Source organism: Mesorhizobium sp. M0778, from assembly GCF_040320105.1.
Lineage (GTDB): Bacteria > Pseudomonadota > Alphaproteobacteria > Rhizobiales > Rhizobiaceae > Mesorhizobium.
The window spans coordinates 113,193-170,863 of the sequence record NZ_JAMYPA010000003.1; the positions used below are offsets into that span (position 1 = coordinate 113,193).

The 57,671-nt window shown below is 63.3% G+C and carries 49 protein-coding genes, 1 pseudogene and 1 riboswitch (2 of these 51 cut by a window edge); of the genes and pseudogenes, 20 read left to right on the forward strand and 30 right to left on the reverse strand.

What is annotated here, in order from left to right; translation table 11 throughout:
* The 4 genes from NKI22_RS06120 to NKI22_RS06135 all read right to left on the reverse strand — a co-directional run.
* Positions 1-488 carry the beginning of an efflux RND transporter permease subunit gene (locus NKI22_RS06120; RefSeq protein ID WP_023716754.1) on the reverse strand. The gene continues 2,647 nt to the left of window position 1, outside the view, so 488 of the gene's 3,135 nt are visible here — the first part of the coding sequence; the start codon lies at positions 486-488; its stop codon lies beyond the left edge, outside the window.
* Between the two features lie 208 nt (positions 489-696).
* Positions 697-1,848: an efflux RND transporter periplasmic adaptor subunit gene (locus tag NKI22_RS06125; protein ID WP_023716753.1), complete on the reverse strand. Its 1,152-nt coding sequence runs from the start codon at positions 1,846-1,848 to the stop codon at positions 697-699.
* A 62-nt stretch (positions 1,849-1,910) separates the two neighbouring features.
* Positions 1,911-2,519, reverse strand: coding sequence for a TetR/AcrR family transcriptional regulator (locus NKI22_RS06130; RefSeq protein ID WP_023716752.1), 609 nt, complete (start codon positions 2,517-2,519; stop codon positions 1,911-1,913).
* A 250-nt stretch (positions 2,520-2,769) separates the two neighbouring features.
* Positions 2,770-4,410, reverse strand: a complete 1,641-nt coding sequence (locus NKI22_RS06135; RefSeq protein WP_352493974.1) for an acyl-CoA synthetase — start codon at positions 4,408-4,410, stop codon at positions 2,770-2,772.
* Between the two features lie 188 nt (positions 4,411-4,598).
* Between NKI22_RS06135 and NKI22_RS06140 the strand changes: the two genes are divergently transcribed.
* Positions 4,599-5,564 carry a sugar-binding transcriptional regulator gene (locus tag NKI22_RS06140; RefSeq protein WP_352958295.1) on the forward strand — a complete coding sequence of 322 codons (966 nt, stop codon included), beginning with the start codon at positions 4,599-4,601 and terminating at the stop codon, positions 5,562-5,564.
* Between the two features lie 85 nt (positions 5,565-5,649).
* A complete protein-coding gene (locus tag NKI22_RS06145) occupies positions 5,650-7,704 on the forward strand; it encodes a bifunctional aldolase/short-chain dehydrogenase (RefSeq protein WP_352937213.1) in 2,055 nt (684 codons plus the stop codon).
* A gap of 73 nt (positions 7,705-7,777) precedes the next feature.
* On the opposite strand, the gene NKI22_RS06150 is transcribed toward NKI22_RS06145, so the two are convergent.
* The 4 genes from NKI22_RS06150 to NKI22_RS06165 form a co-directional block, all read right to left on the reverse strand.
* The gene (locus NKI22_RS06150) at positions 7,778-8,545 is read right to left on the reverse strand and encodes an acyl-CoA thioester hydrolase/BAAT C-terminal domain-containing protein (protein ID WP_352937270.1); all 768 of its coding nucleotides are present in this window, start codon (positions 8,543-8,545) and stop codon (positions 7,778-7,780) included.
* A 234-nt stretch (positions 8,546-8,779) separates the two neighbouring features.
* Complete coding sequence (locus NKI22_RS06155) at positions 8,780-9,835, reverse strand: substrate-binding domain-containing protein (RefSeq protein ID WP_352937214.1); 1,056 nt, start codon at positions 9,833-9,835, stop codon at positions 8,780-8,782.
* A gap of 46 nt (positions 9,836-9,881) precedes the next feature.
* Entirely contained in the window at positions 9,882-10,877 is a 996-nt protein-coding gene (locus NKI22_RS06160; protein WP_352856046.1) for an ABC transporter permease, read from the reverse strand.
* 83 nt (positions 10,878-10,960) lie between these two features.
* Positions 10,961-12,472, reverse strand: a complete 1,512-nt coding sequence (locus NKI22_RS06165; protein WP_023716745.1) for a sugar ABC transporter ATP-binding protein — start codon at positions 12,470-12,472, stop codon at positions 10,961-10,963.
* Positions 12,473-12,607: 135 nt separating this feature from the next.
* Here NKI22_RS06165 and mtnK point away from each other — a divergent pair, with 135 nt between their 5' ends.
* The 10 genes from mtnK to dhaL all read left to right on the forward strand — a co-directional run bounded on the left by mtnK (position 12,608) and on the right by dhaL (position 23,026).
* The gene (gene mtnK, locus NKI22_RS06170) at positions 12,608-13,879 is read left to right on the forward strand and encodes an S-methyl-5-thioribose kinase (protein WP_023716744.1); all 1,272 of its coding nucleotides are present in this window, start codon (positions 12,608-12,610) and stop codon (positions 13,877-13,879) included.
* Entirely contained in the window at positions 13,876-14,970 is a 1,095-nt protein-coding gene (gene mtnA / locus NKI22_RS06175; protein ID WP_023716743.1) for an S-methyl-5-thioribose-1-phosphate isomerase, read from the forward strand. The genes mtnK and mtnA overlap by 4 nt, the downstream gene beginning before the upstream one ends.
* 183 nt (positions 14,971-15,153) lie before the next feature.
* Positions 15,154-16,038 carry a helix-turn-helix domain-containing protein gene (locus tag NKI22_RS06180; RefSeq protein ID WP_023716742.1) on the forward strand — a complete coding sequence of 295 codons (885 nt, stop codon included), beginning with the start codon at positions 15,154-15,156 and terminating at the stop codon, positions 16,036-16,038.
* Positions 16,039-16,169: 131 nt separating this feature from the next.
* On the forward strand, positions 16,170-16,829 hold the full coding sequence (locus tag NKI22_RS06185; protein ID WP_023716741.1) for a 2Fe-2S iron-sulfur cluster-binding protein: 660 nt from the start codon (positions 16,170-16,172) through the stop codon (positions 16,827-16,829).
* A 3-nt stretch (positions 16,830-16,832) separates the two neighbouring features.
* Complete coding sequence (locus NKI22_RS06190) at positions 16,833-17,819, forward strand: FAD binding domain-containing protein (protein ID WP_023716740.1); 987 nt, start codon at positions 16,833-16,835, stop codon at positions 17,817-17,819.
* 70 nt (positions 17,820-17,889) lie between these two features.
* Positions 17,890-18,360, forward strand: a complete 471-nt coding sequence (locus tag NKI22_RS06195; RefSeq protein ID WP_023716739.1) for a nuclear transport factor 2 family protein — start codon at positions 17,890-17,892, stop codon at positions 18,358-18,360.
* A 98-nt stretch (positions 18,361-18,458) separates the two neighbouring features.
* A complete protein-coding gene (locus tag NKI22_RS06200) occupies positions 18,459-20,477 on the forward strand; it encodes a xanthine dehydrogenase family protein molybdopterin-binding subunit (RefSeq protein ID WP_036244135.1) in 2,019 nt (672 codons plus the stop codon).
* Between the two features lie 128 nt (positions 20,478-20,605).
* Positions 20,606-20,751, forward strand: a riboswitch (FMN riboswitch).
* A 76-nt stretch (positions 20,752-20,827) separates the two neighbouring features.
* Complete coding sequence (locus NKI22_RS06205) at positions 20,828-21,301, forward strand: 6,7-dimethyl-8-ribityllumazine synthase (RefSeq protein WP_023716737.1); 474 nt, start codon at positions 20,828-20,830, stop codon at positions 21,299-21,301.
* Between the two features lie 69 nt (positions 21,302-21,370).
* Positions 21,371-22,378 (forward strand): dihydroxyacetone kinase subunit DhaK, encoded by a 1,008-nt coding sequence (locus NKI22_RS06210; protein ID WP_023716736.1) that lies wholly within the window; start codon positions 21,371-21,373, stop codon positions 22,376-22,378.
* A 9-nt stretch (positions 22,379-22,387) separates the two neighbouring features.
* Positions 22,388-23,026 carry a dihydroxyacetone kinase subunit DhaL gene (gene dhaL, locus NKI22_RS06215; RefSeq protein WP_023716735.1) on the forward strand — a complete coding sequence of 213 codons (639 nt, stop codon included), beginning with the start codon at positions 22,388-22,390 and terminating at the stop codon, positions 23,024-23,026.
* Here the strand turns inward: dhaL and derI are convergent.
* From derI to NKI22_RS06230, 3 genes are read right to left on the reverse strand one after another with little or no spacing between them, the layout of a single operon-like run.
* Complete coding sequence (gene derI, locus NKI22_RS06220; protein WP_023716734.1) at positions 23,023-23,466, reverse strand: D-erythrulose-4-phosphate isomerase; 444 nt, start codon at positions 23,464-23,466, stop codon at positions 23,023-23,025. The genes dhaL and derI overlap by 4 nt on opposite strands.
* Before the next feature lie 26 nt (positions 23,467-23,492).
* Positions 23,493-24,251: a triose-phosphate isomerase gene (locus tag NKI22_RS06225; RefSeq protein WP_023716733.1), complete on the reverse strand. Its 759-nt coding sequence runs from the start codon at positions 24,249-24,251 to the stop codon at positions 23,493-23,495.
* Positions 24,252-24,262: 11 nt separating this feature from the next.
* Entirely contained in the window at positions 24,263-25,027 is a 765-nt protein-coding gene (locus NKI22_RS06230) for a DeoR/GlpR family DNA-binding transcription regulator (RefSeq protein ID WP_031193326.1), read from the reverse strand.
* 262 nt (positions 25,028-25,289) lie between these two features.
* Here NKI22_RS06230 and fba point away from each other — a divergent pair, with 262 nt between their 5' ends.
* A complete protein-coding gene (fba, locus tag NKI22_RS06235; protein WP_023716732.1) occupies positions 25,290-26,354 on the forward strand; it encodes a class II fructose-bisphosphate aldolase in 1,065 nt (354 codons plus the stop codon).
* Between the two features lie 46 nt (positions 26,355-26,400).
* Here the strand turns inward: fba and NKI22_RS06240 are convergent, their stop codons facing one another.
* The 10 genes from NKI22_RS06240 to NKI22_RS06285 form a co-directional block, all read right to left on the reverse strand.
* The gene (locus tag NKI22_RS06240; protein WP_023716731.1) at positions 26,401-27,339 is read right to left on the reverse strand and encodes a sugar phosphate isomerase/epimerase family protein; all 939 of its coding nucleotides are present in this window, start codon (positions 27,337-27,339) and stop codon (positions 26,401-26,403) included.
* A complete protein-coding gene (locus tag NKI22_RS06245; RefSeq protein WP_352937218.1) occupies positions 27,339-28,856 on the reverse strand; it encodes a glycerol-3-phosphate dehydrogenase in 1,518 nt (505 codons plus the stop codon). The genes NKI22_RS06240 and NKI22_RS06245 overlap by 1 nt, the downstream gene beginning before the upstream one ends.
* 19 nt (positions 28,857-28,875) lie before the next feature.
* On the reverse strand, positions 28,876-29,916 hold the full coding sequence (locus NKI22_RS06250) for a 2-hydroxyacid dehydrogenase (RefSeq protein WP_023716729.1): 1,041 nt from the start codon (positions 29,914-29,916) through the stop codon (positions 28,876-28,878).
* A gap of 7 nt (positions 29,917-29,923) precedes the next feature.
* Entirely contained in the window at positions 29,924-31,486 is a 1,563-nt protein-coding gene (locus NKI22_RS06255; RefSeq protein WP_023716728.1) for an FGGY-family carbohydrate kinase, read from the reverse strand.
* Positions 31,486-32,610, reverse strand: coding sequence for an ABC transporter ATP-binding protein (locus NKI22_RS06260; RefSeq protein WP_023716727.1), 1,125 nt, complete (start codon positions 32,608-32,610; stop codon positions 31,486-31,488). Before NKI22_RS06260 ends, NKI22_RS06255 begins: the two co-directional genes overlap by 1 nt.
* The gene (locus NKI22_RS06265; protein ID WP_023716726.1) at positions 32,607-33,725 is read right to left on the reverse strand and encodes an ABC transporter ATP-binding protein; all 1,119 of its coding nucleotides are present in this window, start codon (positions 33,723-33,725) and stop codon (positions 32,607-32,609) included. The genes NKI22_RS06260 and NKI22_RS06265 overlap by 4 nt, the downstream gene beginning before the upstream one ends.
* 4 nt (positions 33,726-33,729) lie before the next feature.
* Positions 33,730-34,587: a carbohydrate ABC transporter permease gene (locus NKI22_RS06270; RefSeq protein WP_023676025.1), complete on the reverse strand. Its 858-nt coding sequence runs from the start codon at positions 34,585-34,587 to the stop codon at positions 33,730-33,732.
* Between the two features lie 9 nt (positions 34,588-34,596).
* Positions 34,597-35,520, reverse strand: coding sequence for a carbohydrate ABC transporter permease (locus NKI22_RS06275; protein ID WP_023716724.1), 924 nt, complete (start codon positions 35,518-35,520; stop codon positions 34,597-34,599).
* A gap of 153 nt (positions 35,521-35,673) precedes the next feature.
* The gene (locus NKI22_RS06280; protein ID WP_023716723.1) at positions 35,674-37,119 is read right to left on the reverse strand and encodes an ABC transporter substrate-binding protein; all 1,446 of its coding nucleotides are present in this window, start codon (positions 37,117-37,119) and stop codon (positions 35,674-35,676) included.
* 44 nt (positions 37,120-37,163) lie between these two features.
* The gene (locus NKI22_RS06285; RefSeq protein WP_023716722.1) at positions 37,164-38,138 is read right to left on the reverse strand and encodes a sugar-binding transcriptional regulator; all 975 of its coding nucleotides are present in this window, start codon (positions 38,136-38,138) and stop codon (positions 37,164-37,166) included.
* Between the two features lie 227 nt (positions 38,139-38,365).
* On the opposite strand from NKI22_RS06285, the gene NKI22_RS06290 reads away from it, so the two are divergent.
* From NKI22_RS06290 to NKI22_RS06325, 7 genes and pseudogenes are all read left to right on the forward strand, one after another.
* Positions 38,366-39,409, forward strand: a complete 1,044-nt coding sequence (locus NKI22_RS06290; protein ID WP_023716721.1) for a LacI family DNA-binding transcriptional regulator — start codon at positions 38,366-38,368, stop codon at positions 39,407-39,409.
* Positions 39,410-39,447: 38 nt separating this feature from the next.
* Positions 39,448-40,716, forward strand: coding sequence for an ABC transporter substrate-binding protein (locus NKI22_RS06295; protein WP_031193325.1), 1,269 nt, complete (start codon positions 39,448-39,450; stop codon positions 40,714-40,716).
* Between the two features lie 76 nt (positions 40,717-40,792).
* Positions 40,793-41,638: a carbohydrate ABC transporter permease gene (locus tag NKI22_RS06300; RefSeq protein ID WP_023716719.1), complete on the forward strand. Its 846-nt coding sequence runs from the start codon at positions 40,793-40,795 to the stop codon at positions 41,636-41,638.
* Positions 41,635-42,474 carry a carbohydrate ABC transporter permease gene (locus tag NKI22_RS06305; RefSeq protein WP_023716718.1) on the forward strand — a complete coding sequence of 280 codons (840 nt, stop codon included), beginning with the start codon at positions 41,635-41,637 and terminating at the stop codon, positions 42,472-42,474. The genes NKI22_RS06300 and NKI22_RS06305 overlap by 4 nt, the downstream gene beginning before the upstream one ends.
* Positions 42,475-42,495: 21 nt before the next feature.
* Positions 42,496-43,537: pseudogene (locus NKI22_RS31430) on the forward strand (ABC transporter ATP-binding protein).
* A 37-nt stretch (positions 43,538-43,574) separates the two neighbouring features.
* Complete coding sequence (locus NKI22_RS06320) at positions 43,575-44,855, forward strand: amylo-alpha-1,6-glucosidase (RefSeq protein WP_352958299.1); 1,281 nt, start codon at positions 43,575-43,577, stop codon at positions 44,853-44,855.
* 83 nt (positions 44,856-44,938) lie between these two features.
* Positions 44,939-46,354 (forward strand): FAD-binding oxidoreductase, encoded by a 1,416-nt coding sequence (locus NKI22_RS06325; protein ID WP_352715813.1) that lies wholly within the window; start codon positions 44,939-44,941, stop codon positions 46,352-46,354.
* A gap of 35 nt (positions 46,355-46,389) precedes the next feature.
* Here NKI22_RS06325 and NKI22_RS06330 read toward each other — a convergent pair whose 3' ends face one another.
* The 9 genes from NKI22_RS06330 to NKI22_RS06370 all read right to left on the reverse strand — a co-directional run.
* Entirely contained in the window at positions 46,390-47,319 is a 930-nt protein-coding gene (locus NKI22_RS06330) for a pseudouridine-5'-phosphate glycosidase (protein WP_023716714.1), read from the reverse strand.
* 12 nt (positions 47,320-47,331) lie between these two features.
* A complete protein-coding gene (locus NKI22_RS06335) occupies positions 47,332-48,441 on the reverse strand; it encodes a carbohydrate kinase (RefSeq protein ID WP_023716713.1) in 1,110 nt (369 codons plus the stop codon).
* 86 nt (positions 48,442-48,527) lie between these two features.
* Complete coding sequence (locus NKI22_RS06340; protein WP_023716712.1) at positions 48,528-50,045, reverse strand: zinc-binding dehydrogenase; 1,518 nt, start codon at positions 50,043-50,045, stop codon at positions 48,528-48,530.
* A gap of 10 nt (positions 50,046-50,055) precedes the next feature.
* A complete protein-coding gene (locus NKI22_RS06345) occupies positions 50,056-50,493 on the reverse strand; it encodes an SRPBCC family protein (protein WP_023716711.1) in 438 nt (145 codons plus the stop codon).
* A gap of 81 nt (positions 50,494-50,574) precedes the next feature.
* Positions 50,575-52,761, reverse strand: coding sequence for a flotillin family protein (locus NKI22_RS06350; protein ID WP_031193323.1), 2,187 nt, complete (start codon positions 52,759-52,761; stop codon positions 50,575-50,577).
* Between the two features lie 79 nt (positions 52,762-52,840).
* Entirely contained in the window at positions 52,841-55,096 is a 2,256-nt protein-coding gene (locus NKI22_RS06355) for an ABC transporter permease (protein WP_023716709.1), read from the reverse strand.
* Positions 55,089-55,874: an ABC transporter ATP-binding protein gene (locus NKI22_RS06360; RefSeq protein WP_023716708.1), complete on the reverse strand. Its 786-nt coding sequence runs from the start codon at positions 55,872-55,874 to the stop codon at positions 55,089-55,091. The genes NKI22_RS06355 and NKI22_RS06360 overlap by 8 nt, the downstream gene beginning before the upstream one ends.
* A 27-nt stretch (positions 55,875-55,901) precedes the next feature.
* Positions 55,902-57,149, reverse strand: coding sequence for an ABC transporter substrate-binding protein (locus NKI22_RS06365; RefSeq protein ID WP_023716707.1), 1,248 nt, complete (start codon positions 57,147-57,149; stop codon positions 55,902-55,904).
* Positions 57,150-57,195: 46 nt separating this feature from the next.
* Positions 57,196-57,671, reverse strand: the end of a protein-coding gene (locus NKI22_RS06370; protein ID WP_023716706.1) for a branched-chain amino acid ABC transporter permease. The gene runs 550 nt beyond the window's last position; 476 of the gene's 1,026 nt are visible here — the last part of the coding sequence; the start codon falls outside the window, past its right edge; the stop codon is at positions 57,196-57,198.

The following is a 57,671-nucleotide window of genomic DNA, read 5'->3' on the forward strand; positions in this document are numbered from 1 at the left end:
GGATAGCTGTAGCCATCGCCGCTGATCGAATGCAGGGTGATGAATGTGTCGCCGAATTCGTCGTTGAAGTAGGGCCCGAGCAAGCCCTGCGGCAGTTCATTCGAGATATCGCCGACCTTCTTGCGCACCTGATAGAACGCATCCGCGACCTGCGCGGGACTGGTGTCGCCCTTGACCTGCAAGGTGATGATGGCGCTGCCGGCGCGGGTGTAGGAGCGGACGAAATCGAGATGCGGCGTTTCCTGCAGCTTGCGCTCGATCTTGTTGACGACTTGGTCCTCCATCTCCTTGATCGAGGAGCCCGGCCAGATCGCCTGGACGACCATGACGCGGAAGGTGAAATCGGGATCTTCCTTCTGGCCCATGCGCATCAGGCCGAGCGCACCGGCGACGATGATAAGCCCGAACAGGAAGCGGGCAATGCTCGGATGGCCGATTGCCCAGCGCGAAAGATTGAAAGACCGCTTTTCAGTGGTGTCGGTGGTCATCGGCGTCAGTCCGTTTCAATTTGATCAACAGAGCACGCGCTTTCGCATGCCCAAGGAACTTCCGATGTGGGCTTCCGAGCGGCGAGGCTTTCCGAGTTGAGAGATCTACATCGCGGTGGGACACGAGGATCGATGTGGGGGTTACATCGACCTGAGATCTCGAAAATCGGGGGCGCCTGCCGCCCGGAAACCGTGAATTGCCTGGCCGTCAGCGCAAGCGCCTTGCGGCGTCATCATCGGCCGAGGCCGACTGTTGTGCTGCATCACCGGTAAGCTTGACTTTCAGATTCTCGGTCATGAACTGCGTGCCGGCAGCGACGACCACATCGCCCGGCTTCAGCCCGTCGGCGACACTGACGCCGTCAGGCGTGAAGGCGGCGACCTTGACCGGATGCGCATGAACGGTACCGCCACTGCGGTCGACGGTCCAGACGATCGATTGGCTGTCCTTTTGTGCCAATGCGCTCAGCGGGATCGACACCAGCTGCTGCCGGTTGCCCGCCGCGGCTTCGATGGAGGCCGTCATGCCAAGCAGCACGTTCGGATCGTTGGGCAGGCTGACGCGAACGGCAAAGGTGCGCGACTGCGGATCGGCGCTGCCGGCGACTTCGCGGACCTTGCCTTCGAGCGTCAGCGCCTCATCGGACCAGAAACCCGCCTTGACGGTCTTGCCCGGCTTGAACTCGGCGATATCGGTTTCGGGAACAGCGATCAGGACTTCCTTCTCGCCGTCGATGGCAACGGTCACCACCGGCGTGCCTGAGCCGACCACCTGGCCGACATCGGCGGCAACGGCGGTGACGATGCCATTCTTGTCCGCCTTGAGATCGGTATAGCGGACCTGGTTCTGTGCCTGGGCAAGCTGCGAGCGGGCGGAGTCGCGCGTGGCGACCGCCTGATTGTAACTGAGCGTCGCCTGCTCGAGCTGCGACTTCGGTGCGAAATTCTTGGCGTAGAGCTGTTCGGCGCGCTTGCGCGTAAGCTCGACTGTCTCGACCTGACGGTCGGCGGCATCGAGGCTGGCCTGAGCGCTTCTCACCGAAAGCTCGTAGTCGGTGGGATCGATGCGGGCGAGAACGTCGCCGGGCTTGACGCGGTCACCGATGTCGACAAGGCGCTCGGTGATCTTGCCGTTGATGCGAAAGCCGAGATTCATCTCGGTGCGGGCGCGCACCGATCCGGAATAGGAGAGCTGACGGGTATCGCTCGCCTTGGCGATCTCGACCACCTTGACCGGGCGGATGATCTCCTTGACCTCGGCTTTCTCCTGCGAGCAGCCGGCGAGGCCGAGAGCGGCAACGACAATCAGTGCCAGGCCGGCGGCCGGTAGCCTGTAGGTGATGGACTTGGACAAAGACACTTTTCGTACTCCCGAACTGTGGGGATGAATTGCCGACATCACCGCCCGACGGGCGGCAACGGTCATTTCTTCAAGGCTCTGATGGCAAACTCGGTAAGCTCGTCCGGCGTCGCCCGGTTCTTCTTGGCGAGGCATTGGGCCATCATCTGCGGATGACAGAGGCTGATAATAGCAGCGCCGAAACACCTGGACGCGATCACCGGATCCTGATCGACGAACTCGCCGGTGGCGATGCCCTCGCGGATCACTTCCGCGACCAATTCGTGGATGCTGTCGATGTGCTTTTCGATGACATGCCAATCGCGTTCGATGGCGACGATGACCATCTCGTGCACTTTCTCCTGGTCGATCATGGTCTCGAGCGTCCACTGATAGTGCGTATGCACATAGCGGCGGAGCTTCTCGCTGGCGGTGCCGGGACCATGGCAGGCTTCGTAGGTCAACCGGTAGCAGGTGGCGAGCATACGGCCGCAAACCGCCTGGTGAATTTCCACCTTGGAGGCGAAGAAGCGATAGATGTTGGCGGTCGACATGCCAAGTTCGCGCGCTATGTCGGCGACGTTGGTCTTGCCGTAGCCGTAGTGGCGGAACAATCGCTCCGCGCAATCCAGGATGCGCGTGACATTTTCCTGGCGGGCGGAATCGGCGGTGGTGTCTAAGGTTTCAAGCATCTCGTTGGCCAAAATTTACGACTGACGAATTTAGAATTTCGTCACTCGTAAATTGAAAACCATCACCTGTCAAGACATGATTTCGGCCAGCTGACGCCGCTGATGACAGATGGTGACATCTCTGGACGGAGTTGGCCCATGAAGCGCATGTGGTTCCCGCCGGGCGCGCCTGCAACACCGCGCGTCTTTTTGAACGCACAGGATTTTGAAATGATGCCTCCCGAAATCGGTTCCGTTTTCGGGTCAGGCGCTAAGGCTGCTTCGCCATCTCCCGCAGCCGGAACTTCTGGATCTTGCCCGTCGAAGTCTTAGGGATTTCTGCAAAGATCACCGCTTTCGGCACCTTGAAGCGGGCGAGCAGCGCGCGGCAGTGCTCAATGATTTCGGCCTCGGTCGCCGCCTTGCCCGGCTTCAACTCGACATAGGCGACCGGCACCTCGCCCCATTTGTCGTCGGATCGGGCGACAACGCCGCAAGAAGCGACGGCAGGATGCTTGTAGAGTGCCTCCTCGACCTCGATCGAGGAGATGTTTTCGCCGCCGGAGATGATGATGTCCTTGGAACGGTCCTTGAGCTGGACGTAGCCATCCGGGTGCATGACGCCGAGGTCGCCCGAATGGAACCAGCCGCCGGCAAAGGCCTCATCGCTCGCCTTGCGGTTCCTGAGATAGCCCTTCATGACGATATTGCCGCGGAACATCACCTCGCCGATCGTCTCGCCGTCGGCCGGCGTCTCTTGCATCGTCTGCGGGTCCATCACCGTCAGGCCTTCGAGCGCGGCATAGCGTACGCCTTGCCTGGCCTTCTTTGCCACCCTCGCCCCTTTCTCCAGCCGGTCCCAATCGCCATGCCATTCGTTGACGACGGCCGGGCCATAGGTTTCGGTCAGGCCGTAGAGATGGGTGACGGCAAAGCCCGCATCGGCCATGCCCGACAGCACCGCCTCGGGCGGCGGCGCCGCGGCGGTGTTGAAGGTGACGGTCTGCGGGAACTGCCGCTTGTCCTCGTCCCTGGCGTTGATCAGCACCGACATGACTATGGGTGCACCGCAGAGATGGGTGACGCCGTGATCAGCGATGGCGTCGTAGATCGGCTTCGGCCGCACCCAGCGCAGGCAGACATGGGTGCCAGCCTGCACGGCAAGCGTCCAGGGAAAGCACCAGCCGTTGCAGTGGAACATCGGCAACGTCCAGAGGTAGACCGGGTGCTTGCCCATGCCGGCATGGATGGTGTTGGCATAGGCCATCAGTGCCGCGCCGCGGTGGTGGCAGACGACGCCCTTCGGATTGCCTGTCGTGCCGGAGGTGTAGTTGAGCGATATGGCGTCCCATTCGTCGTCCGGCATCGACCAGGCGAAATCCTCGTCGCCGCCGGCGACAAACGCCTCGTAGTCGAGCGTGCCGATCCGCAGGCCCTTGGCATAGGGCGCGTCGGCGGCGTAATCGGGATCGTCGTAGTCGATCACCAGCGGCTTGACCTTGGCCAGCGTCAGCGCTTGTCGAACCACGCCGGCGAATTCGCGGTCGACGATCAGCACCTTGGTTTCGGCATGCTCGAGCTGGAAGGCAATGACCGCGGCGTCGAGGCGGGTGTTGAGCGAATGCAGCACCGCCTTGGTCATCGGCACGCCGAAATGCGCTTCCAGCATCGGCGGCGTGTTGGACAGCATGACGGTAACGGTGTCGCCCCTGCCGATGCCGCGCTTCGCCAGCGCCGAGGCAAGCCTCAGCGAGCGCTTCCAGAAATCGCGATAGGTCGTGCGCTGGCGGCCATGGATGATGGCGGTCTGGTCGGGAAAGGTTTTTGCCGCCCGTTCAAAATAGGTCAGCGGCGTCAGCGGCTGGTGGTTGGCCGGGTTCCGGTCGAGGTCCTGTTCATAGGGATTGCCCATCCCGTCCTCCGCAATGTGTTCGTCGAGAACTTTAGCTACCGGCTTCCGGCCCGTCACCACCAACGATGCCATCATAGACCGCGCTTGGCACAAGAATGGTCTAGATTCGGCGAGCGCAAGGGCATCTATGCCTTCCTCCCAATTTGACTTTTGTCGAGAGCCGTGACTAATGTCAGCGAGGAGATGGTATGGCGATCCGACCGGCAGAACAGCTTATCCACAAGGCCGCCTGGCTTTACTATGCACACGGCCTGCGCCAGGACCAGGTGGCCAGCCAACTCAAGATTTCCCGTGCCTCGGTGGCCATGTATCTGCGCAAGGCGCGCGAGACCGGCATCGTCAACATCTCCACCTCGACCCAGCTTTTCACCGACGACGTGCTGGCACGCAAGCTGGAAGACGCGCTTAAGCTCGACGCGGTCTGGATCGCGCCGGAAAACGGCTATGTCGCCGATCCGTCGACCGACATCGCGGTGCTGGCGGCAAGCGTCTTTCTTGAGTTGGTCAGGAAGGGCGACCGTATCGGCGTCGCCTGGGGGCGGACCATCTACACGATCGCCGACATCATGTCCTATGCCGACCTGCAGGACGTGACGGTGGTGCAGCTCTGCGGCAATCTGGGAGCACCCTATTCGTACCGGCCGGACCAATGCACCATGGAAATCGCGCGCCGGCTCAATGCCAAGGGGCTGAATTTTTACGCGCCGCTGGTGCTGACGACGGAAGAACTGGCACGCGGCCTGCGCGCCGAACCGGTGATCCGCGAGCAGTTGTCGGGTATCGGTGACTGCGACCTGGCGCTATACTCGGTTGGCTCGGTGGATACCGACAGCCATCTGGTCAAATGCGGCGCGCTGACGACAAGCGAAATGGCTGCATTGCGCAAGGCGGGTGCAGCCGGCGTCATTGCCGGGCAGATCATCGATACCGAAGGCCAGGCGCTCGACTGCAGCTACAACCGCCGGCTGATTTCGGCAGAGCTGTCATCGCTGCGCCAGATCGAAAAGCGCCTTGTGGTGGTGCAGGAAGAGAGCAAGTTCGAACCGCTCGTCGCGGCGATCGCCGGCGGGCTCTGCACCCATCTCGTCGTCGGCGCGCGCATGGCGCGACGGCTGCTCGACCATGCCGGAGCAGTAGCAGAAAAGGTCGCCTGATACCTAGTTTCAGTCGCCGACGCATTGTCATCAGGGCGTCGCGGCATTCCTGTTCACAACAAAAGAGAAATCGGACGAAGCTGACATGAAGAACCTGTGGAATGACGGCGACGCGGAGAAGCTGGTCGCCGACTATGCAAAGAAGGGTGTGGCCCGCGACCTGGCGCTGCGCGTCTATACGACCAGGCTGCTGGGCGGCGAGCCACGGCTCGTCCTGCATGGCGGCGGCAACACCTCGTGCAAGACCAAGGCCACCGATCTTGTCGGCGACGAATGGGACGTGCTCTGCGTCAAGGGCAGCGGCTGGGACATGGGCGTCATCGAGCCGCAGGGCCTGCCGGCGGTCAAGCTCGGCGCGCTGTTGAAGGCGCGGTCGCTCAAGAAGCTCTCCGACGAGGACATGGTCGCGCTGCAGCGGGCGAACCTGATCGATCCGTCCTCGCCCAACCCTTCGGTCGAGACGCTGCTGCACGCCTTCCTGCCGCACAAATTCGTTGACCACACGCATTCGACCGCAATCCTGGCCATCGTCGACCAGGAGGACAGCGAGGCGCTGAGCAGAAAAGTGTTCGGCGAGAAAATGGGGTTCGTGCCTTACATCATGCCGGGCTTCGATCTGGCGAAGGCTGCCGCCGATGTTTTCGACGCCGACCCGACGGTCGAAGGCCTGATCCTCGACAAGCACGGCATTTTCACCTTCGGCGACGATGCCAGGCAGGCCTATGACCGGATGATCCATTATGTGAACGTCGCCGAGGATTTCATCGCCAGCCACGGCAAGCCGCGCACCGAAAAAGCGGCCTTGCCGGCCAGATTGGCCAAGCCCGCGGACATTGCGCCGATGCTGCGCGGCGCGGTGGCGGTGGCACGCGGCGAAGGCCGCTTCGACCGGATGATCAGCGATTTCCGCACCTCGGATGCGATCGTCGACTTCATCAATTCGGCTAGAATTGCCGACTATGCCGGACGCGGCGTTTCGACGCCTGACCTGTCGATCCGCATCAAGACCGGACCGATGGCGCTGCCGGCGCCCGATGCGGACACGATCGGCGACTACAAATCGGTCATCCGGCAACATGTCGAGAAATTCGCCAAGGACTATCGCGCTTATTTCGAAACCAACGACGCGCTCGACGATGTGAAGCGCACCATGCTCGACCAGATGCCGCGGCTGACGCTGGTGCCCGGCCTCGGCATGTTCGGCCACGGCCGCACGCTCAAGGACGCGAAGATCGCCTCCGACGTCGGTGAAATGTGGATCGAGGCGGTGCGCGGCGCTGAAGCCGTCGGCGATTTCCGGCCATTGTCGAAAAAGGATCTGTTCCCGCTCGAATACTGGTCGTTGGAACAGGCCAAGCTCGCCGCCAACAAGCCGAAGCCGTTGACCGGCCAGATTGTGCTGGTCACCGGCGGCGCCGGTGCGATTGGTGCTGCTACCGCAAAGCTGTTCGCCGACAACGGTGCCCATGCGGTGGTCGTCGATGTCGACGGGTCAAGAGCTGCCGAGGCGGCCAAAAAAGCCGGTAACGGTTCGATCGGCATTGGCGCCGACATCACCGATCCGGAGCAGATGCGCGCTGCGTTCGACAAAGCCGTCGCCGTCTTCGGCGGCCTCGACATTCTCGTCTCCAATGCGGGCGCAGCCTGGGAGGGCCGGATCGGCGAGCTCGACGACGCCACTTTGCGCAAAAGTTTCGAACTCAATTTCTTCGCCCACCAGTCGGCGGCGCAGAATGCCGTGCGCATCATGCTCGAACAGGGCACCGGCGGCGTGCTGTTGTTCAATACCTCCAAGCAGGCGATCAATCCGGGACCGAAGTTCGGCGCTTACGGCATCCCGAAGGCGGCAACGCTGTTCCTGTCCAGGCAATATGCGCTCGACTACGGCGCGCAAGGCATCCGCTCCAATGCCGTCAACGCCGACCGCATCCGTTCGGGGCTGTTGACCGACGCCATGATCGCCAGCCGCTCGGGCGCGCGCGGCGTATCGGAGAAGGAGTACATGTCCGGCAACCTGCTCGGGCAGGAAGTGACGGCCGACGACGTCGCCCAGGCCTTTTTGCATCAAGCGCTGGCCGATCGGACCACAGCCGATGTGACGACGGTCGACGGCGGCAACATCGCGGCGGCGCTGCGGTAGGCGGAACCGGCCGAGACAGGCACGCAACTCGGAATTTTGCGACACGGCCATGGAAGGCATTCTCGAACTGCTACTACAGCAGGCCTCGGATGCCTTCCCAAGCCTTTCTGCCCAGCTTTGAATCGGCCTCGTCATTGCCTCCATGTGCGTGCAATGTCGAGCGTGGTGTGCTCTCGCCTGGCAACAGAATGCGGTGTCCCGCATCCGGCGACGAAATGAGATGAGTGACCTTACCTGCTTCGCCGCGCCGCCTAACAATATCTCGGGCGAACGATAGGGAAGGCCACAGCGCATCGTCGCCACCGGCGACAAGCAGAATCTCGGCCGATATGGTCTCAACGGGGATGGTCGCCGCATTCGATTCGCTCTTGAAGGTTTTCAAACAGCATTCGAAAAGCCCCCTGTAAGATACCAGGCCATCCACATACTCTCGTGTCCAATCTGGATCTGCCGGCACAAACGGCAGCGCGATACCGTTGAGCGACCATGAGGATCGTTCAGGCCAACTGGCACCATCCCGGCCCGCACCGATATTCCCCCAAACTACCGATGACGGGCTGATCGCGACCACCGCGTTGATTCGCTGGTCATGGACCGCGGCAAGCAATGAGGCCTCGGCACCTTTGGATGTGCCGACATAAACGATGCGACGGCACCCTGTTTCAATGAGATAGTCTGTTGCTGCAAAGAACGTTTCCAGGGGAATTTCACATATTCCCGGAATCTGGCCCTCGCCGCCAAACCACTGCAACGCCAAGGCCGACGTACCGGCATCTGTAAAAAGCCGCGCGCGCCCGACATCAACACGACCACTCGATCCACCCAACACCACAACGCCCATGGTGGCCTGCGAGCGTCGGAAAAATGTTCCGGCGACGACACCGGTCGGACTTTCCTCTCTTACCGCATGCGCCTCCATGTACCCGTCGAATCCTGGGTTCAACCGTCCAATCGGCCTGCAAATCGGAGACTGCGACAATTGAAATTCGGCAGTCCGGCGCGCCAGACATCTTCGACAAAAAAGCCGCCTGCAGCAAGCTGCTGCAGGCGGCTATTGTTTTGCTCGTGCCGAAAGTTACTTCGCGTTCGGGTTCGGCATCCAGGCCGGCATGGCGACATCGGCATGGGCGAACTGCGGCAGCTTGGCCGAGAGGTCTTCCATGTTCTTGATCTCCTTGTCGAGCAGGTCCTTCTGGGTGATCAGCGTCGGTGGCACGATGACGTTGTGGCCGGGATCTTCGCCGGCCAAGAGCTGCGCCAGCGCACGCACCGAGACCTGGCCGACGACGGCCGGGTTGGTGGCGGCGGTTGCCGCCCAGGCGCTGTCGGGCTCGCGCATCGCGGCGATGTCGGAGGTCGAGATGTCGGCCGAATAGATCTTGATATCCTTGTTCAGCCCGGCCTCGTCGACGGCGATCTTTACGCCCTTGGCGAATTCGTCATAGGGCGCGAACATCACCTTGATGTCGGGATGAGCCGACAACACCGAGCGAGCCTGGTTGGCAACCGAATTGGCGATCGGATTGTCGAGCGTGCCGAACATGGCGGCTTCGTTGATGCCCGAATATTTCTTCTTGAATTCGACCCAGGTCTCGTTGCGGCGATCGAGCGGGGCGATGCCGGCGACATAGACATAGCCGGCCTTCCAGCTCTCGCCATTGTCTTTGACCGCCTGTTCGAGCGCCAGGCGCGCGAGGTCGCGGTCGGACTGTTCGATCTGCGGGATCTTGGGGTTTTCGACATTGACGTCGAAGGCGACGACCTTGATGCCGGCATCGACGGCACGCTGGGCGGCGTCCTTCATCGATTCCGTCAATCCGTGCTGGATGATGATGCCCTGGACGCCGAGCGCGATGGCCTGGTCGACCATGTCCGCCTGAAGCGCCGCGTCCTGACGGCTGTCGAGCACGCGCAGGTCGACGCCGAGCGCCTTGGCCTGCGCCTCGACGCCGGACAGATACGCCTGGAAGAAGTCGCCTGTCGAGAGATAGCGGACCAGCGCGATCTTGACGGCACCCGGCTTGTCGAACGGCGCCGGCCTGTCCTGCGCCGTTGCCGGCAACTGCATCAGCAATGTTGCGCCGGCAAGCCCGAGCGCTGCCTTCCCCAAAAGTCTTCTTGTGATGTTCACGTCGTTTCCTCCACTTGTTGAACCCAAAATGTGACCCGGTCGAACCCTATCTCCTGCCCCTGCCGGACAGTGCGAAGGTGAAGACAAGGGCGACCACGAGAACCACGCCCTTGACGAAATCCTGCGTGTAGTAAGGCGCGTTCATCATCGTCAGGCCCTGCAGCAGCACGCCGACAAACACCGCGCCGACGGCCGTGCCGAAGGCGTTCGGCTTTGCGGCGCCGAGGACCGCGTAACCGATGAGTGCCGCAGCCACCGCGTCGAGCAACAGATTATTACCCGAGGCGATGTCGCCGCGTCCAAGCCGGGCGGCGAGCAAAATGCCGCCGATCGAGGCAAAAACCCCAGAAATAACGTAGGCCCAGATTTTGTATGCCTTGACAGGCGCGCCGGCGAGTTCGGCAGCGCGCTCGTTGCTGCCGACGGCGTACATCATGCGGCCGAAACGGGTGTATTCGAGAAAGAACCAGATCAGCACCGCCAGCACGAGCAGGACGACGACCGACACCGGAATGAGGTTCGGGATGAAGAAATCGAAGCGATGGCGGCCAAGCGCCAGAAACGCGGCGCCGAAGCTGCCGTTGGCGACCGAGCCGTCGGGCATGGTCATGCCGGTGGCGATCGAACGGCCCTCGGTAGGGATGCGCTGCAGGCCGACGAGCAGGAACATCATGCCGAGCGTCGCCAAAAGGTCCGGCACCCGCATATGGACGATCAGCCAGCCATTGATGAGGCCGACAACGGCGCCGATCACAAGACAGGCGACGACCGCCACGACGGCGTTCTGTTCCAGCACCACCATGACATAGGCAGCCGCCATCATGGCGCTGGTGGCGACCGAACCGATCGACAGGTCGAAGCCACCGACGACCAGCGTGGCGGTGACGCCGAGCGCCAGAACGCCGGTGATGGCGACCGACTGGAAGATGAAGACGGCGCTTTGCGGCGAGACGAAGCCATCGGCGGCAATGGCGAAATAGGCGATCAGACCGAACAACAGGACGATGAAGCCGTAGCGGATGGCATTGTCGCGCAGGATCATTCAGCGCCCCCGCACGCTGGCACTGTCTTTACCCAACCTGAACTCATGCCCTCTCCATTCCAATTCTCATCGTCTTCCTGCCGTCAGGCTGCGCTGTGCAACGGCCCGCCCGCCACTTCGGCCAGCAGCCGCTCGAGATCGACATCGGTGTTGCGGTGCTCGCCGACGATCGTCTGCTCCGACATCACCAGAATGCGATCGGCCGTCTCCAGGGCTTCGTCGAGTTCGGTGACGAACAGCAGCGTCGCGCGGCCGCTGGCGCTGGCCCGCAGCTTGGCGGCGATATCGCGCCTGGCCGAAATGTCGACGCCCTGAAATGGCTCGTCGAGGATGAAAAGCCTTGCGGTCTGCGATATCCAGCGGGCGACCATCACCTTCTGCTGATTGCCGCCGGAAAGCGACGACATCTCGTCCTTCTCCGAGCGGCAGACGATGCCCAACTCCTGGATCTGCTGGCGGGCAATGGCGCGTTCGATGCGGCGCTTGAGGACGCCGAGACGCGACATTCGCCTGTGGAACGGCAGGCTGATATTTTCCTGGATGTTGAAGTCGCCGACGATGCCGTTTTCGCCCCGGTCCTTGGCGACGAGAAACACGCCGGCGGCAATCGCTTCGCCCGTCGACGCCGGAGCATAGGGTTTCCCGTTCAGCACCATGGTCCCGGACAGCGGCTGGCGCAAGCCGAACAGCGTCTCGGCGAGCGCGGTCTTGCCGACGCCGACGAGGCCGGTGATGGCGACGACCTCGCCGTCGCCGAGCGTCAGCGAAATCGGCCTGGCGCCTTCGGCAATCCGCAAGCCGTCGGCAATAAAAATTGATTTGGCCGAATTCCTGGCGACGATCCGCTCGAGTTGGATCTTGCGGCCGAGCATGGCGTTGACCGCACCTTCATAGTCCAGCGGCTTCCTGTCGAAGATACCTGAGATGACCCCGTCGCGCATCGAAATGATGCGGTCGGCAAGCCGTCTGATGTCAGACATACGGTGCGAAATATAGAGAATGGCCACGCCTTGCTGGCGAAGCCGGTCGAGCAATGCGAACAGCCGGTCGGCTTCGGCACTGGACAGCGAGGAGGTCGGCTCGTCGAGGATCAGCACTTTCGGCCGGTGCGCCATGGCGCGGGCGATCGCCACCATCTGACGATCGGCCAGCGAGAGGTCACTGATGCGGGCCTTGAGGTCGATGGCCAGCCCCATGCGGTCGGCAACCGCCTTGGCCTCACGGCGCACCCGGCCTGGATTGAACAGCGTCGGCACGCCGCTGCCGCTCAGCCTGTCGAGCGTGAGGTTGGTTGCGACGTCGAGGTCGGCGACGACGCCGTCATTGATGTTCTGGTGGACGGTGACGACGCCGGCGCAGATCGCCTCGGCCGGCGTTTTCGGCGCAAAGTCCTGACCGACAAGCGACATCGAGCCGCCGCCATGGTCGTAGACGCCGCTGATGATCTTGACGAGGGTGGATTTGCCGGCGCCGTTGGCACCCATCAGCACGGTGACTTCGCCGGCATGCAATTCGAGCGAGACGCCGCCAAGCACCTCGATATGGCCAAAGGATTTCCTCAGGCCGTCGACGCGGAACACGGCATCATTGCCCATTCGTTCCTCCCTGACCGTGACGCTATGGGCTATATCGGCAATTGTCAACACGATTGACAATTGCTAGCGGGCTTCCTAGCTTGGCCCGACCGCCATGGCTCCGCTATCATCGGAGCACATAAGCGGGAGGTGAGGATGACTGGGAAATCGCCGTTCGAAGCACTGTCGGTCGAGACACTGGCGGGCCGTCTCCGTGCCAACGGGGCCCTGTGTTCGCAGATCGGCAAGGATACGAGCCGCTGGAAGGTCCGTGAAGTCGGCGACGGCAATCTGAACCTGGTGTTCATTGTCGAGGGTGCTGAGGGTGCGGCCGTGGTCAAGCAGGCCCTGCCCTACGTCCGGCTGGTCGGCGACAGCTGGCCGCTGCCGTTGAAACGCTCCTTATTCGAATATCATGCGCTGACGCGGCAACAGGCGCGGGCGCCGGGTTCCGTGCCTGATATCTATCACTTCGACGAAGGCCAGGCGCTGATCATCATGGAATATCTGTCGCCGCACATTATCCTGCGGCGGGCGCTGATCGAGGGCCGGCAACTGCCTAACATCGCGAAAGACATCGGCCTGTTCATGGCCCGCACGCTGTTTCGCGGCTCCGACCTCAGCATGGCGACCAAGGACCGCAAGGCCGATCTGGCGCTGTTCGCCGACAATGTCGAACTCTGTGACATCACCGAGAACCTGGTTTTCTCGGACCCGTATTTCGATGCTAAGATGAACCGGCACACCAGCCCGCAGCTCGATGGCATTGTCGCCGAACTGCGCGCCGACCGCGACCTCAAGGTCGAGGCGCAGCGGATGAAGCACCTCTTCGCCGCCAATGCCGAGACGCTGCTGCATGGCGACCTGCATTCCGGCTCGATCATGGTCACCGACACCGAAACACGGATGATCGACCCCGAATTCGCCTTCTACGGCCCGATCGCCTTCGATGTTGGCATGCTGCTCGCCAATTTCTGGATGGCGTTCTTCTCGCAGCGCGGCCATGAGCAGAATGGCAAGCGCGACGCCATGCGCGCCTATCTGCTCGACGTCACGGTCGATACATGGTCGGCATTCCGCGCCGAGTTCTCGCATCTGTGGCGAACCGAGCGTGACGGCATGCTCTACCAGAAGAGCCTGTTCGAGGATCAGGGCGACAGGCTTGGCGCCGAGCAGGCGCTCGACCACATGCTGCATTCGATCTGGACCGATCTGCTCGGCTTTGCCGGCGTCGAGGTTCACCGGCGAATTCTCGGACTTGCCCACAATGCCGATTTCGAGACCATTGCCGATCAGGATCTGCGCGCCAGATGTGAGGCAAAGGCGCTGAAATTCGGCCGTCACCTCGCCGTCAACCGGCGCCAGATCCACAGCATCGACGAGGTCAACCAATTGGCCGCGCTGATCGAACGGGAGAGCAGGATTTGAACGTCGGTGACCGCCACTACCGCACGATCTGGCCGAGTGACGACGGGCGTTCGGTGGAGATCATTGACCAGCGCTGGCTGCCGCATGATTTCCGCATCGAAAAGATCGATACCGTCGCCGGCATCGCCACGGCAATCCGCGACATGTGGGTGCGCGGGGCGCCGCTGATCGGCGTCACTGCCGCCTATGGCGTCGCCATGCAGATGGCCGACGATCCGTCGGATGCGGCGCTCGACGCCGTCTGGGCAACCCTGCACGAAACGCGCCCGACGGCGATCAATTTGCGGTGGGCGCTGAATGAAATGCAGCGCTTCCTGCTGGCGCTTCCCCTGGCAGAACGTGCCGCAGCCGCCTATCGGCGTGCCGGCGAGATCGCCGACGAGGATGTCGGCCTCAACCGCGCCATCGGCGCCCATGGGCTCGAAATCATCAAGACGATCGCGGCGCGCAAGCAGCCGGGCGAACCGGTCAATATCCTGACCCACTGCAACGCCGGCTGGCTGGCCACCGTCGACTACGGCACCGCCACCGCGCCGATCTATCTGGCGACGGAAGCCGGCATTCCAGTCCACGTCTATGTCGACGAAACGCGACCGCGCAACCAGGGCGCCCAATTGACCGCCTGGGAGATGGCCGGCCACGGCGTGCCGCACACGCTGATCGTCGACAATGCCGGCGGCCATCTGATGCAGCGCGGCCAGGTCGACATGGTCGTCGTCGGCACCGACAGGACCACCGCCGACGGCGATGTCTGCAACAAGATCGGTACCTATCTCAAGGCACTGGCCGCCGCGGACAACGACGTGCCGTTCTATGTCGCGCTGCCGTCGCCGACGATCGACTGGACGGTGGGGGACGGGTTGGCCGAAATCCCGATCGAGCAGCGTTCGCCCGACGAGGTCTCGCTGGTCTGGGGCAAGACCGCTTCCGGCGAGATTGCCCAGGTCCGCGTGTCGCCGGAAGCCACGCCGGCGGCCAACCCTGCCTTCGACGTGACGCCGGCGCGGCTGGTCACCGGCTTGATCACCGAACGCGGCGTCGCCACGGCCTCGCGCGAAGGCCTGAAGGCGATGTTTCCCGAGCGCGGATGATCCGCTTTGGAGTGCCAGGAGGAGCCCTGGATTTTGCCTGATCTCACGATTTCTTGAACACGGCGCGGTTAAAAACGTCCGTTGCCTGTCCCAGATGGACGGTCGTATGCGTAGCGGCGGGGCGGCGCAACGCTCAAGCCGGGGCTGACCACGGCTCGGCGAGTGAACCAGCGGGATGCCGCGATGTCATTCAGACCGCTGCTTGGTGACGGACGGGTTCGGAGCCAGGAGGAAAAGTCGGAGCCCCTGCAAACCGCGTCATGGGTCAGCTCCTCGATCGTTTTCGACAACCGGCGGTGGGCGTGCCGGGAGGCGGAGCTCCGCTGGACAGCCCCTCATCATCTGATCGTGCTGACCGAAGAAGGCGGCACGTCCCATACGTCTATCCGGCACGAGGCAAGATCCCTCTACGACGGAATGGATCATCCCGGAGCCCTCACCTTCGTCCCGGCAGGCGCGGAGCGACAGGGCTTCTATCGCGATGTAAACCTCTCCTATTCAGCCCTGTGGATCGATTCCGATATCGGGCTTCCCGGATGCGAACGCCTGAGGAACCTGCCGATACTGGTAAACAAGAAGGACGCGGTCGTCGCCACGCTGCTGAGTTCGCTTCGCGACGAGATGGCCCTCGGTCACAAGCCGGACACTGCCTATGTCGAGCATCTGGTGGCCCTCGTCAGCCTCCGCGTGGCCAACCTGAGCCGCGAGCAACAGCCGCTCGTACGTCACGGCTGTCTCAGCCGCCGAGCACTTGGTCGAGTTCGGGATTATATCGATGCACGTATGAATTCCGACATTTCGCTAAGCGAGCTTGCAGCTGTCGCCGACTTGGCCGTCGACAGTTTTGCGCGGCGCTTCAAGGCGACGACCGGTCTTGCCCCCTATGCCTATGTAATCGAGGAACGGGTGCGGCGAGCGGAGGCACTGTTGCGCGAAACGGGTTTGTCGATCAGTACCATTGCCTTTCGGCTCGGCTTTTCAAGCCAGAGCCACTTCACCACGACGTTCCGGCGTCTCAGGGGCATGACGCCTCGTGCCTATCGGGTGAATTCTTCTCCAGAATCCTGATAGTGCCGCCGGTTTCTTGAAAGAAAGCCGCTGCGTGCGCCCCCACCTCCAGTGTCGATGACCGAACCCGAGGGTCCGCTGTCGGGGTCAAATTGCCGTCTGCGTCCTTCATTGCGACTGGGAGATCTTGCATGGCCAAAACAGACAACAGGAGGGGGCCAACGCGTCGAACCGTGTTGGAGGGCGGGGTGGCGACCGGGGTGCTCCTGGCTACCGGGATACCGGTCGGCGCCGAGCCGGCCGACACCGTCACGGCGACGGCATCTGGCACGCCGGTACCGACGATGCCGATATCGTTGCGGATCAACGCGAAGGACCTTGCCGTCGAACTCGACCCGCGGACGACGCTGCTCGATGCCCTGCGCAACCATCTCGGCCTCACCGGCTCGAAGAAGGGCTGCGATCACGGCCAGTGTGGCGCATGCACGGTGCTTGTCGATGGACGCCGGATCAATTCCTGCCTGACGCTTGCCGCAATGCATGATGGCGACGAGATCACCACGGTCGAGGGCCTTGCCGAGGGTGACCGGCTGCATCCGGTGCAGGCCGCCTTCGTCGCCCGCGACGGTTTCCAGTGCGGCTACTGTACGCCAGGCCAGATCTGCTCGGCGGTCGGTATGCTGGGCGAAGCCAAGGCCGGCTGGCCGAGCCATGCGAGCGCCGACGTGGCAGCGGCTTCCGTCGCTCTCAGCGATGCCGAGATCCGCGAGCGGATGAGCGGCAACATCTGCCGTTGTGCCGCTTATCCGAACATCGTCGCTGCAATCCGCGACGCGGCAGAGGAGGCATGAGCAATGCAGTCCTTCACTTATGAACGTGCAACGAGTGCCCAGCAGGCGGCCGCCGCGGTCGCGGCCCGGCCGGACGCCAAGTTCATCAGCGGCGGCACCAACCTGCTCGACCTGATGAAGCTCGATATCGAGCGCCCAGCGCATCTCGTCGACATCAGCCGGCTGCCGCTTGATCGGATCGAGGAGACGGCAGAAGGCGGGCTTCGGGTCGGCGCCCAGGTCCGCAACAGCGATCTTGCCGCCGACCCGCGGGTGAGGTCCCGCTATCCGATGCTCACACAAGCGCTGCTGGCGGGAGCGTCCGGCCAGATACGCAACAAGGCCTCGACCAGCGGCAATCTCCTGCAACGCACGCGCTGCCCCTACTTCTACGACCGCAACATGCCCTGCGACAAGCGCCAGCCGGGTTCGGGCTGCGCGGCGCTTCAAGGCTTCAACCGCATGCACGCTGTACTGGGCGCGAGCGAAGCCTGCATCGCGGTCCATCCTTCGGACATGGCGGTCGCCATGTCCGGGCTCGACGCCAGGATCGAGACCGTTTCGCCCGGCGGCGAGACCCGCACGATCCCGATCGGCAATTTCCATCGATTGCCCGAGACGATGCCCCATGTGGAGACCGTGCTCGGCCACGGCGAAATGGTCGTCGCGGTTACCCTGCCGCCGCCACCACCCGGCCGGCAGCTTTACCGCAAAGTGCGCGACCGAGCTTCCTACGCCTTCGCGCTGGTGTCGGTGGCAGCAATCGTCGAAAAAAGCGGCGATCGTATCCGAAGCGCTCGGATCGCCATGGGCGGCGTGGCAGCGAAACCCTGGCGCGCGACGGAGGCGGAGCGCGGGCTGGCAGGCGCAGCGGCGTCCGACGATACCTTTACCGACGCTGCCGAAGCCGCGCTCGCCGGAGCCGTTGGGCATGGCGCCAATGACTTCAAGATCCCGCTGGCGAAACGAACGGTGCGGCACACACTCGCTGCTGCCGTCGAGAGTGCGTGAGGCGACACGATGACAGAGACGACGACCCGAACAGCGGTTCCCAGATGCAGGCGACGAGCAGGAGATCGATATGAAACTCACGCGACGCGCCGTTGCCGCCGCGGGTGGCGGCCTTTTTGTTTCTGCCGCCGCAGCTTGGGGCGCCACATCCGACCCGGGAGCTCGTCACGTGCTCGAGGCCGCCGTCGACGCCTTCTTTGCCGGCTGGGCCTCCGGCGACTGGACGGCATTCCTTGATTGTTGCGATGAGACGATGACCTTCCAATTCCCTGTCGGCGAGCAACGAGGCCGACACGGACCGCCAGACGGCAAGCCGGCACTCGCAGCCTGGACCGCCGCGCATCAAGCGCAAGGAAACAGGATCACGAAATCGACCGTCGATCTCAAGCTCTTCGCCGCCGACTGGGTCATCGTCTGCGATCGCGGGAGCGGGACAATCAGCGGCGCGCCCTACACTGGCCTGCATGCGATCTTCATGCGCGCCGGCCCGACAGGGAAGCTGGTCGAGTTTCGCGAGTATTTCGGCGAGATCGCCGCGTGAGCTCCGGCCGCTGCGCGACGAACATGAAGGTGCGAGGAAAGAGGCGTCGTCGCGGCCTCGATGCTTCCGAACTCCAAATGAAAATCTTTAGGTGACTTATGAACGAGACCATACCCGGACTGCCCGGCTCCGCCACCCATTCAAGAGTGAAACCGCGTCCCGGTGCTGGCATCATCGGGAGGCCGATCGACCGCATCGACGGTCCGCTCAAAGTGACGGGCGGCGCCACATACGCTTACGAGAATGAGCTGGATGGTACAGCCTATGGCTACATTCTCGGCGCCGCCGTCGCCAAGGGCCGCATCGCCGAGATCGACACGACCGAAGCCGAACGGGCGCCGGCAGTGCTGCTCGTCATGACGCACCGCAATGCGCCGGCCCAGCCGGATTTCGGCCCGGCGGTCACGCCGACGGTGCCGGAGGTCTTCACCCGCGCCCGGCCCGCGCTCAACAGCGATCGGGTGCGGTATTGCGACGAGCCGGTCGCGCTGGTCGTTGCGGAGACATTCGAGGCGGCACGCGCTGCTGCGGGCCTCATCAGAGTGCGCTACGACGAGGAGCCGGGCCTCTACGATCTACCGGGACATATCGCCGACTCCTACGCGCCAAAGCGGACCAATGCCGGCTTCGAGACCGACAGCGTGGTCGGCGACTTCGAGCGCGCCTTTGCGACGGCGCCGATCAAGATCGATGCCGCTTACCGGACCCCCTTCGAACATCACAATCCGATGGAGCCGCATGCGACGCTCGCCGCCTGGTCAGGCAACGAGCTGACGATCCGTACATCGGCGCAGACCCTCGCGAACTTCCGGGCCGGCGTCGCCAGCACGCTTCGCATCCCGCGCTCGCTCTATGCGGCGCCGAACCGTCTCACCCGCCATCGCCTGGTTCCGCTGGACATCAACCGCGGCGAATGGATGCGCTCGCCGGGCGAAGCGCCCGGCATGCTGGCTTTCGAATGCGCAGTGGATGAGCTCGCCGAGCGGGTCGGCCTGGACCCGATCGAACTCAGGATCCGCAACGAACCGGCTCAGGATCCCGAGCGCGAAGTGCCGTTCTCCACCCGCAATCTCGTCGCCTGCATGGAGGAAGGCGCCCGCCGTTTCGGTTGGGAGCGGAGAAACCCGACACCGGGCCGCACCCGGGAGGGCCGGAAGCTCATCGGCTACGGCATGGCGGCGGCGATCCGTCCGAACTACATCGGCGCGGCGACGGCGCGGGTTGCGATCGACCGGGACGGTCGGGTGACGGCGCGGCTCGACATGACCGACATTGGGACCGGCACCTATACGATCCTGACCCAGATTGCTGCCGAGAGCCTCGGCGTGCCGATCTCGTCCGTCAAGGTGGAGCTCGGCGACAGCCGCTTCCCGCGTACCGCCGGCTCCGGCGGGTCCTGGGGCGCGGCGAGCGCGGGTTCGGCCCTGTATAATGCGTGCAACGCCCTCAAAGGACGGATCCTGGACGCGGCGCAGTCGAGCGAAGCGTCACCGTTGCGCGGCGCGAACGCCACCGAGGCAAACTTTGCCGACAGCGAGGTCAGGATCGGCCAGCGATCGGCGAGCCTGGCCGATCTCATCGGGAGGATCGCTCCCGACGGGTTCGAGGCCGAAGGCTCCGTAGCCGCAGGCGCCACCACCGAGTCGTACAAGACTTATTCGCAGCATTCGTACGGAGCGCATTTCGCCAAGGTCGCTGTCGATTGCGACACCGGTGAAATCCGCATGCGCCGGATGCTGACTGTGGTCGGCGCGGGCCGTATCCTCAACCCCAAGACTGCACGCTCGCAAATCATCGGCGGCATGACCTGGGGGATCGGTGCGGCGCTGATGGAGCAGACGGTGCTCGATCCGCGCTATGGCCACTTCGTCAATCACGATCTTGCCGAATATCACGTCCCGGTCAATGGCGACGTCCCCGAGATGGAAGTCGTCTTCCTCGAGGAAGATGACGACAAGGCCAATCCACTTGGCGCGAAGGGTCTCGGCGAGCTCGGCGTCTGCGGTGCGGGGGCTGCCGTCGCCAACGCCATTTACAACGCGACCGGAGTGCGTGTGCGTGAATTTCCCATCACCTTGGACAAGGTGCTGCCTGCCTTGCCCGTGATCGCCATTTGACGCTGCGACGTATCAGCGCCTCCCTCGCCCTCAAGGGTGACCAAGTCGGAACGGATGGCCATTTCTGCGCCATCCGCGACGACGTCGGTGGTTGACAGCGTTATCCGGCCCTTCCATACAAACGCCGTCAATGTTCTCAGGGCGGGGTGAAAGTCCCCACCGGCGGTAAGGGTCTCGGCCAAGCCCGCGAGCGCTTTCCGGACTACCGGAAAGGTCAGCAGATTCGGTGTGATTCCGGAGCCGACGGTTACAGTCCGGATGAAAGAGAACGAATGGAAGACGGTCCGCCTTCGCGGTTCGGACTCCGTATCGTGCGTCCTGATTCTGGTTCGAAACGGAAGGATGGACCCATGAATCAGCATTCCCAGAACGACTATGAAACGATCCGCGTTGCCGTCATTCGGGCGCGCTGGCACGCCGATATCGTCGACCAATGCGTTGAAGCATTCGAGGCGGAACTGGCGGTTGTCGGGGAGAAACGCTTTGCCGTCGATGTCTTCGATGTGCCGGGCGCCTTTGAGATTCCCCTGCATGCAAAAACGCTTGCCGAGACCGGCCGCTATGCCGCTATCCTCGGCGCCGCGTTCGTCGTCAATGGCGGCATCTACCGGCATGAGTTCGTGGCGAGCGCGGTCATCGACGGCATGATGAACGTGCAATTGTCGACTGGCGTGCCGGTGCTGTCGGCGGTGCTGACGCCGCACAACTACCATGACAGCGCTGACCATCACCGCTTCTTCTTCGAGCATTTCAGGGTCAAGGGCAAAGAGGCGGCCAGCGCCTGCGTGCAACTGCTGGCGACACGCGAACGCATCGCGGCGTGAAATCTCCGCCGCCGGGTGGAAATCCCGGTAAGGCGCTGTAGTATCTCACGAAAACCAGGGAGGATGCCGGTGCAGACCAAGAAGATCATCAATGACGGCAACCGCTCCGTCGACGAGATGCTGGAGGGCATTCTGGCCGCGCATCCGCGCCATCTCAGACGTGCGGACGGCAGCCCCCGCTCCATCGTCGCCCGCGACGGGCCACGCCCCGGCAAGGTCGGCCTCGTCATCGGTGGTGGCTCGGGCCACGAGCCGACCTTCCTCGGCTTCGTCGGCAAGGGGCTTGCCGACGCGGCCGCGATCGGCAACGTTTTTGCCTCGCCGCCGCCGGACCCGATTCTTGAATGCGCCAAGGCGGCCAGCGGCGGTGCTGGCGTGCTATTCATGTACGGCAACTATGCCGGCGACGTGATGAATTTCGACATGGCCGCCGAAATAGCGGCAATGGACAACATCGAAGTGCGCACCGTTCTGACCACCGACGATGTCGCCTCGGCGCCGCGCGACCAGAGACAGAAGCGGCGCGGCGTCGCCGGCAATTTCTTCATCTTCAAGGCTGTCGGTGCCGCATGCGACCGGATGCTGACATTCGATGAATGCGAGCGTATCGCCAGGAAGGCCAACGATCAGACCTTCACTATGGGCGTGGCGCTTTCGCCCTGTTCGCTGCCGCAGACCCGCCGGCCGAATTTCGAAATCGGACCGGACGAGATGGAGATCGGCATGGGCATCCATGGCGAGCCGGGCATCGCACGCGGAAAACTAAAGACGGCCGACGAGATCACCGACGAGATGCTGGACAAGATCCTCGACGAAATGGCGCCGACGCGCAGCGACAAGGTCGCCGTGCTGGTCAATTCGCTCGGTTCGACGCCGCTGATGGAGCTCTACATCATGAACCGGCGGGTCAAGCAGAGGCTCGACGACATCGGCGTTTCCGTCCACGCGACCTGGGTCGGCAATTATTGCACCTCGCTCGAAATGGCCGGCGCCTCAGTGACGCTGATGCATCTCGACGGCGAATTGCAGGAGATGCTCGACCATCCCTGCGACTGCGCCATGTTCCGCGCCGGCTGAGAAAGCATCATGACCTCGATCGACTCAGCCGGCTTGAAAAGAATGTTCGATGAGATCGCGGCGGCGATCGACGCCGACAAGGACAGGCTCTGCCAACTCGACGGCGTCATCGGCGACGCCGACCACGGCATCGCCATGGCGCTCGGCTTCGGCGCGGTACGCGAGGCGCTGGCGCAACTCGACCTCGCGGCGACCGGACCGACGGCGCTGCTCAATACCGCGGCAAAGTCGTTCCTCAACGCCGTCGGCGCGTCGTCAGGCCCACTCTATGCGACCGCCTTCATGCGCGCTGCCGCCGCCGTCAAAGGCAAGGCAATTCTGGAGGATGCTGACATCATCGCCATGCTCCGGGCGATGGCGCAAGGCATCCAGGATCGCGGCAAGGCCGAGCTCGGCGAAAAGACCATGGTCGACGCCTGGCTGCCGGCAGCACAGGCAGCGGGCGCCGCGCAGGAAGCCGGCAAGACCCTGTTGGAGAGCTTGGAAACTGCACTCGCCGCAGCCGAACGGGGCGCCGAGGCAACCAAGAACATGATCGCCTTCAAGGGCCGCTCCTCGCGGCTCGGCGAACGATCGCTCGGGCATATGGATCCCGGCGCTGCCTCGGCCGTCACGATCATCAAAGCGATACGGGACAGTCTGGCTTAACGGACCTTCGCCGCGTCGAGCCTATCGATGGCCTGGACATTGCCGGCCGACGGTCCCTTCTCATCGAATTCCGAGGCAAGCCATGCATCGACGATCGACTTGGCCAATTCCGGGCCGATGACGCGCGCGCCCATGGTGATGATCTGGGCGTTGTTGGATTTTGCAGCGCGCTCGGCCGAATAGGTGTCGTGGGTGAGTGCGGCGCGAATGCCGGGAACCTTGTTAGCGGAAATGGATACGCCGATGCCGGTGCCGCAAAACAGGATGCCGCGATCGTTCTCGCCGTCCAGGATGGTCTGGGCGAGCTTCTGCGACAGGTCGGCGTAGTAGCCCGTCTGGCTGAGATCGCTGACCGTGAGGCCGGGCTTGGTGGCCAGGTGAGCGGCGATGACATCGAGCAGCGGTTTGCCGGCGCTGTCGGCTCCAATGGCTATTTTCATGTTCGGTTTCCTTCCTGTTCGATGGTTCAGATCGCCGCTGAGGCGCGTTTGAGGATGTCTATATAGCCGTCCGCCTGCCAGGCGGAACGGCCGATGAACAAGCCGTCTATATGAGACTGTCCGATCAGTTCGGCGGCATTTTGCGGATTGACGCTGCCGCCATAAAGCACCGGCGGCACGGCCGGCAGCAGGTCGCGCGCGATTTTCTTGATCAGCGCCTGCTGTCTGCCGGCATAGTCCGAGCTTGCCGGCACGCCCTTGTCGCCGATCGCCCAGACCGGCTCATAGGCAAACAGGATCGTCGCCGCCCTGGCCGCGCCTTCGAGAAACTGCAGCGCGCCGTGCACCTGCAAGGCCAGCACCGTATCCGCCTGCCCGCTGTCGCGTTGAGCCAAAGTCTCGCCGACGCAGATCAGTGGCACGAGACCGTGCTTCACCGCCGCTGCGGTCTTCAGCCCGACAGCCTTGTCGGTCTCGCCGAAATGCTCGCGCCGTTCGCTGTGGCCCAACTCTACCATATCAAGTTCGCAGTCTTTCAGCATTACCGGCGAGATCTCGCCGGTCCAAGCGCCGGCGTCAGCCCAATGCATGTTCTGCGCGCCGACCTTGATGCGCGTCGGCGACAGCGCTTTCTTGACCTCGCGGACCGCCGTGAAGGGTGGGATGACGAAGGGCTGGATGCGCTCGTCGAAACCGGGGACGAACTCGGCCAATGCCCTCGTGAAAGCCATCGCCTCGGCGAGCGTCTTGTTCATTTTCCAGCTGGTGCCGACCCAGTAAACCATGCGTGCTCCTCCTACTCTGCGACCACTGTCAGCGACACGCCGGCACCATCCAGCGCCGCACGCATCTGCGGCTGCGGCTCGCGGCCGGTGAAGACGGTATCGAAAGCCTTGAGATCGGTCAGGAAATGCAAGGCTGTGCGGCCGAACTTGCCGTGATCGACCAGCAGATATTTGCGCGCCGCAGCGGCCATCATCAGCCGTTTGGTCTGGACCACTTCCTGATCCTGGTGAAAGGCGGAAGCGCCGTGGATAGCCGATGACGACAGGAAGGCGACATCGGCGCGCAATGATTTCAGCGTGTCCTCGGCGAGCAGGCCGAAGAAGCCGTGAAACTTCTTGCTGTACTGGCCGCCGAGCGCAATCAGGTTGATGCCGGCAACGCCCGCCAAATCCTGGATGACAGCCAGATTGTTCGAGATCACCGTCAGCGGACGCAGATCGGCGAGATGCCGAGCAACGCCGCCCGCGGTCGAGCCGTCGTCGATGATCACCGTCTGACCCGGTTCGATCATCGTCACGGCAGCGGCGGCGATGCGCTTTTTCTCGTCGCCGGCCAGTCTCTGGCGGTAGCGGAAATCGCTCTCGAAAAGGCTGCTCGGCTGAATCGAGGCGCCGCCGCGTACCTTGCGCAGGAAGCCGCCCTCCTCGAGCTCGTCGAGGTCGCGGTGGACGGTCATCTTGGATACGCCGAAGCGCGAGGCAAGATCGTCGACACTGGCGGTGCCGGTGTCCATCAGAAAATCCATGATGCCTTGCCGACGGCCGTCGCTCTTCATTTCCGCGGCTTCCTCGTGCAATCCGAACCACGTTCCGAGATATAACAGGAAACATCGCATAGCCACCAGTATTTTTGTGATAATGTTATACCTGCCTGGGATATCATGACGCTTCTGACGGCGTGCCGTAACAAGAATTGCTGTCGGCCGGGCGTCCAGCGGTTGCGGTGCAGCGGAAATCCGGCCAGAAGCTTTAGCGGGCTCGACAATAGCCGAACAGCCCGCAAACACTGGCTCGAAACCGGATACGGGAGACTACTGAGTGGCTCGCATCACACTGAGACAATTGCTCGATCATGCCGCCGAATACGGTTATGGCGTGCCTGCCTTCAACATGAACAATATGGAACAGGGCCTCGCCATCATGGAGGCAGCCGAGGAGACCAAATCGCCGGTCATCCTGCAGGCGAGCCGCGGCGCGCGGGCCTACGCCAACGATGTCGTGCTGGCCAAGCTGATCGACGCGCTGGTCGAAATCCATCCTGATATCCCGGTCTGCATGCATCTCGACCATGGCAACAACGAAGCGACCTGCGTTACCGCAATCCAGTACGGCTTCACCTCGGTGATGATGGACGGATCGCTGAAGGAAGACGGCAAGACGCCGGCCGACTACGCCTATAATTCCGATATCACCCGCCGCGTCGTCGATATGGCGCATTGGGGCGGCGTGTCGGTGGAGGGCGAGATCGGCGTTCTCGGATCGCTGGAGATGGGCGGCGGCGAACAGGAGGACGGCCATGGCGTCGAGGGCGTCATCAGCCACGATCAGCTGCTGACCGACCCGGTTCAGGCCGAACAGTTCGTGCGCGACACCCGTGTCGATGCGCTGGCCGTCGCCATGGGCACCAGCCACGGCGCCTACAAGTTCAGCCGCAAGCCGGACGGCGCGGTGCTTGCCATGAACGTCATCGAGGAAATCCACCGCCGCTTGCCGAACATGCACCTCGTCATGCACGGCTCGTCCTCGGTGCCGGAGGAGCTGCAGGAGATCATCAACAAATATGGCGGCCAGATGAAGCCGACATGGGGGGTGCCGGTCGAGGAAATCCAGCGCGGCATCAAGCATGGCGTGCGCAAGATCAATATCGATACCGACAACCGCATGGCGCTGACCGGCGCGATCCGCAAGGTGCTGACCGAGAACCCGAGCGAATTCGATCCGCGCAAATATCTGACGCCGGCGATGGCCGCCATGCGGAAGCTGTGCAAGGAGCGTTTCGAGCAGTTCGGCACTGCCGGCAACGCACCGAGGATCAAGCCGCTGCCGGTCTCGGAAATGGCCAAGCGCTACAAGTCGGGCAGTCTCGATCCGAAATTCGGCTGACATATTCCGGTTCTGAGCAGGAGCCGCGTCGGCACCTGCTCATCCATCATGCTTTCGGCAAAAGACCGGCCCTGCCGGCCTCGATGAAGGGCGCCCAATAGTCGACCGATTCGCGGATCATGGCGACGACCTGGTGGTCGACGGGCTCGCGTTCGCGGAACGACAATTCGAGGCAGATCTCATTGTCGACGCCGCCGCCACGGCGAACAGTGTCCAGCAGCTTTTCCGGCGTGATGCGGCCGTCCTTGTTGTAGGCGGCAATGAACGGCCAATGGCCACCCTTGTTCATTGAGGATTGCTTGACGTGGATGATCGGCGATTCCTTTGGAAAGGCTTCGGCCCAGGCATAGGGGTCGATGTCGTCCGGATTGCTCGACGTCACGTCGCCATGGTCGATATCGACCATCATCTTGAGCGGGATCGCCATGCCGGCCGCATCGATCTCGCTCTGCAGCGTCCGGCAGCTTTCGATCGTATGGCCGAACTCGCGGCCGACCGACATCGGCTCCCAGAACAGGTAGGTCAAGCCGGCCGCTTTGGCGTGCTCGGCGACCGCGCGCCAGCATTCCAGCGCGATCTCGAAAAGCCGCGCGCGACGCTCGGGATCGTCATAGTCACGATGAGTGAAGATCGCGAATTGCGTGCCCATGCCGCGGGCGCCGAGCTCGGCCGAAATTTCGGCAAAGGTCTTGAACCAGTCGACATAATAGCGCCGCACGTCGGCATCGGGATGGCCGAAATGATTGAGCCGGCCGTAGGGGCCGGTCATCGCGGAGGTCACACGCACGCCGGTGCGGTTGAGAGCGGAGCGGAACAGGCGGATGAATTTGGCGATCGTCGCCGCCGGCCAACCGGGATTGACGAATTCATGCGTGAGCTGCACGTCGCGGATGCCGATGTCGTAGGCGATCGCATCGATCAGATCGTCCGGTTCGGCGAAACGATTGACCAGCGGGTTGGTGTTGAGGGACAGCGTAAAGGCCATCAGCCTGCCTTCGCCAGCCGGCTCGAGCACCAGTCTTCGAAGGCGGTTCTTTCTGCGGCGGACAGATGCAGTCCGTGTTTGGTGCGCCGTTCGAGAATATCGGCGGCCGTCTCGGCCCATTCATGCTCGAACAGGTAATTGGCTTCGCGCTCGAACAAATCCTTGCCGAAGCGCCGCCCCAGTTCAGCGAGCGAACCGGCCGCGCCGACCAGATCACGCGTCCTTGTGCCGTAGAGCCGGCCATAATGCTTGACCAGCGAGGCCGGCATCCAGGGATATTCGTGGCCGAGGTCACCGAGGAACTGCTCGAAATCGGCATTGGCGATATCGCCGCCTGGCAGATGTCCTTTCGAGGTCCACGGCTTGCCCATCTTCGGGAAGAACGGGGCGATGCGGTCGAGCGCGTGCTCGGCCAGCTTGCGGAAGGTGGTGATCTTGCCACCGAAGACGGAAAGCAGCGGCGCCTGTCCCGCCGCCACGTCGAGCTCGAAAATATAGTCGCGGGTGACCGCGCTCGGATTGTCGGCATTGTCGTCATAAAGCGGCCTGACGCCGGAAAACGAGTAGACGACGTCGCTGCGCGCAAGCTGGCGCTTGAAGTAGCGGTTGACCACCTTAATCAGGTAGTCGACCTCGCTGGCGTTGGCGGTCACGTCTTCCGGCCGCCCGTCATAAGGAATGTCGGTGGTGCCGATCAGCGCCAGATCGTTCTGGTAGGGATTGATGAAGATCACGCGCTTGTCGCTGTTCTGGACGAGATAGGCTTGCCGGCCTTCCCAGAATTTCGGCACGACGATGTGGCTGCCCTTGACCAGGCGCACGTTGCGCCTGGAATTCTGGCCAGCGACGCGATTGATGATGTCATTGACCCAGGGGCCGGCGGCGTTGACCAGCGCCCGTGCCCGAACCGTGGTCCTGACGCCGGTTCGACCGTCGCGCATCTCCACCGACCACAGGCCGTTTTCGCGGCGGGCGGCGGTGCAGGCAGTGCGGGTGAATATCCTGGTCCCACGCTCCGCGGCGTCGAGCGCGTTGATGACGACCAGGCGGGCGTCGTCGACCCAGCAGTCGGAATATTCGAAGCCGCGTTTGAAGCTGTCCTTGATCGGCGCGCCCTCGGGTGCGGTGCGCAGGTCAAGCGTGCGAGTGGCCGGCAGCCGCTTGCGGCCGCCAAGATGGTCGTAGAGGAACAGGCCGAGCCGGACCAGCCAGGCCGGCCGATCATCCGGGCTGTGCGGCAGCACGAAGCGCATCGGCCAGATGATGTGCGGCGCGGATTCCAGCAGCACCTCGCGCTCGATAAGCGCCTCCCGCACTAGGCGGAACTCGTAGTATTCGAGATAGCGCAAACCGCCATGGACGAGCTTTCCCGATCGCGAACTGGTGCCTTCGGCGAGATCGTCTTTTTCGCAGAGGATGACCGACAGCCCCCGGCCTGCTGCATCGCGCGCAATGCCGGCGCCATTGACGCCGCCGCCAATGACGAAGAGATCGACGATTTCGCTGTCACCGCTCATCTCGCTCTATGCCCTGTCGTCAGCATGGATTGACCGGCGGCAGGCCGGCGATGAAGCGGCGCACTTCCTCGGCCGCCTGCTCGGCAGCATAAGTCACCGTGCGTACCGACGCGCCGGCGATATGCGGCGTCAGCGTCACATTCGGCAGCTGCAGCAGCGGCCAGTCGGCCGGCACCGGCTCGACGGCGAACGTCTCCAGCATGGCACTGCCGATCTGCCCCGAGACGAGCCCCTCGTAGAGCGCATCGTAGTCGACCAGCGGTCCGCGCGCGGTATTGACGAAGATCACGCCGGGCTTCATCCGGGCAATGGCGTCCTTGCCGATCAGGCCGCGCGTCTCCTCGGTGACCCGGGAATGCAGCGTGACCACATCGGAGCGCGACAGGAGATCGTCCAGCGCAACCAGCTCGACGCCGGCATTGCGGTCCTCGACGCTCAATTGCACATAGGGATCGGAGACCAGGATGCGGCAGCCGAATGCGCGCAGCAGCCGAACCAGCCTGGTGCCGATATTGCCATAGCCGATGACGCCAACGGTCATTTCGTTGAGCTCGCGGCCGGTGCGGTCGGCGCGGTAGAGATCGCCGCGCCACTCGCCCTTGCGCAAGGCTTCGTGGCCGACGCGGATCAGCCGCGTCTCGGCGAGAATGGCGCCGATGGTGAACTCGGCCACCGCGCTGGCGTTGCGGCCGGGCACATTGACCACGGTGATGCCATGGGCGTTGGCGGCAGCCATGTCGATGTTGATCGGCCCGCCGCGCGACACCGCAACCAGCCTGAGCGCCGGCAAGCGCTGCATCATGGTTTCGGAAAGCGGCGCAAGCTGGGTGACGAAGATTTCGGCATCGCCGATAAAATCGACCACCTCGTCCGGATCACCGAAATATTCCTTGACCTTGTCGAGGCCGAGCGCCGCATTGCCGAATTCCATCGGCTCGTCGGGCCATGCGGTCTCAATGGTGCGGATGTCGAGATTATCGCCGCAGGCCGCTTCGATTTTCTCGCGAAACACTTCCGGAAGCATGAAGCGGTCGCCGATGATCGCAATTTTGTTGGGCATGCTCTTCTCAATTCACGTCAGTTTGTCTGGATGCGGCCAGCGAACGCCAGACCGGCCGCAGCGCCTCATGCGCCAATGTGTAGGACGGAACAATCGCCTCGTAGGCAGCGGCAAGTTTTCGGTCGCTAGGTTCGGCCGCACGGAGCAAAGGCGTGACCCATTCACTGACGCAATCGTCCATTGATGCGTACTGGCCGACGCAGACCGCAGCAATCATCGCAGCGCCCGCAGCACCGGCCTCCTCGCGCTCGCTGGTGCGAATGTCGGCGCCGACCGCAGCACCCAGGATCTTGCGCAGAGCCGGGCTCCTGGCCGCTCCACCAGTCAGGCGGATTTCCTCGGGCAGCGGCCCCATGGCGGCGTAGCAATCGCGTGCCGCGAAAGCCAGCCCTTCGAACACCGCACGAACCATGTCGGCATAGCCGTGCCTGGACGAAATGCCGACGAAACCGGCCCTGGCATTGGCATCGACGAACGGGCCGCGCTCGCCCGCCTCGGAGACATAGGGCTGGTAGAGCAGCGAGCCTGGCTCGGACGACGATATCCACTGGTCGACCAGCGCGATCATCTCGCCATTGGTCCGCGTGATACCTTGCGAGGCGAGAATGCCGGACGCGAGGCCGAGGACCCAGTCGATGTTGAGCGTTGCCGCCATGTTCGACTGCATCTGCGCAAAGACGCCCGGTGCCGGCATGGTCATCGTGTAGCCGGTTGCAGCTTCGTTGAGCAGAACCTCGTCCGGCGTCTCGGCAAGCCGCATATGCATTCCGGTGGAGCCGATTATCGAGCATCCCGGCTTGCGCTCGCGATCGAACAGGCCGGCGCCGAGCGCCGTGCAGGCGACATCGACATAGGCCAGAACGACCGGCGTGCCGGCAAGCAGGCCGGTCGCATCGGCTGCTGTCGCCGACAGTGCGGTGCTTTGCCTGGTGCCATCGACGATGGGCGGCAGCAGATGCCTGAGATCGGTGACGCCGAGCACCTCAAGAACATCGTCGCAATAGCTGCGCGTGCGGAAGTCGCCGAAGGTGAAGGTGCCTTCGGACGGGTCGGTGGCGCGTTGGCCGGTCAACTTGAAATAAAGCCAGTCCTTGCAGTGGAACGCCGTCGCTGCATTGGCAAGCATCGCGGGCATGTGCCGCTTCATGAAGACGAATTGCGACCCCTGCTGGCAGGCAGCGAGCCCGCTGCCGGTCTTTTCGAAGCGCAGCCGGTCTTCGGGCCGCGCGCGGATCTCCTCGACGACGGCGGCAGCGCGCGCGTCGAGCCACAGCCAGCCCTTGGCCACCGGCTCGCCATCCTTGTCGATCAGCCAGGTGCCGTCGCCCTGCCCGGTCACGGCGATGGCAATGGTCCGGCTGGCGAGATCCGGCACCTTGTCGGCCAGTTGGCGCAAGGTCGTCGCGGTATCGGCCCAGGTGCGGACTAGGTCCTGCTCGGCGCCGCCACCCGGCAGTGTCTCGTATCTGTTCGGCAGCGCGGCTGCCGCGATCTGCCTGCCCGCCGTGTCGAAGGCGACGGATTTGATAACAGACGTGCCGGCGTCGATGCCGATCAGCACATCCCGCATCAGGCAAGCTCCGTGCCGTGCGAAATGGCGTCGCCGCTCGCCTGATCGAAGACGTGCAGGTTTTTTGGATCGATGCTGACCTTGATAGGCGCCCCGAGTTCCAGGCGAGTCCGGTCATGTTCGACCAGAACCAGCGAGCCGCCGGCGAAGTCGGCGGCGATATGGGTCTGGTCGCCGAGCCATTGATTGGCCGAAACCGTGGCCGGCACACCGTCCTTGGAGCGGCGGACGGCATAGGGCCTGACACCGATGACGACGCGTTGCCGGTTGAGCAATTCATCGCGAACTGGGCCGCTGAACGCGTCCTTGTCGTAGTCGAGCGAAAGCCCGTCGGGCAGCTTGAGACTGATCTTGTCGGCAGCCGTGCCGACATAGGCCTCGAAGACATTCATCGGCGGCTCGCCGACGAAGGTGCCGGTGAACAGGTTTGCCGGCCGTTCCTTGAGCCTGTCAGGCGTATCGAACTGCTGCAGCACGCCGCCCTCCATGACGGCGATGCGATCGGCCAGCGCATTGGCCTCGGTCTGGTCGTGCGTGACCAGGATCGCGGTCAGGCCACGCTCCTTGATGAAATGCTTGATGCGGCCGCGCAGCACGGCGCGAAGCTGCGGCTCGAGCTGGCCCATCGGCTCGTCCAGCAGATGCAGGTCGGCCTCGCGGATCAGCGCCCGGCCGAGGCTGGCGCGCTGCTGCTGGCCACCGGAGATCGAGCTCGGATAGCGCTCGAGAATGTCCTCGATCTCGAGCAGCTTGGCGATGTTGGCAACCTTTGCATCGACCGCACTCTTCGCCAGCCTGGCCGCCTTGAGGGCGAAGGCCATGTTCTCGCGCACGGTCAGGGGCGGATAGAGCGAATAGCCCTCGAAGGCCATTGCGACGTTGCGCCTGACCGGCGGCAACGTGTGCACCTTGCGGCCGGCAACCGCGATGGTGCCACGCGAGACCTCTTCGAAGCCTGCGATCATACGCAATGTCGAGGTCTTGCCGCAACCGGACGAGCCGAGCAGCGCCACGATCTCGCCCTTGGCGATTTCCATCGTCAGGTTCTTGACCGCATGCACACCGCGGTCGATCGGACCGTAGAACTTGTCGACGCCTGAGAGGGTGATTGCGCTTGGGCTCATGCCGCTTCTCCACTGCGCAAATTGACGACGTTTTTCGAGCCAATGCGCTCGCCGCTCGCGCGATCGAACAGCAGGGCGCTTTTGCTGTCGACGGCTATATGCGCCCTGCCCTCGGATTGGCCAGGTGTCCCGGACGGACGCGAGACCAAGATTTCACGGCCGCGCACGGTTCGCGCCAGGGTGACGATCTTCTCGTTGAGCGGCGTCTCAGCCTCGACCGTCACCGGGATGGCGCCGGGCGTGCCTTCATCAACAAACGCCAGAGCCTCCGGCCGCAGGCCGATCACGCAATCACGGCCGACCGCCGCCTCATGCGCGCCGGCAAGATGGACCTGGACGTTGGACAGGCCGACATAGATGCCCTTGGCGTCCCGCGACGGCTTGACGTCCAGAAGGTTGATGGTCGGGTCGCCGAACAGCCGGGCAATCTCGACATTGGCCGGCTCGCGATAGATCTGCTCGGGCGTGCCGAGCTGTTTGACGACGCCTTGCGACATCACCGCGATGCGGTCGCCGAGCGCCATCGCTTCCTTGTAGTCTTGGGTGACGTAGATGACGGTCGCGCCACGATCGGCGAGCAGCCTTGGCAGCTCGAGGCGCATTTCGAAGCGCAATTTGGCATCGACGTTGCGCAAGGGATCATCGAGCAGCAGCAGCGGCGGCGAGCCGACCAACGCGCGGGCAAGCGCGGTGCGTTGCTTCTGGCCGTTGGACAGCGCCCGCGGCTTGTGGCTGAGCACATGGCCGATTTTCAACAGCTTAGCGACGCTCTCGACGCCGGTCTTTATCGTGCCCTGCGATGAGTGCTTCGCCTGCAGAGGCGTGGCTATGTTGTCGAACGCCGTCATATGCGGGAACAGCGCGAAGTTCTGGAATGCCATGCCGACGCCGCGGAACTCGGCGTCGAGATCGGTCATGTCCTCGCCGCCGATGAGGATCTTTCCCTCGTCGGGGTCGATGACCCCGGCCACCAGCCGCAACAGCACCGTCTTGCCGGCGCCGGACGGTCCGAACAGGACCAGCGTTTCGCCGTCGGCGACGGTCAGCGACAGATTGTCGAGAACGGTCTGGCTTTTATAGCGCTTGACGATGTTTCGCAGTTCGAGGCTTGCCATCGGACTATCCTTTCACCGCGCCAAGCGACAGGCCTTCGACCAGATAGCGTTGCGCATAGAGAGCGAGCGCCAGGGTCGGCGTGATCGACAGCACGATCGCCGCCGAAATCTGGCCATACTGGATGCCGGAGGACGTGATGAAGGCGAGCGCGCCGACCGTCACCGGCTGCTTGTCGGCCGAGGCGAGCACCAGCGCAAAAACGAAATTGTTCCAGGCAAAGATAAAGGCGAGCAGGCCGGCAGCGGCAATGCCTGGGCCGGCGAGCGGCAGCGCGATCTTGCGGAAGGTAGCAAACCAGGAATGTCCGGCAATGCGGTAGGCGTATTCGATGTCGGCCGGTATATCCTCGAAATAGCCGCGCACGATCCACAGGATCAGCGGCAGGCAGATCAGCTGGTAGACCCAGATCAGCCCGATATAGGTATTGGCCAGCCCGAGCTTCTGGAAATAGAGGGTGAGCGGCAAAAGCACCAGCAGCGCCGGCGCGAAACGGAACGACAGCAGCGTGAAGGCAATGTCCTCCGAGCCGCGAAACTTATGCCGCGCAAACGCATAGGCGGCCGGCACGCCGAGCAGCAACGCGACGGCAACCGAGGTGACCGACAGGAAGACGGAATTCCAGAGATTGCGCATGAAGGCGATGTCGAGCGTGCCGGCCGCCGTCATCAGCTTGCCGGTGATCAAGGCGGTGTAGTTGGCGAGCGTCGGCTCGAAGACAAGCTGTGGCGGAATCCGCAGGATTGTCTCGTTGGTCTGGAATGACATCATCAGGATCCAGACGATCGGGAACATGAAGAAGATCACGACCAGCGCCAGGGCTATGCCGCGCAGGATGCGTTCGAGAAGGGAGGTATGTTCCATGCCAGCCTCCTATGCCTGGCCGCGGGCGCGTTCGCGCAGCCGCAGCCAGTTCTTGATGAAGATGTTCGAGAGGAAATAGGTGATCGCCCACAGGATGATCATCAGCGCCGCCGAGCGGCCGACATTGGTCGACTGGAAGAAGTTGAGATAGGCCTCGACCTGGAACACGGTCAGCGTGTCGCCCGGACCACCCTGGGTCATGGCGTAGATGATGTCGAACTGCTGGATGGAATCGAGCAGGCGGAACAATGTCGCCGTCAGGATATAGGGGGTTAGCATCGGCAGGGTGATGCGGAAGAACACGAAGCTGCGCGGCACGCCGTCAAGTGCTGCCGCCTCGAAGGGCTGCGTCGGCAGGCTGCGCAGACCGGCAAGCAGCAGGATCATGATGAAGGGCGTGTAGACCCAGATGTCGACAAGCACGACGGTGAGCAGTGCCGTCGAGGGCGACGAGGCCCAGCGGAAATCCTGCAGCCCGATCAGGCTGGCGAGATAGCTGAGCACGCCAAAGCCGGGATTGGTCATCAGCTTCCACATCAGCGCGGCGAGCGCTGGCGCCGTCATCAGCGGCATCAACAGCATGATCGAGATGAAGTTGTTCAGCGTCGAGCGCTTTTGCAGCAGCATGGCGATGCCGAGACCGAGAAGCAACTCGAGCACGACGGTGATGCCGGCGTAGAGCAGCGACACCTGCAGCGTGTTCCAGAACTTCGGGTCGGTGAAGAACGAGATATAGTTGTCGCCCCAGTTGAATTGCCGCGCCCAAGGCTGGCTCAATCGGTAGCGCTGGAAAGAATAGACCACCGATGTGAAGAACGGGATCAGGATGCCGATGCAGACCAGCAAGGCCGGCAAGCTAAGGAGATAGGGCAGCACCCGCTTGCTGATCCTGAAGCCCGACGGCCTGTTTCTTTGTATTGTCGCCGCAGTCATCTGCTGCTCCGTCATTCTGTTGCTTCGCCGTCCCGGCCGCCCAAGGGAGCAAGGCGGCCGGTCGGGCGAGCAGGCGGTACCGCTCGGCACCGCGTCGCAAACGTATCACATCTCAAAGGCTGACCCGCGGACGGGCCAGCCTTGGCCGCGGCTTTAGCCGAGCCCGGCTTCCTTGAGCTGGCTGTTGATGCTCTCGGCCAACTTGTCGAGGCCTTCGTCGACCGGCACTTCCTTGGCCACCATCTTCTGCAGCGTCGCCGCCCATTCGGTGGTGAGATCGAAGAACAGCGGCTGCGGTGTGAACTTGATGCTGGCGCCCGGCGCCGAGACGTCGAACATCTCGACGTAGCCCGGATAGCTCTTGTTCAGCTTCTCGCGGAACATCTCGTCGTTCCAGACCGACTGACGAACCGGATTGACGAAGTCCATCTTGGTCGCACCGAACAATGCATGCTCGGGTCCGGATGCCCATTGCATGAAGTACCAAGTGGCGTCCTTGTCCTTCGAGAAGTTGGACATCGACAGCGACCAGATCCAGATATTGGGCGTCGGCGCCTTGGCGGCCGGGTTGGCCTTGAACGCGGAAAAGGCGAGCTTGCCGGCCATCTTGTTGTCGCCGCCATTCATGAAATAGCCGAGGATATCGGCGTCGAAAATCATCGCCGACGCACCTGCACCGAGATCGGTGCCGACCTGATACCAGGTGTAGGTCGACCAGTCCTTGGGGCCGCTCTCCTGGATCATCTGCACCCACTGCTTGTGGAAAGCCTTGGATTCGGCGGTGCTCATCGCGGCCGACAGCTTGCCGTCAGCCGAGACGTTCAGGTCCTTCTGGTCGAAATTAGCGTAAGCCGACAGGAAGCCCGGGTGGATCGTTGCCCAGGAGCGCGAGCCGCGCACGCCGATGCCGTAGACGCCGCCACCAACATCCTTGGTAAGCTTCGCCGCCGTAGCGACCATTTCATCCATATTGCCGGGAACGCTGACGCCGACCTTGTCGAACATGCCCTTGTTGTAGGTGATGTTGTTCTGCTCGAAGCCCCACGGAATGCACCATTGCTTGGCGTCTTCCGAACCGAGCGCGCCGCCCGGCTGGCCGTTCCAGGCGCAAGAATTCTTGACGCCGGGCAGGAAGTCGTCCCAGGCATATTTCGGGTTGGTCTTGGCCGGATCCTTGATCCATTCGTTGAGATCGGTGATCCAGCCGGCCGGGCCGTAGGTCCAGGTCATGTAGGCGCCGGTCATGAAGGCATCGTATTCGGGCGAGCTGGCCGACAGCGCGGCGGTAACCTTGTCGAAATAGACGTCTTCGGGGAACACGTCATAGACGACTTCCATGCCGGTCAGCTTCTTGAAGTTGTCGAGGTTGGCAATCATCGCATCGGCGTACGGATGCTTGTTGAGCAGCAGCTTGATGGTCTTGCCCTTATGCGCCTGCCAGTCGAAATCAGCTGCCAGGGCGCGGGTCTGCCCGAAATTGAGCAGTGTACCGGCGGTGCTGGCGGCAAGGCCCATTGCACCGAGGCCCTTGATCAGCCCACGGCGGCCGACTTGTCCACGCAGGAACGCGTCGATGAGGTCTTTCTCTTTCTCATGCATTTCTCTTCTCCTCCACAGGGTAGTTTCAACGAAATGGTTGCCGGCTACCCGACCGGCGTCTGTTCCACGAGCGATCGCGCCGTCCGCTCGTCGGTTATCAGGCCTTTGAGATAGCGGCCCTCCAGCACTGACTTGATGGCGCGAACCTTCACCTTGCCGCCGGCGACGGCGACAATCCTGCGGTTGCTGATGTCTTCGCGCGCCAGTGCCAGCGCCCGGTCGGAAAGCGTCGTCGCGACGGCCTTTCCGGCATCGTCGAAGAAATGGCCGAGCAGTTCGCCGACGCCGCCGTTGCGGCGGATCTCCTCCATCTCGCCCTTTTCGATCATGCCGGTGGCGACAAGCGAGGCCTCACGCTCGGCGGTGCCAATGCCGGCAATGAGCAAGTCGGCGGTCTTGGCGAGGTCGAAGACATCGCTGACGCCCTTCTGCCCGAGCAGCACCGTTCGATCCTCGACCGTGTTGGCGAACATCGGCACCGGCATCACATAGGCCTCCGCGCCGGTCCGTTCGGCGACGCGGTGGATGACGTCATGCGGATTGGCGGAGAACTTGCGCGTCAGGCCGCCAAGCAGCGAAACGAAACGGATCCTGCCGGCCGATATGCGCGGCAGATATTCGACGCAGGCGGCAAGCGTGCGGCCGTGGCCGACGCCTATCAGCGCCTCCTCGCCGCGTTCGATCTCGCGCTTGAGAAACTGCGCGCCGGCAATGCCGAGCGCCTTGAGCGGCAGGTCTTCGGCATCGAAGTCCGGGACCACCTCGCAATAGTCGAGGCCGTAACGGCCGGATAACTCGTCCTCGAGTTCCACGCATTCTGAGACTTCGCCATCGATATAGACTTTGACCAGGCCCTCCTGATTGGCCTTGGTGATGAGGCGGTGCGCCTTGAGGCTGGTCAGGCCGAGCCGCTTGGCGACTTCCGACTGGGTCAGGCCGCCGGCATAGTGAAGCCAGGCAGCGCGGGCTGCCATCCCGGTCTCATCGTCGCGCAGCAGGCCGTTGCCAAAACCAACCATTTCCGCCCTTTGATATTTTTATCAGTTGCTGTAAAATTTTTCACAAGGCGCCGTCCGAGTCAAGCAACCGCTGCGTTTAAATCTCCGTCCGGAAGCTTGCCGGCCCGGGGCCGAACAGGGCCGCGCGAACCAACGGGCAAGAAGCAACACCGATCGCTCGCATTTAAAACGTTTGCAATTTCGCTTGGACTGATTACAAACGTTTCAAACTTCGTTCGAGAGGAACGATGCCGGGCCGCGTTACCACCCTCAAGGAACTAGCCGCACAGCTCGGCCTGTCGATCACCACCGTTTCGCGCGCCCTTGCCGGCCACGAGCAGATCGCATTGAAAACGCGCCAACGTGTCACCGAGGCCGCGCGCCAGGCCGGCTATGTGCCGAACACGGCAGCCCGCACGCTAGTCTCCGGCCGCAGCGGTTTTGTCGGCATGGTGCTGCCGATCCGTGGCCCCAATCTGGTCGATTCCTTCCTCGGCGAATTCGTCACCGGGCTCGGCGAAGGGTTGGTTTCGCACGGCTCCGACCTGATCCTGGCCGCAGCGGCGCAGGGCCAGTCGGAACTTTCCGTGCTTCGCCATGTTGTCGAATCCGGACGCGCCGATGGGGTCGTCGTCACCCGCATCGCCGAGGTCGACGAGCGGCTTGCCTACCTGCGTCAACGCAATTTTCCGTTCGTCGCGCATGGCCGGCTGCTCGACGGTGACTTTGCCTATCATTGGCTCGATACCGATGGCGCGCACGCATTCGGCGAGGCCTTCGACATGCTCTACGATCTCGGACACCGCCATTTCGGCCTGGTGACGATTTCCGAGCCGATGACGTTTCGCCATCTCAGGCAGGATGGGCTCGCTGCCGCGATCGCCCGCCGAGGCGATCCGTCGGTCAGGCTCGATGTGGCGACGGCACCGCGGTTCGATCGCGGTGCCCGCATCCAGGCAATCAACCGGCTGCTGCACGCCACCGAGCGGCCGACAGCCATTGTCGCGCTGTTCGACGAGCTGGCGCTGACGGTGATGGAAGAGGCTGCCCGAGCCGGCCTTGCCATTCCTCGCGACCTTTCGGTGATCGGCTTCGACAACATAGCCGCCTCAGCCTATGCGCCGCCGGGGCTAACCACTTTCGACGCCTCGATCCGCCAGTGCGCGCGCGAGATCGGCGAGATGCTGCTGACCGTCATCGGCAACAGGCCGGACGCGCCACTGACGCGGCTGGTCCGGCCGACACTTGTCTCGCGGGCAAGCCATGGCCCGGCACCCACAAGACAGAACTGACGCCCGCTTCGCGGCGCAACCCAGGGAGGAAGATGACGATGAATGCTTTGCGGATATTGGCCGGCGCCGTGCTGGCGCTGTCGCTCGCTGCCGGTGCAGCGCAAGCCCAGCAGGTGTTGTTCTGGTCGACACAGGCGCGACCTGTGGAAGAGACGCAAAAAATGCGCGGCGAGGTGCTGAAGGGGTTTGATGGCCAGGTCGACTATCAGGTCGCCGAGGACGGGCCTTGGCTCACCCGCCTTCAGGCCGAACTGCAGGCCGGCTCCGGCACCATAGGCGTGCTCGGCGGCCTGCACGGAGACTTCTCCACCGTCGGCGCGGACCTTGTCGATCTCTCTGGCGTCGATCTCGGTGGCGTCAAGGTCAACGAGACCTATAAGAAGCTCGGCATGCTCGGCACCGGCGAGCAGAAGTACCTGCCATGGATGCAGGCCACCTTTCTGATGGCGGCCAGCAAGCAGGCGCTGCAATATCTGCCGGCCGGCACCGATCTCAACACCATCACTTATGACCAACTGATCGAGTGGGCGAAAAACATCGCTGAAAAGACCGGTTCGCCCAAATTCGGTTTTCCGGCCGGCCCGAAAGGGCTGAAGCACCGTTTCTTCGAGGGTTTTCTCCTTCCATCGTATACCGGCTCGATGGTGACCAAGTTCCGCTCGGCGGAGGCCGAGACGGCGTGGAACAAGTTCAAGGAATTGTGGCAATACACCAACCCGAATTCGACCAACTATGCCTTCATGCAGGAGCCGCTGTTGACCGGCGAAGTCTGGGTGGCATTCGATCACGTGGCGCGCCTCGCCGACGCCTTCAACCAGAAACCCGATGACTTCGTCGCCTTCCCGGCGCCGGCCGGCCCGGCAGGCCGCGGCTACATGCCGGTGGTCGCCGGCGTCGCTATCCCGAAGACCTCGCCCGACATGGACAAGGCCAAGGCACTGGTCGCCTATATGCTGAAACCGGAAACCCAGATCGCGACGCTCAAGGCGACAAACTTCTTCCCCATCGTCGACGTCAAGCTGCCCGACGACATGCCGGCCTCGGTGAAGGCCTTCAGCCCAGTGATCGCCACCATGACCGGAGCCCCGGATGCGCTGCCGGCGCTGCTGCCGATGGGACTTGGCGGCCTCGGCGGCAAGTTCAATCAGATCTACACCGACAGCTTCGAGCGCATCGTGCTCGGCGGCGAGGATGTGCACGGCGTGCTCGACGAACAGGCGACGGCGCTGAAGGCGATCATCGACCAGGCGAAAGCGCCGTGCTGGGCGCCCGACAAACCATCGCAAGGCGCCTGTCCCGTCGATTAAGAATCCTCCCCGGGCGTCCGGATTTCCAGCGCGCCGGGCGCCCACCCCTTTTGAAGCTTCGAATAGAGAGAGCTCCATGCACGGCAAGGCCCTGCCCTATCTGCTGCTGACGCCGGCGACGCTGTTCCTTTGCGTCTTCTTCCTCTATCCGTTTGCGCTGGTCGCCTTCGAGGCGTTCACCCGCGACGGCGGCTTTACGCTCGACAATTTCCGCACCATGACCAGCAGCTGGAAATTTCCGGTCACGGTTCGCAACACGCTGCTTCTCAGCGCCGTCGTCGTGCCCATCCAGCTGGTCATGGCGCTGCTGATGGCAACGATGGTGTCGCGACTTGCGGCCGGGCGCAGCGCCGCGCTTTATATCTTCGCTATTCCGCTCGGCATCTCCGATCTCGCCGCTGGGCTGATCTGGCTCGCCATCTTCGACCAGTCCGGCTTCCTCAACACCTTGCTCTCCAATCTCGGCGTCATCGACAGGCCGGTCATGTTCCTCGGCTACCAGAGCAAGCTGACGATCTTCATCGCCGTGGCGCTGGCCGAGATCTGGCGTGCGACCGCCATCATGATGGTCATTCTGGTCGCCGGCATGGGGCTCATCCCCCGGGAATATTACGAGGCGGCGGAGGTTTTTGGCGCTAGTCCGTGGAAGCGCTTCATCAAGATCACGCTGCCTCTGCTGCGCCCCAGCCTGCAGACGGCGATCATCCTGCGCGTCATCCTTGCCTTTGAGGTCTTTGCGGTGGTTGCAGCACTCGGCGGCACCAATCTGCCGGTGCTGATGGGCGAGACCTACAATTGGCAGTTCACGCTGCAGGACCGCAATGTCGCCGCCGCCATGGCGCTGTTCATCCTCGCCATATCGATCGGTTTCACGCTGTTCTTCCTGCGGGTGCTGCGTGTGCCGAAGGAGGCGCGGATATGAGCACGGTGGAGCTGTCGATCGCCGCGCCTGAGGCCCGCAAAGCCGGCAACTGGTTGCTGGTCGCCACCGTCATCCTGCTTTGCATCTGGGTGCTGCTGCCGATCTATCTGTTGATCGTCAACGCGCTGTCGTCGCCGGAAGAGGTGACCGCCTTTCCCAAGCGCTTCTTCCCGTCATTCGATTTCGGCAGCCTTTCTTTCTTCATCAATTTCGCCGGCGTCGCCAGGGCGCTGTGGAACTCCGTTCTCGTCGCCACGCTGACGATGCTCCTCTCGATCGGCTTCGGCGCACCCGCGGGCTACGCGCTGTCGCGCTTCGAATTCCCGGGCAAGGAAACGTTCCGTTTCCTCGTGCTGATGACCCGCGCCTTCCCACTGCCGCTGCTGGCGCTACCGCTGGCGGTGATGTTCATCCGCACCGGCCTCGACGACACCGCGATCGGGCTGGCGCTGGTCCACACCACGCTGGCGCTGCCATTCGCGGTGCTGATCACGTTCTCGCTCTTCTCCGGCATTCCAGTCGAGCTGGAGGAAGCGGCCTGGACGCTCGGCTGCACGAGATTGCAGGCATTCCGAAAAATCATTCTACCGCTGGCGCTGCCGGGCATCGCGGCGTCGGCGGTATTTGCCTTCACCATCTCCTGGAACGAAGTGTTTGCCGCCGCCGTGCTCACCATCGAGAACCGGACGCTGACCGCCTTCCTGCTGCAGAGCCTTGGCGAATCGCCGCTCTACCTCAAATTCGCCGGTGGCGCGGCACTGGTCATCCCGGCGCTGATCTTCATCTTCACCGTTCGCAAATATCTGTTCGCCATGTGGGGGATCGCCAACCGATGACGCGCACAAAAGAGAACGCCGATGGCTGAGATCGCCATCAAGCAGGTCGCAAAACGTTTCGGTGGCTTCACCGCGCTGCATTCGATCGACCTGACCATCGCCGACCAGGAATTCATGGTGCTGCTTGGCGCCTCGGGTTGCGGCAAGACCACGCTGCTGAGGATCGTCGCCGGGCTGGAAACGCCAAGCCAGGGCGAGGTCTGGATCGGCGGCCGTCGCGTCGACCATCTGCCGCCGCGCGAACGCGGCATCGCCATGGTGTTCCAGAATTACGCCGTGTTTCCGCACCTGACCGTGTTCGAGAACATCGCCTTCGGCCTGCGCATGAAGAAGCTGCCGCAGCAGGAGGTCGAGGGGCGCGTCAACCGCACCGCGGAGCTCATGCACATCGAGCAGCTTTTGAAGCGCTATTCGGGCCAGCTTTCCGGCGGCCAGCGCCAGCGCGTGGCAGTCGCTCGGGCACTTGCGATGGAGCCGGACGTGATCCTGATGGACGAGCCGCTGTCGAACCTCGATGCGCTGCTGCGGCTCGAAATGCGCGCCGAGCTCAAGGGCGTGCTCGCCGCGTCCAAGACCACCACCATCTATGTCACTCACGATCAGGTCGAGGCGATGAGCCTCGCCGACCGCATCGCCGTCATGCATCAGGGCCATATCGTCCAGGCCGCCTCGCCGGTAGAGGTCTATCGCAATCCGGCCGCACGCTTCGTCGGCTCCTTCATCGGCCAACCCGCCGATGAATTTCATCCTGGCGACGAAGGCGGCAGACGGCAGCTGGACCGTCGCCGGGCTGACGCTGCCCGGCCCCAAATCGGACAAGCAGACGATAGAATTCGCCATTCGCCCCGAGGATGTCGACACCGGCACCGAAGGGCTGCACGCCACCGTGCGCGTTGTCGAGCCGCTCGGACCGCACACGCTGGTCACCTGCGATGTCGAGGGCGGCCTGTTCCGCGCCATCCTCGAATCGAATGCCACGGTCGCCGTCGGCGATCACCTGCGGCTCTTGCCCAAACCCGACCGCATCCGCTGGTTCGACCCCGAAACCACCAACGCGCTTTGATCCAAACGCCCTTCGATCCTGAAAGTACGACCGCCCCATGATATCTCTTGCTGTCGACGAAACCATCGCCCGCGCCGTAGAGGTGCTCAGGGAAAACGACCAAGGCACCTACACCATACCGACCAAGGGCCTCTACCCGTTCCAGTGGAACTGGGATTCCTGCCTGACCGCGCTCGGTCTTGCCCACTACGATGAGGCTCGAGCCTGGACCGAGATCGACACGCTGTTCGCCCACCAGTGGCCGGACGGCATGGTACCGCACATCGTCTTCCATGTCTGGAGCGACGGCTATTTCCCGGGACCGGAGGTCTGGCGGACGGACCGCCCGACCGCCAGCTCGGGCATCACCCAGCCGGCGGTCGCCGGCTTTGCCGTGCGCCGCTTGTTTGACCAGGCCAAGGACAAGACGCTGGCGGCCGAGCGTGCCCGGGTGTTGCTGCCGAAAATCGATGCCTGGCACCGCTGGTTCTACGAAAACCGCGACCCGAACGGCGAAGGGCTGGTCGCCATAATCCACCCATGGGAGTCCGGTCGCGACAACTCGATCGACTGGGACGAGGCGTTTGAGCACGTGCCGACCGAAGGCGTCGAGCCCTACACCCGCCGCGACATCCTGCACGCCGATCCGGCGCATCGTCCAACCAAGGCACAGTATGACCGCTATATCTGGCTGCTGCAGCATTTCCGCGGGCTTGGCTGGGATAATGCCAGGCTGCACGATGCCTCGCCGTTCCAGGTCGTCGATCCCGGCTTCAATGCCATTCTGATCCGTTCCGCCGCCGATCTTGCCGATCTCGCCGAGGCACTTGGCGAAACCGAAATCGCAAAAGCCAACCGCGCCCGTGCCGAAAACGGGCTTTCGACGATGGAACGGCTGTGGAGCGACACACATAGCCAGTACATTTGTTTCGACCGAGTGGCCGGAAAGCACGTTGACAGCGCGTCGGTCGGCGGCATTCTGCCGGTGTTTTCGGCTATTCCGGAAAGCCGGGCAGCGGCCATCGCCGCAACGATCGAGCGCATCGCCGGCAAAGCGCGTTACATCGTCCCCTCGCACGATCCTGGCGATGCGCGCTTCGACGCCAAGCGCTACTGGCGCGGCCCGGTCTGGCTGGTGGTCAACTACATGATCGCTAATGGCCTTGCCGCCGCCGGCCACAGCCAAATCGCACAACGGATCACCCAGTCCAGTCTCGACCTGATCGCCGAGAGCGGCTTTGCCGAATATTACGATCCCCTCAGCGGCGAGCCGCTCGGCGGTAACCGTTTCACCTGGACCGCGGCAATGGTGATCGAGTTTTTGAAGGGTCGAGGCTGAAGGCCGGCCACGACTGGCAGTCCCGCGTGGGTTTGACAAACAGCAGTCCGTGTCTATCGTCCTGCCTGTTACAGGAGCGGCGCATGACGACACCATCCGTGAGCGCTCTGTCCCCACTGACCGGCGAACTCCTGTCGCGGCTGGAGAAGCGGCTGGACCGGTCGGCGATCGTTTCGGCCGATGAGGCCGGGCCGCGTTACAGGGAAGACCCCGACGGCAAAGCCGGCGTATCGCCGGAGTTCGTGCTGCGTCCACGTAGGGCCGGCGAGGTGTCGGACATACTTCGCCTGTGCAACGAGGCCGGACAGAGGCTTGTCATCCAGGGTGGCCGGACCGGGCTCGCCGGCGGCGCTCGCGTCCAACCCGGCGAAGCGGTGCTGTCGCTGGAGTGTATGACTTCCGTTGAAGCCCTCGACCGTGAAGCGGCAACCATCATCGCCGAGGCCGGCGCGCCGCTGCAAACGGTGCAGGAAGCCGCCGATGCGGCCGGCTTACTGTTCGGCGTCGACATCGGAGCGCGCGGCGCGGCGACCGTCGGCGGTAATGTCGCCACCAATGCCGGCGGCATCCGCGTGCTGCGCTACGGCATGTACCGGGCGCAGGTGCTTGGCCTGGAAGCGGTGCTTGCCGACGGCGGCATCCTGACCTCGCTCAAGGGTTTGGCGAAGGACAATTCCGGCTATGACCTCAGCCAATTGTTCATCGGCAGTGAGGGCACGCTCGGCGTGGTCACCCGCGCATGCCTGCGGCTGCACCCGAAGCCGGCCACCGAGATCAACGCCTTCTGCGCGCTTGCTTCGCTCGACGCTGCAATCGCGCTGCTGGCGCTGCTCAGGCAGAAACTCGGGCCCTCGCTCTCGGCCTATGAGGTGAATTTCGCCCCGCTCTATGGCGCCATGATCGCCGGCATGGACGCGCCGGCGCCGCTGCCCGCGGGCTCGCCCGTCTATGTGCTTGCCGAGATACAGGGCAGCGAGCCCGACCGCGACGGCGAACGCTTTGCCGCGACGCTGATGCAGGCGGTCGAGGAGGGCGTGATCGACGACGTGGTCGTCTCGCAATCGCCGCGCGAATTCCGGGCGCTCTGGGCGGTGCGGGAGGAGGCCAACCGTTTCCTGTTTTCGATGGCAGGCCTGATTGGCGTCGATATCAGCATCCCACTGGCGAGAATGGCGACTTTCCTGGACGAAACAGAAGCAGCCATCAAGGCCGTCGACCCCGGCGCCGACATCTACGTCTTCGGCCATCTCGGCGATGGCAATCTGCATTACCAGATCCGCACGGTGGATCCGGCAGCCGCATACGGCACCGTCTACCGCGGTGTGGCCGCCGCCGGCGGCGGCGTTTCGGCCGAACATGGCATTGGCCTTGACAAGAAGGAGTGGCTGCATCTGGTGCGCAGCGATGCAGAGATTGCGGCCATGCGGCGCCTGAAAGCAGCCTTCGACCCGAACAACATCCTCAATGCCGGGCGCATCTTCGACCTTGCGACGGGCTGAAATCGAAGGCCGGTAGCGCTGGCCGGGTGCTGCCTCTATCTGGTCACGCCCTTCAATTTCGCATGCACCACCGCGATGCGGGCGGCGAGCGCGGCGTTGTTGCGGACCAGCGCGATGTTGGCCTTCAGGCTGCGGCCTTGCGAAAGCTCGTTGATGCGGGCGAGCAGAAACGGCGTCAGTTCCTTGCGCCCGATGCCGCGCTGCTCCGCTTCGGCTACCGCCGCTGCGATCGTGCCGTCGATGAATGCCGGATCGAGCGCGTCCGCTTCGGGGATAGGGTTGGCGACGAGAATGCCGGTGCCGGATTCCATCTCGTCATGCAGCAGCATGGCTCGCGCGATCTCGTCGGGGGTATCGAGGCGATGATCGGCCTTGAGCCCGCTGGAGCGGGTGTAGAAAGCCGGAAAATCATCACTCCCATAGGCGATCACCGGCACACGCTGGGTTTCCAGATATTCCAGCGTCTTCGCAATATCGAGGATCGACTTGACTCCGGCGCAGACGACAGTCGTGCCGGTTTGGCCGAGTTCGGTCAGGTCGGCCGAGATGTCGAAAGTCGCTTCGGCGCCGCGATGCACGCCGCCGACGCCGCCGGTCGCAAAAATGCCGATGCCGGCGAGTGCCGCGATCCGCATCGTCGCCGAGACGGTGGTTCCGGCCGAGCCGCCGTGCACCATGATGGCGGCGAGATCGCGCCCGGAAGCCTTGACCACGCCCTTTGCCGCTGCCAGCTCTTCCAGTTCACGGTCGTCGAGGCCAACCTTGATCTTGCCGGCGACCACCGCGATCGTGGCGGGCACAGCGCCGTTTTCACGCACCACGGTCTCGACACCACGAGCAGTCTCCAGATTGGCCGGATAGGGCATGCCGTGGGTGATGATCGTCGATTCCAGCGCCACCACCGCGCGGCCTTCATCAAGCGCAGCAGCGACTTCATCGTTCAAGTGGACAAGGGAAGGTTTCATATCATCTCGCTTTCAGGCAGGAATGCGGTACGTGCCGGCGGCAAGGAAGCGCGGCGACAGATCGGGGTGGACGCTCGATTCGCTCTCGGTGGTCAGCGTGGCGAGCAGCGCGCCGGTGCGCGCGGCATGAGCGACCGGATCACCCGAAAGCACCTTGTACAGAGTGCCGGCGATCATCGCGTCACCGGCGCCGGTGATGTCGACGGGCTGGGCCGGGACGGAGTGCATGGTCGTCACACCGCTCTCAGTCGCAACGGCAAATCCATGCGCGCCTGCGGTTACGATCACCGCGCTGGCGCCGGCCGCGCGCAGCGCTGCTGCTGCTTCCTCCGGCGTCAGCCGCTTGTCGGCATCCGTTATGCCGAGCATCGTATTGGCCTCGTCATGGTTGGTGAAAAGAAGGTCGATGCCGGTCAGGTCCTTCGGCGGCCGCGCTGATTTCGGCGACGAGACCGTGTCGACGGCGAGCTTGAAGCGCGCGCCCTGCTTGCGCGAGATCAGTGCTGCGATGGTCGAAGCCGGCAGATTGCAGTCGATGAACACCCATGTCGCCGAAGCCAGATGCGGCCAGAAGCGGTCGAGATAGGACGACGAAAACAGATCGAAGATCTCCATGTCGGCAATGCCGAGCACGAGATCATTGTTGCGGTCGAGGATCGCCGCATATTCGGCCGTCGGCCGTTCCGTGGTGGTGATGACCTGGCTGACATCAGCGCCAAGATCGCGCAGGTGCCGCACCAGCGAGCGGCCGGTTTCATCGTCGCCGACGATCGAGACGAAGCTTATGTCGACGCCGAGGCGGGCAAGGTTTTCGGCGACGTTGCGGGCGACCCCGCCGAAGCTGCGATAGCCGTCGACCGGGTTCGACGTCTCGAAAATCAGATCCTTCTTGGCGTGGTATTTGCGGTCGAGCACCGCGCCGCCGACGCAGACCATGCGCTTGGACGTCGGCAAGACGTAACCACGGCCGAGAATATAGCCCTTGTTGACGAGTTGCACGATGTGGGCCGCGACCGTCGAGCGGGCGATGCCGAGCGCCGTTGCTATGTCCTGCTGGCCGGCGAATGGGTTCGCCGCAATGAGGTCGAGAACCGCTTGTTCCTGTGCTCCAAGGTCGTCCATTGTCCCACCCGGCCGTCAAATTCGAGGCTGAACGCCTTCGCAACAACAGATGACATTGTCAACATCTGTTTTCGACCGAGTGTCGGCTACGGCACCAGCACCAATGCGCCTGTTGTCCGCCTGGCCTCAAGGTCGCGGTGAGCCTCGCCGGCGTCGGATAGGTTATAGCGCTTGGGCGCTTCGATCCTGACGACGCCCTGTCGCAGCGCGGCAAAGAAACGCTCGACGTGCGGGGCTAGTTTTTCCGGCGTGTCGGTGTAATGCGCATAGTTGGGACGCGATACGGTGATCGACTTCGATGCAAAGCGGCCGATGTCCCAATTGCCGATCGGCCCTGACGCCTGACCGAAACTGACGAGGTGACCGCGAATGCGGAGCGCCGCCAGCGAGCCGCCGAACGTATCCTGGCCGACCGCATCGTAGACCACATCGGCGCCGACGCCTCCCGTCAGCCGCATGACGGCCTCAGTGAAATTCTCACGCGAGTAGACGATGACATGATGGGCACCGAGGCGTTCGACGATGCGCGCCTTGTCGTCGCTCGACACCGTTGCAATGACCGTTGCGCCGAGATGGCGTGCCCATTGCACCAGAAGCTGGCCGATGCCGCCGGCGCCGGCATGGACGAGAACGACGGAGCCCGGCTGCACCGCATGGATATCATGCAGCAAAAAACTCGCACTGATGCCCTTGAGCAGCCCCGCGGCCGCAATCTCGTCGGGAATATCGTCGGACAGGCGAACCAGCAGATCGGGCACCATGTTGCGCCGCTCGGTATAAGCGCCGACCGGCGGGCAGGCATAGGCGATGCGGTCGCCGACCGAGAAACCGGCAATCTCCGAACCGACCGCTTCGACGACGCCGGCCGCCTCCATGCCAGGCACGCCCGGTGGTTGCAAAAGGTCGAAATAGCCGGTGCGGCAATAGACATCGATGAAGTTGACGCCGATCACAGTATGGCGGATCCGCACCTCGTTCGGCGCCGGCGGCGGCAAGCCGATCTCCTTGAGTTGCAGCACCTCCGGACCGCCATAGCGCTCGACCACAATAGCCCTGGTTGTTGCTGACTGGCCGAACGATGTTGTTGCGGAAGAGACCGGCGAAGGGATCAGCGGCGGGGCTGACGGAGGTGCCGGCGTCGGCGCTCTTGCCTTGGCAGTCAGAACCCTTCCTCGCAAAAGGCTACGGATCGCCGCGAAGCCGGCCTGATAAATGCCTTCGGAGACGAGCTTGACCAGTTCGTCGCGGCGGTGCGTAGGTGGATGGAATTCGGAACGCCATTCCCAGAAGGTCGCGTTGCCGTCGGTCACCGGCTTCAGCTGGATCGATGCGACATAACCCATCAGCGGCAGCGGCGCTTCGAGCAGGCAATAGGCGAGCCGAAAGTCCTTGTCGGACAGCGCCAGCAGCTGTTCGCGCAACTCGCCGCCATCGGCCAGGCGGAAACGACGAACCGAACCGACCGCGTCGACCGGGTCGCCACCTTCGATTTCGCTGAACGAGATCGCCGGGTGCCAGCGTTCATGGCCGTTGAAATCGCGCAGAATCGACCAGACATCATCGATCGGCGCATCGATGATGGTGCTCTGGCGGACTTGAACCATCGCGGGAATGTCAGCGCCCGAAGCGCTGCTTGAGTGCGCTCAAGGCCGCCTGGAAGACGCCGGTGCCGATCTGATGCATAAGTGCTGCTTCGCGCTCAGGCGCACAGTCGAACTCCGCCTCCCATTCGGCCAGAGTGAGATTGCCGTCGGTGATCGGCGTCAGCGACAGCGTGGCGATATAATTCTCCACCGCCATCGGGCTTTCCAGGATAGCGTAACTGCACGACAGATCGTAGTCGGACAGTGCCAGCAATTTTTCGCGAATCCGCCCGCCATCCCTGAGCACAAAGTTGCGGATGCAGCCGATCTGGTCGGCCGGTGCGTTCTGTTCGACGCGGCTCTCCGCAACGAATGGCGCCCAGGCGGGAAGGCCGTTGAAGTTGCGCACGAGCTTCCAGACTTCCGCAGCCGGCGCAGGGATGACCGAGGACACATAGACCTTGGTCATGCCCCACCGCCCGCATCGAACGAGCGGCCGGTGCCGAGGCATCGCCACTCATTCGCACAGCACACCGCCCACCGGACCTGGTCAGCGGTCGCGGTCGTCATCGTCGTCCTTGCTGACCTTGCCTTTGCCTTTCTTGTCGCGGGTCAGGCTCGATATGTCCTTGGCATCGCGCAGCACGTCGGTCATGCGGCCGAGCGAGCCGCCCTCGATGCCGATCTCCTTCATCAGATTATCGATCATCGGCGCCTGGACCCGGTAGCGCAGCGCCGAATCGATCACCTCGTCGGTGACGTTGCGGTTGCCGCCCTGCCCGCCATTGATGCCGTCGACGTGCAGGATCTTGATGCCGTCGATTTTCTCCATCGGCTTGACGCTTTCGCGGATGATGCCTTCCATGTGGTCGAGCAACTTGCCGCGCAGGCGACCGGCACGAGCCTCGTTGGAGAGCAGATTGTCGGCCTCGTTGAGCTGACGATGGCCGGCGGCATCAACCTCGTAGCGCTGGGCCGCCGCAAGGGCGTGGATCTTCTCCGCCTCGGCCGCGGCAACAGCGGCGATCTTCTGCGCTTCGGCCAGGCTCTTGGCCGCCTTCATCTCGGCATCTGCGGCCGCGGTTATGCGCAAGGCCTCGCGCTCGGCCTCGCGAGCCGCACCGATCAAGTCGGTCAGCTTGCGGCGCTCGGCGATCTCGCGCTCGCGCGCCGTGAAGGCCTGCTCCTCAGCCTGGATGGCCTTGGCGCGCACCGCCTCGGATGCCGCGATAGCGGAGGAACGCTCCTGCGTCTTTTTGGCGATGTCGATGGCCTTCTGGATTTCGGCTATCTCGATCTTCTGGTCGCGCTCGACGCCGAGCTGGCGGATGTCGCGGTCCTTGATCAGCCGCGCCTCCTCGATGCCGCGCTCGGTGGTGATGCGAGCGCGCTCGACCTCTTCGCCGGCCGATATTTCGGCTTCCTCGAAAGCCTGGCGCTTGGCGATCTGCAGCGCCTCGAGGTGACGCTCGCGTGCAATCCTGACCTCGTCGATGGCACGCTCCTGCCCGATCCGCGCTGTTTCGGTCGCCTGGTTCTCGACAATTTCGGCGCGGCGCTTTTCCGCCTCGGCCCTGGTAACCTCCAATGCCTTTTCCGCCAGCGCGATCTGGCGTTCGAGCTCGGCGATTTCGAGGGCTTTCCTGCGCTCGATCTCGAGCTCGCTCTGCGTGCCTTCGCGTTCGATCCTGGCCTTTTCCAGGGCGAGCTCTAGCGCGATCTGCTCGCGCTCGGTCAGTTCGCGCATTTTCATTTCCGTCTCATCGAGGGCGCGGCGGCGCGCAATCTCGCGGCGCTGCGTGTCTTCCTCGCTCTTGATGCGCTCCTCGGTAATGTTGCGCTCCTGGTTGAGGCGCGATTTCTCGACGGCCTCGCGCGCCGACAGTTGCGCCTGCTCGGCCTCCTGGTCGCGGATCGCCCGCTCCCTGGCGAGTTCGGAGCGCTGCGAGGCGCGACGTATCTCGACCTCGCGCTCCTGCTCGAGGCGGGCGTATTCGGTGTCGCGGTCGATCTCCAGCACCTTGCGCTGGGTGTCGAGGTTCTGGTTGCGGATGTCGACCAGCGTGCGCTGCTCGATCTCGTTGCGCATCCTGCGGCGCGTCTCGATCGATTCCGTCAGTTGGGTGAGGCCTTCGGCGTCGAAGGCATTGGACGGATCGAAATATTCGAGGCTGGTCTGGTCGAGGTCGACGATGGCGACGCTCTCCAGCTCCAGCCCGTTGGCGGCGAGCGATTCCGAGGCAAGCTGCCGGACCCTGGCCGCATAGTCGCCGCGCAGCTCGTGCATCTCTTCCAGCGTCATCTGGGCGGCAACGGTGCGCATGGCACCGGCGAATTTGCCCTCCAGCAATTCGCGCAGGCTGTCGGGCTGCAGCGTGCGGCGGCCGAGCGTCTGGGCGGCGGCTGCGACCAGCTCGCGGCCGGCGCCGACACGGACGAAGAACTCTGCGACCAGATCAACGCGCATGCGGTTCTTGGTGATCAGCGCAAAGGCATCCTCGCGGCGCACTTCGATGCGCAGGACGTTCATGTTGACCGGCGTGATCTCGTGCAGCACCGGAATGACGAAAGCGCCGCCGTTTACCACCACCTTCTCGCCCATGAAGCCGGTGCGCACGAACGCCGTCTCTTTGGTCGACCGGCGATAAAGCCATCGCAGTATGTAGACGGCGATCACCACCACGATCGCGGCAATGATCAGCCACAAAAGGAAAGCACCCAAGGTCTGCGCGGCCATCTTTTCTACCCTCCCAAATAGAATGCGGTCAGCCACAGGCTACCGGCACCGATTTTACAAATGCGCCTGCTCGAAGCCATTATGCTCGCCTCTGCAGTTTCGGTGTGATCGCGCGGAACGCATTGACCGCTGCATCGACGAAGAGCGCGTCATTGATGTTCGCACCCACACGCTCGAGATGGCGCTGCGGCGTCTGGCGAACGGTCTTCTCGATCGCCTCGAACAGGGCGCTGTCGGCTTCCGGATCATGAAATGGTTGGCCCGATGCATCGAGCATCGAGACACCGCCCTCCGGCAACAGGAACCGCACCGGGCCATTCATGGCATTGAGCCGCGCACCGATCCATTCGCCGAAGGCGCGGTTCTCGTCGCGGGTTGTCCGCATCAGCGTGACGTTCGGATTGTGGATGACGAATTTGCGGCTTCGAAATTTCTCCGGCACGCTGTCGCGCGGGCCGAAATTGACCATGTCCAGCGCGCCGGTTGAGCCGACATAGGGCAAGCCGGTGCGGATTGCGGCGCCAAAGCGATCTTCAGTCGCCGGGAACACACCGCCGACGATCATGTCGGCCACCTCCGTGGTAGTCAGATCAAGGAAAGCCGAGAGCAGCCGCGAATCGCCGAGGTTCTCCATTGCCCGTCCGCCGATGCCGGTCGCGTGGAACACGAGACAGTCGTAGTCGGCTTCGAGCCGCCTGGTTACCGCCTGCACCGCCGGCGTCGTGACACCGAACATGGTGATGCCGACAGCCGGGCGCGCCAGCTTGCGCCTGGCTTCCCAGGCTTCGGCATTGGGCAGCTGCGCGACCATGCCCGCCATCGCATGCGCCGCATTTGACAGCACCTGTTCGGTGATCGAGTTCAGCCCCTGAACGTCGGCAACCGAATGGAACATCATGATGTCCGCGCCGCCGACATATTTGGCGACATCGCCGGCTGCCACGGTCGACACCATCAGTTTGGGGATACCGACGGGCAGCACGCGCATGCCTGCTGTTGCCAGCGTGGTGCCGCCGGAGCCGCCGGCCGAGATGACGCCGCCAATGCGCGGCTCGCGCTCGATCCAGCGCGCGAAGGCTTCCGCCATAGCGCTCACCGAGCCGCCGCGATCATTGGTGAAAACGGCCGCCGATCCCCGCATATGCATTCCGGCCACCTGCATGGCGGGAACGTCGGCGCTCGACGGTTTTCCGGAGGTGGAGAGGTCGACGGTGCGAACCGGAATGCCGAGGGACTTCAGCCGGTCGGCGACGAACCGCAACTCCTTGCCCTTGGTATCGAAAGTGCCCGCGACGAGCACTGTTCTTCCAATGCGTTCGGCGAAAGGAATTGCAAAGACCTTCTTCAAATCGTCCTGTGGCGCGGCCTTCTCGATAGCCGCTTGCCGCATGGCCGTGACCGGCACGTTCCAGCGGTTGGGCAGTTCGGTGACCGGAAGGTAGGTTCCATTCTGGGTCATCGGTTCGGAACCGGTAGCCGTCCGGTCGATGCGGTAGACTTCAGCCAACTGGTCCTTCGCCTGTGCCGCGGCTGCCGGCGTGACGGACGTCTCGTCGGCATGGCGTCCGACACCAAGCAGCCGTTGCTGCAATTCCCGGTCTGCCGCGAGCGCTGCCGCGTCCATCAGCCGATTGATGCGGCCGTTGACCATGATGGCGACCTGGTTGGAAACAGCGGTCGCCACGCCGATATTCTGCTCGATGACGAGGATCGCCATCTCACCTTCCTCGGCCAGGGTGACGAGCATCCGCTCAACCTGGTCGACAATGATCGGCGCAAGGCCTTCGGTCGGCTCGTCCATGACCAGCAGCTTCGGGTCGCTGAGCAGGGCACGCGAGATAGCAAGCATCTGCTGTTCGCCGCCGGAGAGCTGCGAGCCGCCATTGGTGCGGCGCTCGGCGAGGCGCGGAAATGTCTGGTAGATGCGTTCGACGGTCCAACTCGCATCGCGCCGATTGCCGGCAGCGAGACGGAGATGCTCATCAACGCTCAGGCTTGGCCAGACGCGCCGCCCTTGCGGCACATAACCGACGCCGAGGCGATGGATCTCGTGCGGTTCGAGCGCAGTGATCTCGCGGCCGTCGACGCGGATCGAGCCGGAGCGCGCGCGCTTCAGGCCGACGATGGTGTTGCAGAGCGTCGACTTGCCCATGCCGTTGCGGCCGACCACCGACAGCACGCCGCTTTCCAGCGCCAGCGAGACGCCCTGAAGGGCATGGCTTTCGCCGTAATAGACCTGCAGATCCTCTATTTTGAGGATCGCCTTGCCTATTTTGCCGGAAGAGGCTGGGCCAGAAGGGAGCGTTCGGCCGAGGGGAACGGGGCGCTCAGCCATGCTTGCCCCCGAGATAGATCTCCTGGACCTCCGGGTCGGCCTCGATCTCTTGCGGCGTGCCTTCCTTGAACAGACGGCCGTTGTGCATCATCGACACATATTCCGAAACGCGCAGCGCGACATCCAGATCGTGCTCGATGATAATATAGCCGATATGCTTGGGCAGCGCATTGAGGATCGCCACCAAGTCGCGGCGCTCGGTCGGCGACAGGCCGGCCGCCGGCTCGTCGAACAGGATGAAGCGTGGCGCGCCGGCCAGCGCCAGCGCGATCTCCAACTGCCGCTGCTGGCCATGGCTGAGTGTCGCCACCAGCAGGTCGCGATAGGCCTCGAGATGCACGGCATTGAGGATCGATTCCGCCTGCACCATGTTGACGTCGGTGGCCTTTGGGCGGAGCAGCGAGAACCGTCGGCGTGAGACGCCGCGGCAAGCGAGAAAGATCGAGTCGAGAACCGACAAGCCTTTGAACAGCTGCGAGATCTGGTAGGTCCGCCGCAAGCCCCGCCGGATGCGTTCATGCGGCGGCAAGTCGGTGATGTCCTCACCGAAGAAGCGGATGCGGCCAGCCGTCGGCAGGAAATCGCCGGTCACTGCATTGAACAGCGTGGTCTTGCCGGCGCCGTTAGAGCCGAGAACCGCGCGCCGCTCGCCAGCCGCGATCCTCATATCAATGCCGGAGAGCGCCACCAAAGCGCCGAAATGCCGCGCAACGCCATCGAGTTCCAGCGCAAAGGCGCCGGAGCCTTGGAGACGGTTCGCGGCAAGAGTTTCGGTCACGGGCGGATATACTCGCAAGCCACGCGGTTACGGGCAGCTCGGATTGTCGCGGCTGACAGCCCCAAGCTTGGTGAACTCGTCTTCGGGAATGCCCAGCGTCTGGTTGACCTGCGACACGACTTTGACGAGCTTGTTCAAAAGATTGCCGTCCGGCCCCTCGGTCACCTCGGTCAGGTAGATGTCGGCAATCGCGTTGCGGTTCTTGTCCAGTGACACCTTGCCGGTCGGCGTGTCGAAAGACAGTTTCGAGAGTGCGTCACGCAGTTTGGCGCCGCCATCGGCGACATCGCCGCCGACCTGTTCGAGACCGAGCAATGTCGCCTTCATGTTGACGTAATAGCCGTGGGCGAAGAGCGACGGCGAGGGAAAGGCACCTGGCTGCTTCTTGTAGGCTTCGACGAAAGTTTTCCAACTAGGCGCGTCGTTGGTGTCGGCGGTTGGTCCGGCGGAAGGCGTGCCGACCAGCACGTCGCGCAGCTTGCCCTTCGAGGTCAGCACCGTCTGGTCGACGGTGATCGAGCCACCAATCAAGGGGGCCGCGCCGCCGCCCTGCTGATACTGGGTCAGGAAGTTCACGGCGTCGGCGCCGCCAAGCGCGACGTAGATTGCATCGACGTCATCGGGAATGGCCGCGATAACCGACGAAAAATCCTTGTTGCCGATCGGCACCCAGGATTTGGACGGCACCTTGCCGCCTGCCTTGCAGAACTCGGCCATGAAGCCGAAGACCTGCGTATACGGGAAAGAATAGTCCTCGGCGACCGTAGCGACCCGCTTGTAGCCTTTGTCGTTGAAGGCATAAGTGCCGAGACCGGCCATCCACTGCGCGCCGTCGGTCGAGAAGCGGAAGAAGTTTTCCGCCGGATTGCGCAGCGTCGTGTCCTGCGCCGCCGAGGTGCCATTGATGAAGGTCACGGTCGGCTGGGTCTTGGCATAGTCCTTGACGGCGAGGCCCTCATCGCCCGAAAGCGGGCCGACCAAAACCTTGACACCATCCTGCTCGACCAGCTTGCGCGCAGCGCGCACGGCGCTATCAGGTGAAGCGTCGGACGAGCCTTTGACGATTTCGATCTTCTTGCCGGCAACCATGCCGCTGACCTCGTCGAGCGCCGTCTTCGCGCCGCGCTCGCCGTCTTCGCCGAGCACCGTGAACGGTCCCTCGAAAGTGGCGAGCAGGCCGATCTTGATCGTGTCGTCGGCGGCTAGCGCCAGAGACGGAGCTGTCAGCCCGGTGGCAAGCGCCAGCGCAAGCAGTGTGCGTCGATGTATTCTCATTTTTTCCTCCCTTTGATTGATTGATGCAGTTCATTCCGCTCCGGCGTCACGGACCGGAACGCAAGGACTCCTGAGCTAGCTGCGGTCTGATCCTCCCCCACAACCCAAGAATTCCATCCGGCGAGATGAAGACGATCACCAGGAACACCAGCCCGATCAGCGCGTTGAAACGCTCGGCTCCGACAAGGTCGATGGCAAAGGTCTGCATCAGGACAACGACGAGCGCGCCGAGAAAAGGCCCGATCGGGTGGCGCAAACCGCCGATGACGGCGATGATCAGCACGTCGATGGCTGCATCGACGCCGATCGTGCCGGGTGAAACGCGCCCATTGAACCAGACCAAAAGCACGCCTGCGACACCGGCAATGATTCCAGCCAGGAACCATGCGAAGACCTTGTGTGCGGTGACGTGATAGCCGAGCGCGCGCATGCGACGCGGATTGTCGCGGATTGCCTGCACGGTCATGCCGAAGGTCGAGCGGGCGCCGTAGAGTATCCCCGCGTAGGACAGCACCGCCGAAC

What these genes read in the sequence shown, in the direction of transcription:
- NKI22_RS06285 (WP_023716722.1), bottom strand. Translation starts at nt 38,138, where the DNA reads ATGGTTGGTTTTGGCAACGGCCTGCTGCGCGACGATGAGACCGGGATG.
- NKI22_RS06150 (WP_352937270.1), bottom strand. Translation starts at nt 8,545, where the DNA reads ATGGGCGTTGTGGTGTTGGGTGGATCGAGTGGTCGTGTTGATGTCGGG.
- mtnK (WP_023716744.1), top strand. Translation starts at nt 12,608, where the DNA reads ATGACTGGGAAATCGCCGTTCGAAGCACTGTCGGTCGAGACACTGGCG.
- NKI22_RS06245 (WP_352937218.1), bottom strand. Translation starts at nt 28,856, where the DNA reads ATGAGCGGTGACAGCGAAATCGTCGATCTCTTCGTCATTGGCGGCGGC.
- NKI22_RS06190 (WP_023716740.1), top strand. Translation starts at nt 16,833, where the DNA reads ATGCAGTCCTTCACTTATGAACGTGCAACGAGTGCCCAGCAGGCGGCC.
- NKI22_RS06345 (WP_023716711.1), bottom strand. Translation starts at nt 50,493, where the DNA reads ATGACCAAGGTCTATGTGTCCTCGGTCATCCCTGCGCCGGCTGCGGAA.
- NKI22_RS06275 (WP_023716724.1), bottom strand. Translation starts at nt 35,520, where the DNA reads ATGACTGCGGCGACAATACAAAGAAACAGGCCGTCGGGCTTCAGGATC.
- dhaL (WP_023716735.1), top strand. Translation starts at nt 22,388, where the DNA reads ATGACCTCGATCGACTCAGCCGGCTTGAAAAGAATGTTCGATGAGATC.
- NKI22_RS06195 (WP_023716739.1), top strand. Translation starts at nt 17,890, where the DNA reads ATGAAACTCACGCGACGCGCCGTTGCCGCCGCGGGTGGCGGCCTTTTT.
- NKI22_RS06295 (WP_031193325.1), top strand. Translation starts at nt 39,448, where the DNA reads ATGAATGCTTTGCGGATATTGGCCGGCGCCGTGCTGGCGCTGTCGCTC.
- NKI22_RS06355 (WP_023716709.1), bottom strand. Translation starts at nt 55,096, where the DNA reads ATGGCTGAGCGCCCCGTTCCCCTCGGCCGAACGCTCCCTTCTGGCCCA.
- NKI22_RS06340 (WP_023716712.1), bottom strand. Translation starts at nt 50,045, where the DNA reads ATGGTTCAAGTCCGCCAGAGCACCATCATCGATGCGCCGATCGATGAT.
- NKI22_RS06140 (WP_352958295.1), top strand. Translation starts at nt 4,599, where the DNA reads ATGGCGATCCGACCGGCAGAACAGCTTATCCACAAGGCCGCCTGGCTT.
- NKI22_RS06350 (WP_031193323.1), bottom strand. Translation starts at nt 52,761, where the DNA reads ATGGCCGCGCAGACCTTGGGTGCTTTCCTTTTGTGGCTGATCATTGCC.
- NKI22_RS06335 (WP_023716713.1), bottom strand. Translation starts at nt 48,441, where the DNA reads ATGGACGACCTTGGAGCACAGGAACAAGCGGTTCTCGACCTCATTGCG.
- NKI22_RS06280 (WP_023716723.1), bottom strand. Translation starts at nt 37,119, where the DNA reads ATGCATGAGAAAGAGAAAGACCTCATCGACGCGTTCCTGCGTGGACAA.
- NKI22_RS06265 (WP_023716726.1), bottom strand. Translation starts at nt 33,725, where the DNA reads ATGGCAAGCCTCGAACTGCGAAACATCGTCAAGCGCTATAAAAGCCAG.
- derI (WP_023716734.1), bottom strand. Translation starts at nt 23,466, where the DNA reads ATGAAAATAGCCATTGGAGCCGACAGCGCCGGCAAACCGCTGCTCGAT.
- NKI22_RS06365 (WP_023716707.1), bottom strand. Translation starts at nt 57,149, where the DNA reads ATGAGAATACATCGACGCACACTGCTTGCGCTGGCGCTTGCCACCGGG.
- NKI22_RS06200 (WP_036244135.1), top strand. Translation starts at nt 18,459, where the DNA reads ATGAACGAGACCATACCCGGACTGCCCGGCTCCGCCACCCATTCAAGA.
- NKI22_RS06180 (WP_023716742.1), top strand. Translation starts at nt 15,154, where the DNA reads ATGTCATTCAGACCGCTGCTTGGTGACGGACGGGTTCGGAGCCAGGAG.
- NKI22_RS06135 (WP_352493974.1), bottom strand. Translation starts at nt 4,410, where the DNA reads ATGGGCAATCCCTATGAACAGGACCTCGACCGGAACCCGGCCAACCAC.
- NKI22_RS06230 (WP_031193326.1), bottom strand. Translation starts at nt 25,027, where the DNA reads ATGAAGAGCGACGGCCGTCGGCAAGGCATCATGGATTTTCTGATGGAC.
- NKI22_RS06290 (WP_023716721.1), top strand. Translation starts at nt 38,366, where the DNA reads ATGCCGGGCCGCGTTACCACCCTCAAGGAACTAGCCGCACAGCTCGGC.
- NKI22_RS06250 (WP_023716729.1), bottom strand. Translation starts at nt 29,916, where the DNA reads ATGCCCAACAAAATTGCGATCATCGGCGACCGCTTCATGCTTCCGGAA.
- NKI22_RS06260 (WP_023716727.1), bottom strand. Translation starts at nt 32,610, where the DNA reads ATGAGCCCAAGCGCAATCACCCTCTCAGGCGTCGACAAGTTCTACGGT.
- NKI22_RS06145 (WP_352937213.1), top strand. Translation starts at nt 5,650, where the DNA reads ATGAAGAACCTGTGGAATGACGGCGACGCGGAGAAGCTGGTCGCCGAC.
- NKI22_RS06165 (WP_023716745.1), bottom strand. Translation starts at nt 12,472, where the DNA reads ATGGGCAATGATGCCGTGTTCCGCGTCGACGGCCTGAGGAAATCCTTT.
- NKI22_RS06270 (WP_023676025.1), bottom strand. Translation starts at nt 34,587, where the DNA reads ATGGAACATACCTCCCTTCTCGAACGCATCCTGCGCGGCATAGCCCTG.
- NKI22_RS06160 (WP_352856046.1), bottom strand. Translation starts at nt 10,877, where the DNA reads ATGATCCTGCGCGACAATGCCATCCGCTACGGCTTCATCGTCCTGTTG.
- NKI22_RS06130 (WP_023716752.1), bottom strand. Translation starts at nt 2,519, where the DNA reads ATGCTTGAAACCTTAGACACCACCGCCGATTCCGCCCGCCAGGAAAAT.
- NKI22_RS06255 (WP_023716728.1), bottom strand. Translation starts at nt 31,486, where the DNA reads ATGCGGGATGTGCTGATCGGCATCGACGCCGGCACGTCTGTTATCAAA.
- NKI22_RS06325 (WP_352715813.1), top strand. Translation starts at nt 44,939, where the DNA reads ATGACGACACCATCCGTGAGCGCTCTGTCCCCACTGACCGGCGAACTC.
- NKI22_RS06305 (WP_023716718.1), top strand. Translation starts at nt 41,635, where the DNA reads ATGAGCACGGTGGAGCTGTCGATCGCCGCGCCTGAGGCCCGCAAAGCC.
- NKI22_RS06330 (WP_023716714.1), bottom strand. Translation starts at nt 47,319, where the DNA reads ATGAAACCTTCCCTTGTCCACTTGAACGATGAAGTCGCTGCTGCGCTT.
- NKI22_RS06300 (WP_023716719.1), top strand. Translation starts at nt 40,793, where the DNA reads ATGCACGGCAAGGCCCTGCCCTATCTGCTGCTGACGCCGGCGACGCTG.
- NKI22_RS06320 (WP_352958299.1), top strand. Translation starts at nt 43,575, where the DNA reads ATGATATCTCTTGCTGTCGACGAAACCATCGCCCGCGCCGTAGAGGTG.
- NKI22_RS06240 (WP_023716731.1), bottom strand. Translation starts at nt 27,339, where the DNA reads ATGGCCTTTACGCTGTCCCTCAACACCAACCCGCTGGTCAATCGTTTC.
- NKI22_RS06205 (WP_023716737.1), top strand. Translation starts at nt 20,828, where the DNA reads ATGAATCAGCATTCCCAGAACGACTATGAAACGATCCGCGTTGCCGTC.
- NKI22_RS06185 (WP_023716741.1), top strand. Translation starts at nt 16,170, where the DNA reads ATGGCCAAAACAGACAACAGGAGGGGGCCAACGCGTCGAACCGTGTTG.
- NKI22_RS06225 (WP_023716733.1), bottom strand. Translation starts at nt 24,251, where the DNA reads ATGGTTTACTGGGTCGGCACCAGCTGGAAAATGAACAAGACGCTCGCC.